At 71.1% G+C, this 57,671-nt stretch carries 48 protein-coding genes (2 of these 48 cut by a window edge); 31 read left to right on the top strand and 17 right to left on the bottom strand.

The annotated features are described in order from the left end of the window. From C4T78_RS01490 to mptB, 3 genes are all read right to left on the bottom strand, one after another. Positions 1-404, bottom strand: the 5' portion of a protein-coding gene (locus C4T78_RS01490) for an ABC transporter permease (RefSeq protein ID WP_093348316.1). Its footprint begins 313 nt before the window's first position; 404 of the gene's 717 nt are visible here — the first part of the coding sequence; the start codon lies at positions 402-404; its stop codon lies off the left edge, out of view. An 89-nt stretch (positions 405-493) separates the two neighbouring features. Then, the gene (locus tag C4T78_RS01485) at positions 494-1,429 is read right to left on the bottom strand and encodes an ABC transporter ATP-binding protein (RefSeq protein WP_093155705.1); all 936 of its coding nucleotides are present in this window, start codon (positions 1,427-1,429) and stop codon (positions 494-496) included. Positions 1,430-1,440: 11 nt separating this feature from the next. Beyond that, on the bottom strand, positions 1,441-2,997 hold the full coding sequence (mptB, locus tag C4T78_RS01480) for a polyprenol phosphomannose-dependent alpha 1,6 mannosyltransferase MptB (protein ID WP_093345955.1): 1,557 nt from the start codon (positions 2,995-2,997) through the stop codon (positions 1,441-1,443). An 85-nt stretch (positions 2,998-3,082) separates the two neighbouring features. Here mptB and C4T78_RS01475 point away from each other — a divergent pair, with 85 nt between their 5' ends. From C4T78_RS01475 to C4T78_RS01440, 8 genes are all read left to right on the top strand, one after another. Then, a complete protein-coding gene (locus C4T78_RS01475; protein WP_093155503.1) occupies positions 3,083-3,838 on the top strand; it encodes a helix-turn-helix transcriptional regulator in 756 nt (251 codons plus the stop codon). Further along, complete coding sequence (gene sufB, locus C4T78_RS01470; RefSeq protein WP_093155504.1) at positions 3,835-5,289, top strand: Fe-S cluster assembly protein SufB; 1,455 nt, start codon at positions 3,835-3,837, stop codon at positions 5,287-5,289. The genes C4T78_RS01475 and sufB overlap by 4 nt, the downstream gene beginning before the upstream one ends. 1 nt (position 5,290) lies before the next feature. Then, the gene (gene sufD, locus C4T78_RS01465) at positions 5,291-6,478 is read left to right on the top strand and encodes a Fe-S cluster assembly protein SufD (RefSeq protein ID WP_093345958.1); all 1,188 of its coding nucleotides are present in this window, start codon (positions 5,291-5,293) and stop codon (positions 6,476-6,478) included. 32 nt (positions 6,479-6,510) lie between these two features. Continuing rightward, the gene (gene sufC / locus C4T78_RS01460; protein WP_093155507.1) at positions 6,511-7,284 is read left to right on the top strand and encodes a Fe-S cluster assembly ATPase SufC; all 774 of its coding nucleotides are present in this window, start codon (positions 6,511-6,513) and stop codon (positions 7,282-7,284) included. Next, a complete protein-coding gene (locus tag C4T78_RS01455; RefSeq protein ID WP_093345960.1) occupies positions 7,281-8,579 on the top strand; it encodes a cysteine desulfurase in 1,299 nt (432 codons plus the stop codon). The genes sufC and C4T78_RS01455 overlap by 4 nt, the downstream gene beginning before the upstream one ends. A 24-nt stretch (positions 8,580-8,603) precedes the next feature. Beyond that, a complete protein-coding gene (gene sufU, locus C4T78_RS01450; RefSeq protein ID WP_093345963.1) occupies positions 8,604-9,062 on the top strand; it encodes a Fe-S cluster assembly sulfur transfer protein SufU in 459 nt (152 codons plus the stop codon). Further along, a complete protein-coding gene (locus C4T78_RS01445) occupies positions 9,059-9,469 on the top strand; it encodes a metal-sulfur cluster assembly factor (protein WP_093345965.1) in 411 nt (136 codons plus the stop codon). The genes sufU and C4T78_RS01445 overlap by 4 nt, the downstream gene beginning before the upstream one ends. A gap of 779 nt (positions 9,470-10,248) precedes the next feature. After that, entirely contained in the window at positions 10,249-11,199 is a 951-nt protein-coding gene (locus C4T78_RS01440) for a nitroreductase/quinone reductase family protein (protein WP_235862987.1), read from the top strand. Positions 11,200-11,241: 42 nt separating this feature from the next. Here the strand turns inward: C4T78_RS01440 and C4T78_RS01435 are convergent, their stop codons facing one another. The 3 genes from C4T78_RS01435 to C4T78_RS01425 form a co-directional block, all read right to left on the bottom strand. Then, positions 11,242-13,623, bottom strand: coding sequence for a GH92 family glycosyl hydrolase (locus C4T78_RS01435; protein ID WP_093345970.1), 2,382 nt, complete (start codon positions 13,621-13,623; stop codon positions 11,242-11,244). 112 nt (positions 13,624-13,735) lie between these two features. Beyond that, positions 13,736-15,448, bottom strand: coding sequence for a GGDEF domain-containing protein (locus tag C4T78_RS01430; protein ID WP_093345973.1), 1,713 nt, complete (start codon positions 15,446-15,448; stop codon positions 13,736-13,738). Positions 15,449-15,731: 283 nt separating this feature from the next. Continuing rightward, positions 15,732-16,934 (bottom strand): lycopene cyclase family protein, encoded by a 1,203-nt coding sequence (locus C4T78_RS01425; RefSeq protein ID WP_177247375.1) that lies wholly within the window; start codon positions 16,932-16,934, stop codon positions 15,732-15,734. Positions 16,935-17,034: 100 nt separating this feature from the next. Between C4T78_RS01425 and C4T78_RS01420 the strand changes: the two genes are divergently transcribed. From C4T78_RS01420 to C4T78_RS01405, 4 genes are all read left to right on the top strand, one after another. Beyond that, positions 17,035-18,603 (top strand): deoxyguanosinetriphosphate triphosphohydrolase family protein, encoded by a 1,569-nt coding sequence (locus C4T78_RS01420; protein WP_093345978.1) that lies wholly within the window; start codon positions 17,035-17,037, stop codon positions 18,601-18,603. Positions 18,604-18,842: 239 nt separating this feature from the next. Further along, positions 18,843-20,471 carry an ABC-F family ATP-binding cassette domain-containing protein gene (locus C4T78_RS01415; protein ID WP_093345981.1) on the top strand — a complete coding sequence of 543 codons (1,629 nt, stop codon included), beginning with the start codon at positions 18,843-18,845 and terminating at the stop codon, positions 20,469-20,471. A 188-nt stretch (positions 20,472-20,659) separates the two neighbouring features. After that, positions 20,660-20,869, top strand: coding sequence for a helix-turn-helix domain-containing protein (locus C4T78_RS01410; RefSeq protein WP_010310662.1), 210 nt, complete (start codon positions 20,660-20,662; stop codon positions 20,867-20,869). A gap of 83 nt (positions 20,870-20,952) precedes the next feature. Then, positions 20,953-21,762: an enoyl-CoA hydratase/isomerase family protein gene (locus C4T78_RS01405; protein WP_309599252.1), complete on the top strand. Its 810-nt coding sequence runs from the start codon at positions 20,953-20,955 to the stop codon at positions 21,760-21,762. Between the two features lie 111 nt (positions 21,763-21,873). Here the strand turns inward: C4T78_RS01405 and C4T78_RS01400 are convergent, their stop codons facing one another. Continuing rightward, positions 21,874-22,608 carry a sugar isomerase domain-containing protein gene (locus C4T78_RS01400; protein ID WP_093345983.1) on the bottom strand — a complete coding sequence of 245 codons (735 nt, stop codon included), beginning with the start codon at positions 22,606-22,608 and terminating at the stop codon, positions 21,874-21,876. Positions 22,609-22,743: 135 nt separating this feature from the next. Here C4T78_RS01400 and C4T78_RS01395 point away from each other — a divergent pair, with 135 nt between their 5' ends. Both C4T78_RS01395 and C4T78_RS01390 read left to right on the top strand, forming a co-directional pair. Next, a complete protein-coding gene (locus tag C4T78_RS01395; protein WP_093345985.1) occupies positions 22,744-23,370 on the top strand; it encodes a TetR/AcrR family transcriptional regulator in 627 nt (208 codons plus the stop codon). Positions 23,371-23,481: 111 nt separating this feature from the next. Next, positions 23,482-24,195: an Imm1 family immunity protein gene (locus C4T78_RS01390; protein ID WP_093345987.1), complete on the top strand. Its 714-nt coding sequence runs from the start codon at positions 23,482-23,484 to the stop codon at positions 24,193-24,195. A 30-nt stretch (positions 24,196-24,225) separates the two neighbouring features. Here the strand turns inward: C4T78_RS01390 and C4T78_RS01385 are convergent, their stop codons facing one another. After that, on the bottom strand, positions 24,226-25,053 hold the full coding sequence (locus tag C4T78_RS01385; protein WP_177247376.1) for a M55 family metallopeptidase: 828 nt from the start codon (positions 25,051-25,053) through the stop codon (positions 24,226-24,228). Between the two features lie 394 nt (positions 25,054-25,447). Between C4T78_RS01385 and C4T78_RS01380 the strand changes: the two genes are divergently transcribed. From C4T78_RS01380 to C4T78_RS01365, 4 genes are read left to right on the top strand one after another with little or no spacing between them, the layout of a single operon-like run. Next, complete coding sequence (locus C4T78_RS01380) at positions 25,448-27,256, top strand: ABC transporter substrate-binding protein (RefSeq protein WP_374703855.1); 1,809 nt, start codon at positions 25,448-25,450, stop codon at positions 27,254-27,256. Positions 27,257-27,259: 3 nt separating this feature from the next. Beyond that, a complete protein-coding gene (locus C4T78_RS01375; RefSeq protein WP_093345995.1) occupies positions 27,260-28,297 on the top strand; it encodes an ABC transporter permease in 1,038 nt (345 codons plus the stop codon). Next, complete coding sequence (locus C4T78_RS01370; protein ID WP_093345997.1) at positions 28,294-29,190, top strand: ABC transporter permease; 897 nt, start codon at positions 28,294-28,296, stop codon at positions 29,188-29,190. The genes C4T78_RS01375 and C4T78_RS01370 overlap by 4 nt, the downstream gene beginning before the upstream one ends. Continuing rightward, entirely contained in the window at positions 29,187-30,770 is a 1,584-nt protein-coding gene (locus tag C4T78_RS01365) for an ABC transporter ATP-binding protein (protein ID WP_093345999.1), read from the top strand. The genes C4T78_RS01370 and C4T78_RS01365 overlap by 4 nt, the downstream gene beginning before the upstream one ends. Before the next feature lie 109 nt (positions 30,771-30,879). On the opposite strand, the gene C4T78_RS01360 is transcribed toward C4T78_RS01365, so the two are convergent. Both C4T78_RS01360 and C4T78_RS01355 read right to left on the bottom strand, forming a co-directional pair. Continuing rightward, entirely contained in the window at positions 30,880-31,509 is a 630-nt protein-coding gene (locus C4T78_RS01360) for a nucleoside/nucleotide kinase family protein (RefSeq protein ID WP_093346002.1), read from the bottom strand. Between the two features lie 33 nt (positions 31,510-31,542). Then, a complete protein-coding gene (locus tag C4T78_RS01355) occupies positions 31,543-32,400 on the bottom strand; it encodes an alpha/beta fold hydrolase (protein ID WP_093346005.1) in 858 nt (285 codons plus the stop codon). A gap of 75 nt (positions 32,401-32,475) precedes the next feature. On the opposite strand from C4T78_RS01355, the gene C4T78_RS01350 reads away from it, so the two are divergent. Continuing rightward, positions 32,476-33,045 (top strand): CGNR zinc finger domain-containing protein, encoded by a 570-nt coding sequence (locus C4T78_RS01350; protein WP_093346008.1) that lies wholly within the window; start codon positions 32,476-32,478, stop codon positions 33,043-33,045. A gap of 199 nt (positions 33,046-33,244) precedes the next feature. On the opposite strand, the gene C4T78_RS01345 is transcribed toward C4T78_RS01350, so the two are convergent. Further along, positions 33,245-34,177, bottom strand: coding sequence for a S66 peptidase family protein (locus C4T78_RS01345; RefSeq protein ID WP_093348321.1), 933 nt, complete (start codon positions 34,175-34,177; stop codon positions 33,245-33,247). 211 nt (positions 34,178-34,388) lie between these two features. Here C4T78_RS01345 and C4T78_RS01340 point away from each other — a divergent pair, with 211 nt between their 5' ends. The 3 genes from C4T78_RS01340 to C4T78_RS01330 all read left to right on the top strand — a co-directional run bounded on the left by C4T78_RS01340 (position 34,389) and on the right by C4T78_RS01330 (position 36,853). Further along, positions 34,389-34,955 (top strand): DUF3090 domain-containing protein, encoded by a 567-nt coding sequence (locus tag C4T78_RS01340; protein WP_093346011.1) that lies wholly within the window; start codon positions 34,389-34,391, stop codon positions 34,953-34,955. Positions 34,956-34,960: 5 nt separating this feature from the next. Then, on the top strand, positions 34,961-35,755 hold the full coding sequence (locus C4T78_RS01335) for an SCO1664 family protein (protein ID WP_093346014.1): 795 nt from the start codon (positions 34,961-34,963) through the stop codon (positions 35,753-35,755). Positions 35,756-35,908: 153 nt separating this feature from the next. Next, on the top strand, positions 35,909-36,853 hold the full coding sequence (locus tag C4T78_RS01330; protein WP_235862988.1) for an MBL fold metallo-hydrolase: 945 nt from the start codon (positions 35,909-35,911) through the stop codon (positions 36,851-36,853). Between the two features lie 319 nt (positions 36,854-37,172). On the opposite strand, the gene C4T78_RS01325 is transcribed toward C4T78_RS01330, so the two are convergent. Next, a complete protein-coding gene (locus C4T78_RS01325; RefSeq protein WP_235862989.1) occupies positions 37,173-38,405 on the bottom strand; it encodes a serine hydrolase domain-containing protein in 1,233 nt (410 codons plus the stop codon). A gap of 129 nt (positions 38,406-38,534) precedes the next feature. Here C4T78_RS01325 and C4T78_RS01320 point away from each other — a divergent pair, with 129 nt between their 5' ends. Together C4T78_RS01320 and C4T78_RS01315 are read left to right on the top strand one after the other, a co-directional pair. Further along, positions 38,535-39,935 carry an ATP-binding protein gene (locus tag C4T78_RS01320; RefSeq protein ID WP_093346019.1) on the top strand — a complete coding sequence of 467 codons (1,401 nt, stop codon included), beginning with the start codon at positions 38,535-38,537 and terminating at the stop codon, positions 39,933-39,935. Continuing rightward, on the top strand, positions 39,935-41,887 hold the full coding sequence (locus tag C4T78_RS01315; protein WP_093346022.1) for a vWA domain-containing protein: 1,953 nt from the start codon (positions 39,935-39,937) through the stop codon (positions 41,885-41,887). Before C4T78_RS01320 ends, C4T78_RS01315 begins: the two co-directional genes overlap by 1 nt. Positions 41,888-41,901: 14 nt before the next feature. Here the strand turns inward: C4T78_RS01315 and C4T78_RS01310 are convergent, their stop codons facing one another. Beyond that, complete coding sequence (locus tag C4T78_RS01310; RefSeq protein ID WP_093346025.1) at positions 41,902-43,158, bottom strand: VanZ family protein; 1,257 nt, start codon at positions 43,156-43,158, stop codon at positions 41,902-41,904. A gap of 280 nt (positions 43,159-43,438) precedes the next feature. Then, positions 43,439-46,702 carry an AfsR/SARP family transcriptional regulator gene (locus C4T78_RS01305; protein WP_093346028.1) on the bottom strand — a complete coding sequence of 1,088 codons (3,264 nt, stop codon included), beginning with the start codon at positions 46,700-46,702 and terminating at the stop codon, positions 43,439-43,441. A gap of 96 nt (positions 46,703-46,798) precedes the next feature. Here C4T78_RS01305 and C4T78_RS01300 point away from each other — a divergent pair, with 96 nt between their 5' ends. The 4 genes from C4T78_RS01300 (at position 46,799) to C4T78_RS01285 (ending at position 50,523) form a co-directional block, all read left to right on the top strand. Beyond that, positions 46,799-47,677, top strand: a complete 879-nt coding sequence (locus C4T78_RS01300; protein WP_093346030.1) for an NAD(P)-dependent oxidoreductase — start codon at positions 46,799-46,801, stop codon at positions 47,675-47,677. A gap of 198 nt (positions 47,678-47,875) precedes the next feature. Further along, positions 47,876-48,748 carry an NAD(P)-dependent oxidoreductase gene (locus C4T78_RS01295; protein WP_093348327.1) on the top strand — a complete coding sequence of 291 codons (873 nt, stop codon included), beginning with the start codon at positions 47,876-47,878 and terminating at the stop codon, positions 48,746-48,748. 18 nt (positions 48,749-48,766) lie between these two features. Beyond that, positions 48,767-49,630 carry an NAD(P)-dependent oxidoreductase gene (locus tag C4T78_RS01290; protein WP_218161432.1) on the top strand — a complete coding sequence of 288 codons (864 nt, stop codon included), beginning with the start codon at positions 48,767-48,769 and terminating at the stop codon, positions 49,628-49,630. Positions 49,631-49,659: 29 nt separating this feature from the next. Further along, entirely contained in the window at positions 49,660-50,523 is an 864-nt protein-coding gene (locus C4T78_RS01285; RefSeq protein ID WP_093346033.1) for an NAD(P)-dependent oxidoreductase, read from the top strand. A 68-nt stretch (positions 50,524-50,591) separates the two neighbouring features. On the opposite strand, the gene C4T78_RS01280 is transcribed toward C4T78_RS01285, so the two are convergent. Genes C4T78_RS01280 through C4T78_RS01270 form a run of 3 tightly spaced genes read right to left on the bottom strand, consistent with a single transcriptional unit; the run spans position 50,592 to position 53,446 of the window. Beyond that, positions 50,592-51,491, bottom strand: a complete 900-nt coding sequence (locus C4T78_RS01280; protein ID WP_093346035.1) for a glycine betaine ABC transporter substrate-binding protein — start codon at positions 51,489-51,491, stop codon at positions 50,592-50,594. A 37-nt stretch (positions 51,492-51,528) separates the two neighbouring features. Then, positions 51,529-52,416, bottom strand: coding sequence for an ABC transporter permease (locus C4T78_RS01275; RefSeq protein ID WP_093346038.1), 888 nt, complete (start codon positions 52,414-52,416; stop codon positions 51,529-51,531). Beyond that, positions 52,409-53,446 (bottom strand): quaternary amine ABC transporter ATP-binding protein, encoded by a 1,038-nt coding sequence (locus tag C4T78_RS01270; protein WP_309599251.1) that lies wholly within the window; start codon positions 53,444-53,446, stop codon positions 52,409-52,411. The genes C4T78_RS01275 and C4T78_RS01270 overlap by 8 nt, the downstream gene beginning before the upstream one ends. Positions 53,447-53,850: 404 nt before the next feature. Here C4T78_RS01270 and mshC point away from each other — a divergent pair, with 404 nt between their 5' ends. From mshC to C4T78_RS01255, 3 genes are all read left to right on the top strand, one after another. Then, positions 53,851-55,086, top strand: a complete 1,236-nt coding sequence (gene mshC / locus C4T78_RS01265) for a cysteine--1-D-myo-inosityl 2-amino-2-deoxy-alpha-D-glucopyranoside ligase (RefSeq protein WP_093346042.1) — start codon at positions 53,851-53,853, stop codon at positions 55,084-55,086. Positions 55,087-55,225: 139 nt separating this feature from the next. Next, a complete protein-coding gene (locus C4T78_RS01260) occupies positions 55,226-56,455 on the top strand; it encodes a styrene monooxygenase/indole monooxygenase family protein (protein ID WP_093346044.1) in 1,230 nt (409 codons plus the stop codon). A 155-nt stretch (positions 56,456-56,610) separates the two neighbouring features. Then, a protein-coding gene (locus tag C4T78_RS01255; protein ID WP_218161433.1) for a C69 family dipeptidase crosses the window boundary here: on the top strand, positions 56,611-57,671 show its 5' portion. The gene runs 754 nt beyond the window's last position; the window shows 1,061 of its 1,815 coding nt (coding positions 1-1,061); the start codon lies at positions 56,611-56,613; its stop codon lies off the right edge, out of view.

The raw sequence follows: 57,671 nt of genomic DNA, 5'->3' as shown, positions 1-57,671 counted from the left end.
AGCAGCGGGACGGCGGGCAGCAGCCCGGAGAGCTCCGGCGACCATCCCAGCAGCACCGCGGCCACTCCCAGCACGACGGCCTGCAACGCCACCACCAGCAGCGTCGCCAGCACGCGGCCGGAGATGAGCGTCCAGCGCGGCAGCGCCGTCGCCGACAGGCGCTTCAGCACCCCGTAGCGGCGGTCGAAGCCCAGCGCGATGGCCTGCCCGGTGAACGCCGTGGACATCACCGCCAGCGCCAGGATGCGCGGCATCACCGAGTTCACCCGGGGCTCCGGCAGATCGCCGATGTTCAGGGTGCTCAGGCCGATCAGCAGCGCCAGCGGGATGATCAGCGTGAGCAGCGCCTGCTCGCCGTGCCGGATGATCAGCAGCGCCTCGACCCGGGTCTGCGCCAGCAGCATCCGGAGCGGGCGGCCCCGGCCCGGTGCCGGGGAGAAGGTCCCGGCCGGGAACTGGGCGCCGAGCGGCGGTGCGGCGTTGGCCTCGGCGTTCACGATCGCAGCTCCCGTCCGGTCAGTTCCAGGAAGACGTCCTCCAGGCTGCGGCGGGCCACCCGCAGCTCGTTCGCCAGCACGCCGTGCTGCGCGCACCAGGCGGTCACCGTGGACACCACCTGCGGGTCGACGTGCCCGCGCACCACGTAGTCGCCCGGCCGCAGCTCGCTGGCCTGGCAGTCCTCCGGCAGCGCGGCCAGCAGCAGGTTCAGGTCCAGCCCGGTCTGGGAGCGGAACCGCAGCTCCTGCTTGCCGTCCTCGGGCTCGGTCAGCTCCGCGGCGGTGCCGTCGGCGACCGCGCGGCCGTGGTCCACGATCACCACGCGGTCGGCCAGCGCCTCGGCCTCGTCCATCAGGTGGGTCGTGAGCAGCACGCTGACCCCGTCGCGGCGCAGCGCGCCGACCAGGTCCCAGACCAGCCGCCGCGCCTGCGGGTCCAGGCCGGCGGTGGGTTCGTCGAGGAACACCAGCTCCGGCCGTCCGACCAGCGCGCACGCCAGCGAGAGCCGCTGCTGCTGACCGCCGGAGAGCCGCTTGTAGGGGGTGCGGCGGGCGTTGTCCAGCCCGAGCACCTCCAGCAGCCAGGCCGGATCCAGCGGATCGGCGGCGCAGGCGGCGACCAGGTCCAGCATCTCGTCGGCCCGCACCCCGGGATAGGCGCCGCCGCCCTGCGGCATCACGCCGATCCGCGGCCGCAACGCCTCGGACTGGGTGCGCGGGTCCAGGCCGAGCACCCGGACCTCACCGGCGTCGGGACGCTGGAAGCCCTCGCAGATCTCCACCGTCGTCGTCTTGCCCGCGCCGTTCGGCCCGAGCAGCGCCAGCACGCTGCCGCGCGGCATGCACAGGTCGAGGCCTGCGACGGCGACGGTGTCACCGAAGCGCTTCTTCAGCCCGCGCAGCTGGACGGCCGGACCATCGGCGTTGCTCACGAAATCCAAGCCTATTGCGTGACCGGCCGAACACCGCCGCGGGTCGGCAGCAGCCGCGGCACCTTGCCGCGCACCAGCCACAGCGTGATCGCGAAGGCGATCGCCGCGGCGATCACGGCCAGCGGGATCTGGTAGGCGCGCAGCGGGAATCCGGCCCCGGTCGGCGGCACGAACAGCGACACCGCGGCGCAGATCACCGCGGCAGTGACCCGGAACCGGCTGTTGTTCGTCGCCAGCGCCAGCGGCGCCACCGACCACAGCAGGTACCAGGGCCACAGCACCGGCACGGCCAGCGCCAGCGTCAGGTAGGTGATGCCCAGCCCGGCCAGCGGCTCGATGCGGCCGCGGAAGGACAGCCACAGCATCTGCAGGCACACCACGGCGACCACCAGGTAGCCGACGATCTTGGTGATCACCAGCATCGCGTCGGTCTGGTTGCCCAGCCCGAGCAGCGTGCTCAGCCCGCCACCGGTCATGCCGAACGCGGTCAGCGGCGCCATGAACGTCTTGACCCGGTTGGGCACGTCGAAGGTGTCGATCCAGCCCAGCCCCCAGCCGCTGGCCACCGTGATCACCGTCATGGTGGCCAGGAACACCGCCGTCAGCAGTGCCGCCACCTGCACCAGGTCGCGGAACCGGCCGCCCTTGCGCAGCGCCAGGTAGATGCCGAAGAAGCCGAGCGCGATCCAGCCCGGCGGCTTGATCGCCCCGGCCACGCTCAGCAGCACGCCGGCGGCGATGGTGCCCGGCACCGTCTGGTAGCGCAGCCCCAGCTCGATCGCGGCCAGCATGATGCCGACCATCAGCGCCTCGTTGTGCATGCCGCTGACCACGTGGAACAGCACGATCGGGTTCGCCGCGCCGAGCCACAGCGCGGCGGACGGGTGCACGCCGCAGCGCCGCGCCAGCCGCGGGATCGCCCAGATCGCCAGGGCCAGGCCGCACAGCATCACCGCGCGCCACACCAGCACCCCGAACACCACGTTGTCGCCCACGATGCGGGAGATGACCTGGCCGAACATCAGGAACAGCGGGCCGTACGGGGACGGGGTGTCGCGCCAGATGTTGGGCACGTTCGCGGTGAACGGGTGATCCACGCCGAGCGCGGCGGCCGAGCCCAGCACGTACGGGTTGAAGCCGCGCGCGGCCACCTCGCTCTGCGCCAGGTAGCTGTACATGTCGGTGCTGAACAGCGGCGGCGCCAGGGCCAGCGGCAGCGCCCACATCGCCAGCGTGCGGGCCAGCTGGGTGACCGACAGCATGCGGCCGCGTCCCGGCCAGCACAGCCTGCCCAGCCACAGCCAGGCCACCACGATCATCAGGATGCCCAGCCAGCAGCAGGCCATCGCCACCGTCGGCACCCGGACCGGCAGGCCGATCAGCCGCGCCCCGGACAGCGGGTTGTCCACCGGGGCCGCTCCGGCGCCGATCGAGCCGATGGCGAGCACCAGCGAGCCGGTGGTGCCGAAACGGCGGACCACGTCGAGCTGTCGGCGCTCGCCGCGGTCCAGAGGCTCCGCCGCCTCTTCGGTCGCTGGTCGTCTGCTCGTCGATTCGCCTGCCGCCACGACGACGAAGCGTAATCGCGTGAGTCAGCTCACGGGCGCGCCCCGCATCCTGGTGTACTGAGCTGAAATAGGTAACATTCGTGTTGTGAAAAAAGTCGGGACGTCAACCGCCGCGGCGGCCGAGCCGGGCCAAGCCGCCCAGCACGGTGCGCATGGCGATGGGCGCACCCGGCACACAGTTGCGCGGTTGCTGCTGGAACGGGGACCGATCACCGCTGCGGCGGTGGCCGAAGAACTCGGGTTGAGCCCCACCGCGGTGCGCCGGCACCTCGACGTGCTGGTCGCCGAAGGCGAGGCCTACACCCGGGAAGCCTCCCCGCGGAGTCGTCGCGGTCGTGGCCGGCCGGCCAAGCTCTTCCTGCTCACCGAGGTGGGACGGGCGCGGTTCGGGCACGCCTACGACGACTTGGCGGTGGCGGCGCTGCGGTTCATCGCCGAACACGCCGGTGAGCAGGCGGTGCGCGAGTTCGCCGAGCGACGGATGGCCGCCCTGGTGGCCAACCACCGCGAGGCGCTGGCCGCCGCCGGCGACCCGGCCGAACGCGCGGAGGCCCTCGCCGACGCGCTCACCAGGGAGGGCTACGCTGCCTCGACGCGAAGCGTCGGAAGCGGCGAGCAGCTCTGCCAGCACCACTGCCCGGTGGCGCACGTCGCTGCGGACTTCCCGCAGCTGTGCGAGGCCGAGACAGCGGCTTTCGCCGAAGTACTCGGCACCCACGTGCAGCGGCTGGCCACCATCGCGAACGGCGATTCGGTGTGCACCACGCACGTGCCGACCACGCGGTTCGCGGATCCCGACCCGAACACCGCCCCGATTCCTGATGGAGGGGAGTCCGTATGACTGCCGCTGCGGAGCAGCGCACACCCACCACGGCTGACCAGCAGTTGAGCCAGGACGAGATCCTGGCCAGCGTCGGCAGCTACGAGTACGGCTGGGCCGACCCGGACGTTGCGGGTGCCAGCGCCCGCCGTGGCCTCAACGAGAACGTCGTGCGCGACATCTCGGCGAAGAAGGACGAGCCCGAGTGGATGCTCGAGGACCGGCTCAAGGCGCTGCGGCTGTTCGACCGCAAGCCGATGCCCAACTGGGGCGCCGACCTCTCCGGCATCGACTTCGACAACATCAAGTACTTCGTCCGCTCCACCGAGCAGCAGGCCCAGACCTGGGAGGACCTGCCCGAGGACATCAAGAACACCTACGACAAGCTGGGCATCCCGGAGGCCGAGAAGCAGCGCCTCGTCGCGGGTGTGGCCGCCCAGTACGAGTCGGAGGTCGTCTACCACAAGATCCGCGAGGACCTCGAGGAGCAGGGTGTCGTCTTCCTGGACACCGACACCGCTCTGAAGGAACACCCGGAGCTGTTCAAGGAGTACTTCGGCTCGGTCATCCCGGCCGGTGACAACAAGTTCTCCGCGCTGAACACCGCGGTGTGGTCGGGCGGTTCGTTCATCTACGTGCCGCCGGGCGTGCACGTGGACATCCCGCTGCAGGCCTACTTCCGGATCAACACCGAGAACATGGGCCAGTTCGAGCGGACCCTGATCATCGTCGACGAGGGTGCCTACGTGCACTACGTCGAGGGCTGCACCGCCCCGATCTACTCCAGCGACTCGCTGCACTCGGCGGTCGTGGAGATCATCGTCAAGAAGGGCGGCCGCTGCCGCTACACGACGATCCAGAACTGGTCGACCAACGTCTACAACCTGGTCACCAAGCGCGCCAAGGCCGAAGAGGGCGCGACCATGGAGTGGGTCGACGGCAACCTCGGCTCCAAGGTCACCATGAAGTACCCGTCGGTGTTCCTGATGGGCGAGCACGCCAAGGGCGAAGTGCTCTCGGTGGCGTTCGCCGGTGAGGGCCAGCACCAGGACACGGGCGCGAAGATGGAGCACCTGGCGCCGCGCACCTCCTCGACGATCGTCTCCAAGTCGATCGCCCGCGGTGGTGGCCGCGCCTCCTACCGGGGCCTCGTGAAGGTCGCCAAGCGCGCCCACCAGTCCTCGTCGAACGTCAAGTGCGACGCGCTGCTGGTCGACACCATCAGCCGCTCCGACACCTACCCGTACGTGGACGTCCGCGTCGACGACGTGTCGATGGGTCACGAGGCGACGGTGTCCAAGGTCAGCGATGACCAGCTGTTCTACCTGATGCAGCGCGGTCTGACCGAGGACGAGGCGATGGCGGTGATCGTGCGCGGCTTCGTCGAGCCGATCGCCCGCGAGCTGCCGATGGAATACGCACTGGAACTGAACCGACTGATCGAGCTGCAGATGGAAGGGGCCGTCGGCTGAGATGACGAGCACCACCAAGACCGACGCCCAGCACGGCCTCGGCGAGCACTCGCACGGCGGCGGCACCGTGATCCCGCAGTCGTCCCGAGGCTCGCGCTTCACCTCCTACGACGTCGAGGCCTTCGAGGTCCCCGGCGGTCGCGAGGAGGACTGGCGGTTCACGCCGATGAAGCGGCTCAAGGGCCTCCACGACGGCACCGCGACCGCCACCGGCAACATCAAGGTGGAGGTCGCCGGCGAGGGCGCGACCGTGGAGACCGTGGGCCGCGACGACGCGCGGATCGGCAACGGCGGCACCCCCGCCGACCGGATCGCCGCGCAGGCCTGGAGCTCGTTCACCGAGGCCACCATCGTCACCATCGGCAAGGACACCAAGCCGGAAGGCCCGATCACCATCACGGTGCACGGTCCCGGGGAGGGCCAGGTCGCGTTCGGGCACCTGCAGGTGCGCGCCGAGCAGTTCGCCGAAGCCGTGGTCGTCGTCGACTACCGCGGTTCCGGCACGCTGGGTGACAACATCGAGTTCGTCGTCGCCGACGGTGCGCAGCTGCGCGTCGTGTCGGTGCACGACTGGGCCGACGACGCCACCCAGGTCAGCTCCGAGCACGCCGCGCTGGGTCGCGACTCGGTGTTCCGGCACCTGGCCGTCACCCTCGGCGGTGACCTGGTGCGGGTCAACACCACCGTGAGCTACGGCGACAAGGGCGGCGACGCCGAGCTTCTCGGCCTGTACTTCGCCGACGCCGGCCAGCACCTGGAGCACCGGATGCTGGTCGACCACGCGGTGCCCAACTGCCGCAGCAACGTGCTCTACAAGGGCGCGCTGCAGGGCGATTCGGCGCACTCGGTGTGGATCGGCGACGTGCTGATCCGCGCCGAGGCCGAGGGCACCGACACCTACGAGCTCAACCGCAACCTGGTGCTGACCGAGGGTGCGCGGGCCGACTCGGTGCCGAACCTGGAGATCGAGACCGGCGAGATCGAGGGTGCCGGCCACGCCAGTGCCACCGGCCGCTTCGACGACGAGCAGCTGTTCTACCTGATGGCCCGGGGCATCCCGCAGGACCAGGCCCGGCGCCTGGTGGTCCGCGGGTTCTTCGGCGAGCTGCTGCAGAAGATCACCGTGCCGGAGGTCCGGGAGCGGCTGGAAGCCGCCATCGAGGCCGAACTCGCCGTCGTCGGCGCCTGACCCGCAAGCCTGAAACAGGAGAACGAAGAAGAATGGCCACCCTGGAGATCAAGGACCTGCACGGCTCGGTCCTCACCGAGGAAGGCGCCAAGCCGATCCTCAACGGCGTCAACCTGACCGTCCGCTCGGGCGAGACCCACGCGATCATGGGCCCGAACGGTTCCGGCAAGTCGACGCTGGCCTACGCCATCGCCGGCCACCCGAAGTACCAGATCGACTCCGGCACGGTGCTGCTGGACGGCGAGGACGTGCTGGAGATGAGCGTCGACGAGCGGGCCCGCGCCGGTCTGTTCCTCGCCATGCAGTACCCGGTCGAGGTGCCGGGCGTGTCGATGTCGAACTTCCTGCGCACCGCTGCGACCGCGGTCCGCGGCGAGGCCCCGCAGATCCGCAAGTGGGTCAAGGAAGTCAAGCAGGCCATGTCGGACCTGGACATCGACCCGTCGTTCGCCGAGCGCAGCGTGAACGAGGGCTTCTCCGGTGGTGAGAAGAAGCGCCACGAGATCCTGCAGCTGGACCTGCTGGACCCGAAGTTCGCGATCCTGGACGAGACCGACTCCGGCCTGGACGTCGACGCGCTGCGGGTGGTTTCCGAGGGCGTCAACCGCTACCACGCCAAGGGCGGCAAGGGCGTCCTGCTGATCACGCACTACACCCGGATCCTGAAGCACATCACGCCGGACTACGTGCACGTCTTCGCCGACGGCAAGGTCGTGGAGTCCGGTGGCGCCGAGCTGGCCGACGAGCTGGAGGCCAACGGTTACGTGCGCTTCACCGGCAAGAAGGAGGCGGCAGCCCAGTCATGACCGTTCAGCCTCCTCGCACCGAGGGTGCGAGCACGCCGTTGGACGTGGCGGCGATCCGCGCGGACTTCCCGATCCTGGGACGCACCATCCGCGACGGGCGACGCCTGGTGTACCTCGATTCCGGGGCGACCTCGCAACGGCCGCGCCAGGTGCTCGACGCGGAGCGCTCCTTCCTGGAGCACTCCAACGCGGCTGTGCACCGCGGCGCGCACCAGCTCGCCGAGGAGGCCACGGACGCTTACGAGAGCGCCCGGGAACGGATCGCCCAGTTCGTGGGAGTCGACGTCGACGAGGTGGTGTTCGCCAAGAACGCCACCGAGGGCGTCAACCTGGTCGCCTACGCGATGAGCAACGCCGCGACGGCCGGGGCGGAAGCCGAGCGCTTCCGCCTCGGCCCGGGCGACGAGGTCGTGGTGACCGAGATGGAGCACCACGCGAACCTGGTGCCGTGGCAGCAGGTGTGCGAGCGCACCGGTGCGACGCTGCGCTGGTTCGGCGTCACCGACGAGGGTCGGCTCGACCTGTCCGATGTGGCCAGCGTGATCACCGAGCGGACCAAGGTGGTGGCCTTCACCCACCAGTCCAACGTGCTGGGCACGGTGAACCCGACGGAGCAGATCGTCGAGCGGGCTCACCAGGTCGGTGCGCTGGTGGTGCTCGACGCCTGCCAGTCGGTGCCGCACAAGCCGGTGGACTTCAAGGCGCTCGGCGTGGACTTCGCGGTGTTCTCCGGGCACAAGATGCTCGGGCCGTCGGGCATCGGGGTGCTCTACGGCCGGCGTGAACTGCTGGCGGCGATGCCGCCGTTCATCACCGGCGGTTCGATGATCGAACTGGTGCACATGGAGCGCTCCACGTTCGCCGCGCCGCCGCAGCGGTTCGAGGCCGGTGTGCCGATGACCTCCCAGGCCATCGGCCTGGGTGCGGCGGTGGACTATTTGAACGCGCTCGGCATGGATCGCGTCGAGGCCCACGAGCGCCAGCTGACCGAGCTGGCGCTGCGCGAGCTGTCGGCTGTCGAGGGCGTGCGCATCATCGGCCCCACCAGCACTGAGAACCGCGGTGGCACGGTGTCGTTCACCGTCGACGGGGTGCACCCGCACGATGCCGGTCAGGTGCTGGACGACCAGGGCGTGGAGGTCCGCGTCGGGCACCACTGCGCTTGGCCGCTGCACCGCAGGTTGGGAATTCCGGCGACCGTGCGGGCGTCCTTCTACTTGTACAACGAACTGGACGAGGTCAAGGCGTTGGTGGAAGCGGTGCGCGAGGCGCAGCGCTTCTTCGGGGTGGCTTGACCCGGACCCTGCCGGGGATTCTTCATGCAGCTGGAGCAGATGTACCAGGAGATCATCCTGGACCACTACCGCAACCCGCACCGCCACGGGCTGCGGGACCCCTTCGACGCCGAGTCGTTCCAGGTGAACCCCACCTGCGGCGACGAGGTCACCCTTCGGGTGCGGTTGACCGGCACCGACGAGGACGCGATCGTGGAGGACGTGTCCTACGCGGGGCAGGGCTGTTCGATCAGCCAGGCCGCCGTGTCGGTGCTGACCGACCTGGTGGTCGGCAAGCCGCTGAAGGAGGCGATGGTCACCGAAGCGGCGTTCAGCGAGCTGATGCACGGCCGCGGCAAGGTGGAACCTGACGAGGACGTGCTGGAAGACGGCATCGCGTTCGCAGGCGTGGCGAAGTACCCGATGCGCGTGAAGTGCGCGCTGCTGGGTTGGATGGCTTTCAAGGACGCGGTGTCCCGCGTAGTTGTCGAGGAGGCTTCATGAGCGAGCAAGCCCCGGTGCAGCAGGAAACCGACGTGGAGCGGACCGCCGAGGCACTGCCGGAGCAGGCCGCGCCTTCCGCGGAGATCGCCGCGCTGGAGGACGTCGAGGAGGCGATGCGCGACGTCGTGGACCCCGAGCTGGGGATCAACGTCGTCGATCTCGGCCTGGTGTACGACATCCGGGTCGAGCAGGACAACACCGCCACCGTCGACATGACGTTGACCTCGGCGGCCTGCCCGCTGACCGATGTCATCGAGGACCAGGCGCGGGCTGCGCTGACCGGTGGCCCCGGTGGTGGTCTGGTGAAGGACTTCCGCATCAACTGGGTGTGGATGCCGCCGTGGGGGCCGGAGAAGATCACTGAGGAAGGCCGCGAGCAGTTGCGTGCTCTCGGGTTCACCGTGTGATCTTTCGGTCTCTCGGTCTTTGATCAGGGGTGCTGGGCTTGTTGCTCGGTGCCCCTTTTCTTTTCCGCTGTGCAGTTGTCAAGGTGCCGTGGTGCTTCGTCCCCGTCGGGCGCCCGCCGGAGCGGTGTCATGACTCGATCATCTCAACTGTCGAACTCGATTTCGATCGAATAAAGGTCGCACGATCAGGTGATCAACGCTCGGCAGGCTTCGTGCTGAAGGTGAAAGTTCTTCCTGTGCGGTGGTTTCCGCAGGCCTGGCCAAGAAGTTCGGCCGAAAACACCTGCAGCGCAAAAGAGTCGACCGAAGCCGCCGCGCCGCCCCGATGCCAACGGCACATCGCAACAACCGACAACGATTCCGGATAAGACGCGCCCCCGAACAAACCCGGCCCCAAGCGAAAGCGAAGGCGACCCCGCACCGGGCCATCCCCGTGGCATAAGGCCCCCGCCATCCCAAATCACCGGGATGGCCGAAGGGCGGCAGAACCCCGAAGTCCCAGCCGCAGTCCCGACAGGCGACGGCTGCCGCCCTTGCACACCGACGGAACCCCTTGCTAGCCTCCGCACGAGCCCCGGATGGGCCTACGCATGGAGGTAGCGGCTTCTAAAGCCACCATCGAGTTGCGACACGATTCGACGTGTCTCGCACCTGGTTTCGTCGAACTGCGATCAGCGGTCCAACGTGCCTGCCTCTGCGTCCCTGGCCAGCGGGGCTCTTCCGCGTGTCCGCACCTCGATGCCGAACCCTCCGATCGATCGAGATCCGGAAGGACCGCATTGACAGAGCGAGAACCCGAGAACTTCGACGTCCACGCCTTCAACCGCCAGGTGATAGCGGAGTTCCGCGAGAACGGCGGAAAGCTCACCGGCTGGATGGAGGGCTGGTCGGTGTGCGTGCTGACGACGACCGGTGCGCGCACCGGAGCACGCCGGGAGACCCCGCTGGGCTACTTCGAGATCGACGGTCAACCGCTGGTCGTGGCCTCGGTGATGGGCGGCCCGAAGAACCCGGCCTGGTACCACAACATCCGCAAGAACCCGCAGGTCACGGTGGAGACGGGCACCGAGACCTACGACGCGGTGGCGACCATCGAGACCGGCGAGCGCCGCGATGAGCTCTTCGCCGCGGTGGCAGCGCGCGACGAGGGAATGCGCGACTACCAGCGGAAGACGACGAGAGTGCTCCCGGTGGTGACCCTCCACCGGATCGAGCGGGAACAGCGAACCGTCCAGGACTCGGCAGGGGAGGAGCGGGTCCGCGGCCTCGGCGATTTCCTGGTGGAAGCCCACGATCGGCTGCGCGCGGAGCTCGCGGAACTCCGCCGCCAAGTGGACGAGATCGTCGAAGATGGTGCGAGCTCCTCGGAACTCGAACGTGCCAAGCCGGACCTGGCCCAACAGCTGCGCACGCACTGCACCGAGTTCTGCGCCGCGCTGAAGCAGCACCACGCGGGCGAGGACCGAGGTGCCTTCCCGATGCTCGCGCAGCAGTTCCCGGAACTCGCCCCAGTGCTGGAGAAACTGGGCGAGGAGCACGAAGTCGTAGCGCGGCTGCAGGAAGAGATCCGCCGGCTCGTTGACGAGCACGAACCCGGCAAGAGCGACCCGGCCCGCCTGAAGGGCCGCCTCGAAACCATGACCAGCGAACTCGAAGCCCACTTCAGGTACGAAGAACGAACGATCGTCGCAGCCCTCAACACCCTGGGCCCGGCCCCGGACATCCCGTGACCCCGCGGCGGCGGTGCCCGTCCGGCACCGCCGCCGCGCGGATCACCCCGCTGCGCAGGGGGAGATCGGGGTCGTGTTCGGGCCGGTTCCCCAGGCGGTGGGGGTGTCGGACAGGCGGTGGTCGATGGTGCCGCTCGTGCGGACTCCTTCCAGGTCGATCCAGACCTCGTGCTTCGGGGTGTTCGCCACGCGGACTTCGTCCACGTACTGGAGCTTCGCTCCTCGCGCGTTCGGGGCCGTGATCGTCAGCGGCGTTCCGCCGGGGATCTCGACCACTGCCTTGGGGAACCTCGGGGCGTTCAGGACGAACTGTCCGGTTCCCGGGGTCGTGGGGTACAGGCCGAGGGCGCTGAAGACGTACCAGGCCGACATCGTGCCCAGGTCGTCGTTCCCGGTGACCCCGTCGGGGGCGTTGGTGAACAGCGTTTGCTGGGCCCGGACCACTGCCGACGTCTTCGACGGGCGGCCGATCAGCGAGTACATCCACGGGGCGTGCAGATCGGGTTCGTTGTTCGGGTTGTAGCGGTACTGGCCGTAGTAGTCGTACGGGTCGATCACCCACTCCTCGCGGGCCGTTCGGGCCGGGTCCTGGACCAGCGCGTCGTGGGCGAAGAACGTGTCCAGGCGCTTCTCGGCCTGGTCGGGACCGCCGACCGCGTCGATGAGGCCGGGCACGTCCTGCTGGGTCAGCCACTGGTACTGCCAGGCCGTTCCTTCGTGGAAGCCCTTGTCGGAGATGGGTTCGTAGGGTTCGAACCAGGTTCCGTCGGCGTTCTTCGGGCGCGGGAAGCCGGTGAAGCCGCGTTCCGGGTCGTGCACCGAGGGATCCCAGACGTGGCGCCAGTTCCGCCCGCGTTCGGCCAGCTGCGCGGCGTCGCCGGCGCGGCCCAGGGAGCCGGCCAGCAGGGACAGCGAGCAGTCGGCCAGCGCGTACTCCATGGTCGCCGAGCCGCCGTGCGCCGGGTCGACGTCCTGGCCCTTCTTCGGGAAGTCCGGGTCGTACTGCACGAATCCCCGCGACAGGTAGGAGTCGTTGCCCGCGCGGCCCTCGAACTGGGAGTCGGCCGGCGGGATCTCGTTGGCGTTGCGCCGCAACGCTTCGTAGGCCTGCTGCTCGCGGCCGTCCAGCGCGCCGAAGCGCCACAGGTCCACCAGGAACGGCGTTACCGGGTCCCCGGTCATGGTGTTCGTCTCGAAGTTCGCGTAGGCCCAGCGCGGCAGCCAGCCGCCCTGCTCGTCGATCGCCAGCACGCTGCGCGCGATGTCCCTGGCCCGGTCCGGGACCAGCAGCGCCAGCAGCTGGTTCTGCGTCCGGTAGGTGTCCCACAGCGAGAAGAACTGGTAGTACGTCCAGTCGTCGGCGCGGTGCACCGCGTCGTCGAACCCGCGGTAGCGCCCGTCGGCGTCGGTGGCCGTCGACGGTTGCAGCAGCACGTGGTACAGCGAGGTGTAGAAGACCGCTGCGTCGTCGGGAGTTCCGCCGGTCACCTCGATCCGGTCGAGCTCGCGGCGCCAGCGGTCCTGGGTCCGCTCGCGGACCTGGTCGAAGTCGTCGCCCTCGGCCTCCAGGTTCGCGTCCGCGCCCGCCGCGTCCACATAGGATATCGAGGTGGTCGCGGTGACCTGCTCGGCGCCGAAGGTCAGCCACGCGCCGCGCAGGCCTTCGCCACCGGAGACCGAGCGGCGGTCGAATCGGCCGCCGTCGGGCTGCCAGGTGCCGAAGGACTCGACGGGCTGGTCGAAGCGGGTGGTGAACCACAGCGTGTAGTCCTGCCCGCCGCAGAAGCCCTTGCTGCGCACCCAGCCCCGGACGGTCCGCTCGTCCACCACCTCCAGGCCGCTGGCCTTGACCGGGTTGCGCTCGTTGGCCTGCCCGACGTTGAGGAACACGTGCGCGGGGCCCTCGTCGAAGGTGTAGCGCTCGACGCCGACGCGCGTGTCGGCGGTGGCCTCCACGTCGATGCCGCCGTAGTCGGTCAGGCGGGTGCGGTAGTAGCCGGCGTCGCCGACCTCGCCGTCGTGGGTGTAGGCGGCCGCGTACTGCTCCTGGTCGAACGTGGACGGCACGTCGATGTCGAAGTCGTGCCCCTCACCGGCGCCGATGCTGCCGGTCGTGGGCAGGGTCGAGATCAGGCCGCCCTGCTCCCAGCAGCCCGCGCCGGAGAGGAAGAAGTGGCCGAAGCCCTTGATCCGGGTGTCGTCGTAGCGCCATCCCGCGTAATGCGTGCCGATCGGGCTGACCTGGGTCATGCCGAACGGCGCGGAGGCGCCGGGGAAGGTGTTGCCCTCGTCCTTGGTGCCGATGAAGGTGTTCACCGCGCGAACCGGGTCGGTGGGTTGCGCGACGGCGGGTAGCTGGGTGGCGGTGAGCGCGGTCAGCAGCAGCGCTGCGGTGGTGGCGAGCCGACGGCGATGTCCTGGCACGTGTCCTCCCACGGCTTTGACAACGTTGTCAAACCTCGTTCGAACACCAGCCTAGGGCGAGCGCGGTGGGCCGCGGCAATCGTCCGCGTGAGTGATCCTGCCCGGCGGAGGCTCAGGAACCGGGCGGTTGCTGCGCCCCGCGCAGCACTTCGATGCGGTCCGAGCCGGGGCGGGACATCACCCAGCTCGATCCGGTCAGCGACTTGGCGTGCTTCTTCAGCGGCGCCAGCCGGCTGGACGCGTCGTCGTAGCCGGCGACGGTGCTCGGCGTGCACACCAGCGTCGCCAGCGACAGGGTCACCGCCACACCGCCCGCCGTGCGCTCCGGATCGAGCACCAGCTCGGCCAGCGAAACCAGGTCGTCGAGGTCCGCCACCAGCAGGAAGTCGTCCCCGCCGACGTGCCCGACCTGCACCGAGCTCAGCGCGGTGGCCGCGTCGGTCAGGCTCCGGCCGATGGCGCGGATCAGATCGTCGCCCGCGGAGAAGCCCGCCGTGTCGTTGACCGTCTTGAACCCGTCGATGTCCAGCCAGCTCACCGCGAAGACCTCGCCCGCGGCGATGCGGCGGGTGACGTCGCGGGCGATCGCGTCGCTGCCCGGCAGCCGGGTCAGCGGGTTCAGCGCCGCCGCCTCCTCCACCTTCAGCTCCGCCATGCCGCGGATCAGGTCGCCGGCGCGCACCGCGCCCAGGCACCGGCCCGACTCGTCGACCACGATCGCGTCGTCGTACATCCGGTACTGGTCGGAGCGGGTGACCATGCTCAGCGCCTCCATCGCGGTGGTCGCGGTGGTCACCACCCGGGGTTCGTCGGCCAGCCGCGATGCGGGCCGCTTGGCGTGCAGCGCGTGGCCGTACGGGCCGGTCACCGCGAGCAGGAACCGGTTGCGCTCGATGGTCCACTGCGGGCGGTTGCTCTCGTCGACCAGCACCACACCGCTGATCTCCGGGTGGTCGGCCAGCACGCCGCGCACCTTGTCCGCGGTGACGTCGGTGGGCAGGATCGTGGCCGGGGACAGGAACTCCGTCACCCGCGGCCCGCTGGCCAGCGAGCTGATCGGCGGACCGTGCGGGTCGGTCACCTCGGCCGCCACACCGGGCACGCTGCTGGCCGTCGGCGGCCGTCGCGCCGCGGGGGCCAGCAGGTTGCCCTGCACCAGGCGGATCCCGTTGCGGCGCAAGGTGGTCAGCTGGCGCTCGTTCTCCACGCCCTCGGCGACCAGCTGGCTGTCGGTGGCCTCGCACAGGTGCCGCACCGACTCGACCAGCGCGACCCGCGCCGGGCTCTCCGGCAGCTGCTGGACCACCTCGCGGTCCAGCTTGACCACGGCCGGGCCGATGTCGGCGATCAGCGCCATCGGCACATCGCCCTCGCCGACGCCGTCCAGCGCGATCTGGAACCCGTCGGCGCGCAGCTTGTCCACCCCGACCAGCAGGTCGTCGGTGTTCAGCCGGGCGAACGGCGGGCCGATCTCCAGCGTCACCTCCTGCTCGCGGCGGCCGATCTCGCGCAGCCGCTCGCGCACCAGGTCCAGCCGCTGCAGATCGTGGGTGACCGTGCCGCCGAAGATGTTGAGGTGCAGCGGCAGCAGGGATTCGTACTCGGCGGCAGCCGTCAGCGCCGCGTTGGCCAGTTCCACGTCCAGCTCGGTCAGCCGCCGTTGCCGGGCGGCCTCCCGGAACAGCTCCTGGACGTTCGTCCCAACCGGCCGGGCCAGCGCCTCGATCGCCACGATGGCCCCGGTCTTGATGTTGATCAACGGCTGGAACGCGAAGCGCACCTCGTCAACCAGCGCTAGCACGGAGTCGATGTTGCCCGCACTCATGCTGCTCCATCGACGGTGTTCACGACCTGTTCACCGACATCTCAGTTCCTCCTCCTCGGGGTGGAGGACCGCCTCTCCCTGCAGACAAACTTAGCGCGCTTGACCAGCGGCTAACACGGGTTGTCGGCGCTGGGTGGCGGTTGACACAACGATTAGCAGCGCATCGGACACGTTACGTGCCCAGCTGGCTGTGTATGCCCGCTTTCACCGGCAGTAATCGGGCTCGCTCTGCGTGGCGGAACACGAGCTGCGGTGCGAGGGCGGCACCGCGGCACCACAGCCGTCAGGTGCCGCCGAGACCGTGGCGGGCCTGCGGGTGGCCGACGGTCAGACCGCCCAGCGCCAGCCGCCTGCGGATGCGCCAGGGCGCGCTCGCGAACAGCGCGGACATCGCCGCCGCCGTGCCCGCCGGGTCCTCCTCGGCGGCCAGGAACGCGGCGCGGTGCCGGGCGTCGAGCCGGAAGAACAGCTCGAAGAACTCCGGCACCTGTTCGGGCGGCAGCGACAGCAGCGCCTGCAGCGCCCGGTGCCGCAGCACGTGCCCGGACACCGCGCGCGGCGGCCACAGGATCGACCACGCGGCGCGGGCCGCGACCGCCGGCCCGGACGGCAGGGCCGCGCTGATCGCCGCGGCCAGCCACGGTGCGCGCTGCAACGACGCGGCGACGCTGAACCCGCTCGCCGGGTGCACCAAACCGCCGGCCGCGCCGAACGGGATCACCCGGCCCGGCCGGGGGAGCGGATCGTCCACCGGGAACCGCACGCGCTCCTCGGCGAGCCGCTCCGACTCGGCCACGCCCGCTTCGGCGAGCCGTCCCGCCAACCGCCTGCGCAGCAGCGCCAGCGGGAGCGCCGGACGGCGGGCCAGCGAGGTCTCCTCCAGCAGGACCCGGTCCGGGCCGACGTGCACCGCGTAGAGGAACGTCGGCCAGCCGCCGCGGGTCTGCGGAGCCGGCCGCCAGTCCATGAAGACCCCCTCGCCGGGACCGCAGAACGGCTCGGCCGCGGCGGCGCTGACCACCCAGCCGACCGCGCTCTGCTGTGCGGAGGTGTGCGCCGGGCGGCCCCCGGAGAGCGCCCGCGCCGCGCCGGTCGCGTCGACCACGACGGCGGCGGCGATCCGCCTGCCGTCCTTGAGCAGCACGGTCGACCCGGTGGGCCCGTGCTCGGCCGCCTGCGCGCGGCCGGTGACCTCCGCGACGTCGTGACGCCAGAGGTGCTTCCACAGCGCGGTGTTGTCCAGGACGGCGTACGGCCGATGCCATTCGTGCTGGTCCGTGCCGTGCAGGACCATCCGGTCCACGACCGATGCCAGCGCGGGGCCGGGGATCGCGGCGGGCAGCTCATCGCGCCAGGCGCCGTAGGTGTGCGGCCAGACGCGGCGCGGCGCCGGGTCGACCAGCACGACCTCCAGACCGGTGTCGCTGCAGGCCGCCGCCGCGGCCCGTCCTGCGGGACCGCCGCCGACCACCACGACATCTGCCACGGGGAAATCAGATCACGCCGGGCCGGGAACGCGCCGCCAGGGCTGCCGACCGGGACCGCCGCGCAGGATGAGCGCGGAATCAATCGTCTAACGTGTGGCCATGTACGACGCGCAGCTTCGGACCGGTCGGCGCAGTGGTCGCTCGGGAACGCGCCGGGCACCCGGTGATCTCGCCGCCAGCCCGTTCCGGGCGGACCGGGACCGGGTGTCCAGCTCGGCGTTCTTCGCCCGGCTGGGCGGGGTGACCCAGGTCGTCAGCCCCAGCGGTTCCGGACTGCTGCTGCACAACCGGTTGACGCACAGCCTGAAGGTCGCCCAGGTCGCGCGGGCCATCGCCGAACGGCTGCTGTCCGATCCCACCGATCTGAGCAAGCTCGACCGGCTGGGCGGCTGCGACCTGGACGTGGTGGAAGCGGCCGGGCTCGGCCACGACCTCGGCCACCCGCCGTTCGGGCACCTCGGCGAGGGCGTGCTGGACCGGCTCGCCCGGCAGCGGTTCGCGCTGCCCGACGGCTTCGAGGGCAACGCCCAGAGCTACCGCGTGGTGACCCGCATCGACGTGCGCGGCACCGACGGCGACGGCCTGGACCTGACCGCCGCCGTGCGCGCGGCGCTGCTGAAGTACCCGTGGACGCGGTTGACCGAGCCGCAGCCGCACCCGCGTCATCTGCCGGTGCCGCCGCGCGGCGCTTCCGAACCGGAGGACGGACCGGGCACCGGATCGGTGAAGTTCTCCTGCTACAGCACCGAGCTGGAGGACATGGTCGACGCGCGCTCGCCGTTCCGCGGGCGGCTGGCGGACTGGCAGCAGACCGTCGAGGCGTCGATCATGGACACCGCCGACGACATCGCCTACGCGATCCACGACCTGGAGGACTTCCACCGCGTCGGGATCCTGCAGCACACCAGCGTCTCGCACGAGCTGACCGAGTGGCTGGGGCACGCGGTGGAGTTCGCCGGGCGCTCCGATGACGAGCTGGCCGGTGCCGGGATGCGCCCCGGCTGCTCGCTGGAGCGGTTGCGCCGCCGCCTGCACGCCAAGGACGGCTGGATCGCCGACGACGAGGCGTTCGTCAGCGCCGTCAAGAAGGTCGTCGCGAACCTGGTCACCAAGCTGCTGGAAGTGCCCTTCGACCGCTCGCAGCAGGCCGAGCAGGCCGTCGCGGCGTTCTCCGGGGAGTGGACGCAGCGGCTGGTGGAGGGCATCCAGGTCGTCGAGGAGCCGCCGACGCGCTCCGGGCACGTCGCGCTGGCCGTCGAGCAGTGGCACGAGGTGCAGGTGCTGAAGTTCGTGCACCGCCGGTTCGTGCTGCAGCGGCCGGACCTCGCGCTGCACCAGCGCGGCCAGGACCGGCTGGTGAGCAAGCTGGTGGAAGCGCTGGACAACTGGCTGATCGACCGCAGCGAGGCCGCCCGGTTGCCGCACCGGCTGCGCGACCTCTTCGACCGGGCCCGCGCCGAGTTCGCGCAGCTGCGCAGCGAGGCCCCGGAACTGCTGGTGCGGCCGGGTGAGCCCGCGGTGATCGACACCGAGCACCTGGAGCGGATGTCGCGCGGCCGGGCGGTGATCGACTTCGTCGCCTCGCTCACCGACAACCAGGCTGCCGCGCTGCTGGAAGCCCTCTCCGGGCGCACCACGCAGCTGTGGAACGACACCTTCGTGCTGTGAGCGTCCACGACCGGGTGTGACCGACGAGATGTGATCCGCGATCAATTCGGTGGACAGCGGCGGCTACACTGGTTCCGTGGTCACCAAGCGTTTCGTGGTTCGCGCTGCCCGCGCCACCCCCTCGCTGATCCGCCCGCTCATCGATTAGCTGACGGGCCCGCTCAGCCTCCGCGCCCACCCCGGCTCCGCCCGGTGGGCGTGCTCGTGGAATCGCTCGACCACTACTTCCGGAGTTCCCCTTGATCTCTGCCACCGGCCTGGAGCTGCGCGCCGGTTCCCGCATCCTGCTCTCCGACGCCATGCTGCGCGTCCAGCCCGGCGACCGGATCGGCCTGGTCGGCCGCAACGGCGCGGGCAAGACGACCACCCTGCGAGTGCTGGCGGGGGAGGGCGAGCCCTACGCGGGCGAGGTGATCCGCCGCGGTGAGCTCGGCTACCTGCCGCAGGACCCGCGCGAAGGCGACCTCACCGTCTCGGCCAAGGACCGGGTGCTGTCCGCGCGCGGCCTGGACCAGCTGCTGCGCGACATGGAGAAGGCGCAGACGGCGATGGCCGAGCTGGCCGACGAGCGCCAGCGCGACAAGGCGATCGCCCGCTACGGCCGGCTGGAGGAGCGCTTCGCCGCGCGCGGCGGGTACGCCGCCGAGAGCGAGGCCGGGCGGATCTGCAGCAACCTCGGTCTGCCCGACCGGGTGCTGGAACAGCCGCTGAGCACCCTGTCCGGCGGTCAGCGCCGCCGCGTCGAACTGGCCCGCATCCTGTTCGCCGCGTCGGAGGCCGGTCCGGGCGGTCGCTCGGCGACCACGCTGCTGCTCGACGAGCCGACCAACCACCTCGACGCCGACTCGATCAACTGGCTGCGCGACTTCCTCAAGGCCCACGACGGCGGGCTGGTGGTGATCAGCCACGACATCGACCTGCTGGCCGCGGTGGTCAACAAGGTGTGGTTCCTGGACGCGATCCGCGGCGAGGCCGACGTCTACAACATGGACTGGGCCCGCTACCAGGACGCCCGCGCGGCCGACGAGAAGCGCCGCCGCCGCGAGCGCGCCAACGCGGAGAAGAAGGCCTCCACGCTGATGGCGCAGGCCAACAAGATGCGCGCCAAGGCCACCAAGGCGGTCGCCGCGCAGAACATGGCCCGCCGCGCGGAGAAGCTGCTGTCCGAGGCCGAGACCGAGCAGGCCCAGGAGAAGGTCGCCAAGATCCGCTTCCCGGAGCCCGCCCCGTGCGGCCGGACCCCGCTGACCGCCGACGGGCTGTCGAAGTCCTACGGCTCGCTGGAGATCTTCAGCGGCGTCGACCTCGCCGTGGACCGCGGCTCGCGGGTCGTCGTGCTCGGCCTCAACGGTGCGGGCAAGACCACCCTGCTGCGGCTGCTGGGTGGTGTGGAGAAGTCCGATTCGGGTGGTGTCGTCCCAGGTCACGGCCTGCGCATCGGCTACTTCGCGCAGGAGCACGAGACGCTGGACCACGACGCCACGGTCTGGGAGAACATCCGCAGCGCCGCCCCGGACGCCCCTGAGCAGCAGCTGCGCACCCTGCTGGGCGCGTTCCTGTTCCAGGGCGAGCAGCTGCAGCAGCCCGCGGGCACCCTCTCCGGCGGTGAGAAGACGCGGTTGGCGCTGGCAGGGCTGGTCTCCAGCGCGGCCAACGTGCTGCTGCTGGACGAGCCGACGAACAACCTCGACCCGGCCAGCCGCGAGCAGGTGCTCGACGCGCTGCGCAGCTTCACCGGCGCTGTCGTGCTGGTCACGCACGACCCGGGTGCGGTGCAGGCGCTGGAACCGGAACGGGTCATCCTGCTGCCCGACGGCACCGAGGACCACTGGTCGGACGATTACCTCGACCTCGTCCAGCTGGCATAGCAACCGCCGTCCACCCGTAGTCGACTACTACGGATGGATTAGTGCATTCCGGTGATCGCCGGGTGGCCTTCTCGGCCGTTGGCCGATCTTTTTTCCATGATCGCCTGGCGTTCCCGCCTTTCCTGTTCGATCATTGCGCTGACAGGGGTCGCGAGGCCCGACCTGCTCAGAGGGAAGGCGGGGACACCGTGGCTGAGCTGAAGAAAGGTGCGCGCATCACAGGTAGTGCGCGGGACAAGCTTGCCAGTGACCTGAGGAAGAAGTACGAGAAGGGGGCTAGCATCCGCGCTCTCGCGGAGGCGACCGGCCGGTCGTACGGATTCGTGCACCGCGTGCTGAGCGAATCGGGTGTGCAGCTGCGCGGTCGCGGGGGCGCCACGCGTTCCAAGAAGAAGTGAGCCCGGCGACCACTGGTCGCCTCGGAGCCCGGTCGCCTCGCGCTCGAGCGGGGTGCTGACGGGCTCTCGTCGAGGAGGTCCGCTTGGCGGAGTCGATGGTGGACGCCGGCCTGCTGGATCGTGGCGGTGTGGGGCTCACGATCCGCGGTCGGCGGGCCACGATCACGTTGAACCGCCCGGACAAGCTCAATGCGCAGACACCGCACACCTGGCAGGCGCTGCGGGAGATCGGTCGATGCCTGGGCGCGGAAGTCCGGGTCGTGGTGCTGCGCGGCGCCGGCCGGGCGTTCTCGGCCGGACTGGACCGGCGGCTGTTCACCGCCGCCGAAGTCGACGGGGCGCCGGGACTGGCCGGACTGGCCCGGCGCCCCACCGAACAGGCCGATGCCGAGATAGCCGGCTATCAGCAGGGGTTCAGCTGGTTGCGCGAACCCGACAGGGTCACCATCGCGGCGGTGCGGGGGCACGCGATCGGTGCCGGATTCCAGCTGGCGTTGGCGTGCGATCTCAGAGTGGTCGCCGCCGACGCCAGCTTCCGCATGGCCGAAACCGGCCTGGGGCTCGTCCCCGATCTGGGCGGCACGCTGCCGCTGGTCCGGACCGTCGGATACGCCCGCGCGGTGGAGATCTGCCTGACCGGGCGCGAGATCCTCGCCGTCGAGGCGCTGCGGTTGGGGCTGGTCAACGCGGTGGTGGAGCCGGAACGGCTCGACGTGGCGGTCGACGAGCTGGCCGAAGCCGTCGCGCGGCCGCCGCTCGGCGCGGTCCGCGAAACGCTGGCGCTGCTGGCGCAGGCCGACGAAGCGGTCGACCCGGAGCAGCAGCTGGCCGCCGAACGGGCCGCGCAGCTGCGCAGGATCGCCGAACTGGCCGCGCAGCTCGAGTCCGAGTGACGGCGATTCCGCGCGAAATCGTCGTTCCGCAGGCGCGCGATGCGCCGCTTTCGCGCGAAATCGCCGTCCGGGTGCCGAGGTTCGGCCCGGCGACCGCCGGTCCGGAAGGGCTCAGAGCAGGCCGGGGACTCGCTCGCCGTAGTGGGCGAGGTTCGCCGCGTTCGCCTCGTCGCCGCCGACGGTGTTCGAGCTGCGCCAGACCGGGAGCTCGACGCCCGCGGCCGCGGCCAGGTCGAACAGCTCGACCAGCAGCATGTTCCACAGGAACGCGTTGGACAGGGAGGACAGCGGGGCCGTCACGGGTGCGTCGGCCGGGTAGCTGGCGTCGCCGCCCGGCACGAGGGTGTCCAGCACGATCTCGGCTTCTTCGGCCAGCGTGGTCCCGGCGCGCTTGGGCGCTTCGGCGCTGGCCGCCGGTGAGGTGATGGCGATGACCGACGAGCCCGCCGCGCGGGCGGTGCGGGCCAGTTCCACCGGATAGGGGTTCACCCCGGAGTTGGAGAACACCACCAGCGCGTCCGCGCCGCCCCGGAACCCGGCCGCGGTGAGGATCTCCTCGGCCAGCCCGGAGCGCCGCTCGGTGCGGGTGCTGGGCACCGCGCCGTGCAGCGGCAGCAGGTCGGGGTGGTAGAGGGGCCGGACCGCGGCCAGCCCGCCCGCCCGGTAGAAGGACTCCATCACGCCGGCCAGCGAGTGGCCCGCCCCGGCGGTGCACACCAGGCCGTCCGCGCGGATCGCGGTGAGCAGGCGTTCGGCGGCGGTGCGCAGGTTCTCGGCGTTGTGCGCGCCGATCTTCCGCAGGTGTTCCAGCGTGTGCTCGGCGTGGCCGGGCGCGGTTTCCGACATTCGGTGGCTCCTGTGGGCGAGCGGAAGGGACGTAAGGTCTATACCAATTTGATGACATGGCGGTCAAGGACCGCCTCCACCACTGGTGTGGTGGACGGGTACGCTGTTGATCAGCAGCCGAGACCGAGGGGATGCATGCCGCAACGAGGCAACCGCAGAGAACTGCTCGCCGACGCCGCCATCGAGGTGCTGGCGCGGGAGGGCGGTCGTGGGCTCACCCATCGCGCGATCGATCGTGAGGCCGAGGTTCCCGAAGGCACCACGAAGAACTACTTCCCGACGCGCAGCGCGCTGTACCTGGCCGTCGCGCGCTACCTCGCCGCCCGGCACACCGAAGCGCTGGAAGCGCTGTGCAGCGAGATTCCCGCCGACGTCAGCTCCGAGGACATCACCGCGCTGTACGCGGCGATGCTGCGCCGGATGGCGACCAGCGCGCGGTCGCAGTTCCTGGCGTTGTTCGAGCTGCACCTCGAAGCGGTCCGCAATCCGGAAGTCCGCACCGCGCTGAGCGCGATCACCGAGGCCAACGTCGACACCGCCGTGCACCTGCACAGCGCGGTGGGCAGGCGGATCAGCCGCCGCGGCGCAGGCTTGCTGGACGCGGGAATGCTCGGCGTGGCGCTGTCGATGCTCAGCCTGCCCGAGGACCTGGTCTCCGAGCTCGGCCTGGACGACGCGGACGGGCTGGCGCGGGCGTTATTGGCGCTCGGTTCGCCGCACGGCGGGCCTGCGCTCGGAGTGCTGCGCGACGCCGCCGGCTGAGCCGGTGGCGCTTCGGGGCCGTGCACTGACGCACGGTAGCCTGCTGGGGGACGAGATCTGGGCAGGGGCGTCCTGGGGGTCGCCCACGATCGAAGTGGATGCAGGGAACGCATGTCGAATCCAGCACAAGTCGAGCCCGGCCCGCTAGAACCGCCTGCGGTGGTGTTCGCCCGCCTCGCGGATGTCCCGGTGGACGCTCTGGACAAGCTGATCGAGGCCACCCACGAGGTCTACGACGACCTCAACAAGGTGCTCGGCCACCCGTACTGGGGCGATCTGGTCTACCACCAGGGCGCGGCGATGAAGGCGTTGAAGGAAGCGCGGATCTGCTTGGAGGGGCTGCGCTCCGAGGCCGTCGGTGCGCGCAACACCGAGCTGGGCGTCACCGTCACGACCGCGGTCGTCGGCGGCGAGCGCTTCTACGCGCAGACCGAGGACGACAGGGCCGAACTGGTGGACAAGGTGCTGCGCCCGCCGCAGCCGGGAGCCGCCCACCTCTACGTCTGGGACCGGCCGCACCGGGATCCCGAGGCGCCCGGGCCCTACCTCCAGGTCCGCATCGTCACCGATCCGGAGGAGGAGGTCGGCGTCCTGAACTTCACCGAGGAGTCCGAGGACGGCGAGATGACGTCCTGGCACACCCTCAACCCGGAGCCCTCGCCGGAGGCCCCGGCCCTGCCCTTCGACGCGGGCAGCACGCTGAAGTTCCCGCGCAACGCGGTGCTGCCGTTCCGGGAACTCCGCGCAGCGCTGGACGAATTCACCCGAACCGGGCAGCGGCCGGAGGCGGTCCAGTGGCAGACCGCCCGCTGGGGCGATCTCTGAGAGCCCTCGGCCGGTGCCGGCGCGACCCGGTCAGCCGTAGATCCCCTGGACGGCCCGGGCGGCGATGGTGGTGACGATCTTGAACGCCTTCATCGCCTCGGTCATGTCCGGTGCGTCGAAGCCGACCCGCCGCACGTCCACCTGCTCCACGGTCGGGATCACCGCCGCGGCGGCGGCCAGGTGCGCGGCGTCGAACTCGACCTCGATGCGGTGCGGTCGCACGTCGCCGGCGGTGCGCCCGGCCAGGCGCAGGCTTTCCGCCGCCGCCGAGCGGATGTCGGCCGCGGTGCGGGCCGGTGGGCGGCAGATCGCGGCGTAGCGGCTGACGCACTCCTTGACCACGACGGTGTGCGCCGAGGGCGCGTAGTCGGCGGCTTCCGCGCAGGCCCGGTCGTCCCCGGTGACCAGCAGGACGGGCACTCCGTGCTCGTCGGCGAGCGCCGCGTTCAGCCCGCCCTCGCCCGCCGGGCGGCCGTCCAGCCAGACTCCGGTGATGGAGTTCTCCAGGTAGGTGTGCGACAGCACGCCCTCCTCGCCCGCCCGCGCGTGGTAGCCGAGGAACACCACACCGTCCACATCGGACTCGATGCCCTGCATCATGGACAGCGGCTTGTGCCTGCCGGTCAGCAGCACCGCCCGCTCGTCGAGGTCCTCCAGCAGCAGGTTCCGCTGCGAGGAGTGCGCCTCGTTGACCAGCACGCCGGTGGCCCCGGCGGTGAACAGGCCTTCGACGCAGGCGTTGACCTCGCCGGTGAACAACCGGCGGAAGCGCTGCCACTGCTCGGTTCCGGGCACCACGTCATCGGTCCAGGTGACACCGGTGACGCCTTCCATGTCAGCTGAGAGCAAGATCCGCACGCCCGCCAATCTATTAGAGAATCCTCGACTCGTCCTGCGTGGCGGTGCGGGTGGCGGAACCTCGGCGTCCGCCCGGACTCCGGGACGGACGACCGATGCACGGCGCTCGGGCTGTCCTCGCCAGGCGAACGCTGAGAACCCGCGGCGGTGCCGGTTGCGAGGGTGGGTTGTGCGTTTGCGGCGCAGGCGACGCCTTCTGTTCTCCGGTGCGCGAGGCGTCGCGGTCGCGGCCCGAAAGCGGCGTTCGTCGGAGCGGCCTGTCCAGGCTTTCGGGCGGTGGCGCGCCGATGGTGTAACGGTTCGGTTCCACTGCGTGACGTCAGGTGGCGACAACTCTTGGTTAACCATTGACGAACAGCGCCACGAGGTGGTTCCTTTCTCTCACTCGCCGTGGATGAGGGGGTCACAAGTGGGCAGACGATTCGTCGCGCTCTTGGCCGTGTTGCTCGCCGGATTGATGGTGCCGCTGCCCGCGGCTGCGCAGGAGGACGGCGCGCGGCCGCAGGGTGCCACGCTGCGCATCGGGTTGCAGCAGCAGATCGACTCGCTCAACCCGTTCCTGGGTTACACGCTCGCCTCCACCGACATCTTCCGGTCCATCTACCCGACGCTGACCACCTACCGCGCCGCGGACTTCGAGGTGGAACCGGAGCTGGCCGAGAGGTGGGAGACCTCGCCGGACAAGCTCACCTGGACCTTCCACATCCGGCCCGGCGTGAAGTGGTCCGACGGGCAGCCGGTGACCGCTCGCGACGCGGCCTACACCTTCAACCGGATGATGACCGATCCGGCGGCCAGCACCGCCAACGGCAACTTCGTGGAGAACTTCGACACCGTCACCGCACCGGATGACGGCACGCTGGTCATCCGCACCAAGACGCCGCAGGCCACGATGCTGGCCATCGACGCGCCGATCGTGCCCGAGCACGTGTGGTCGAAGGTCACCGACGTCGCGAGCTTCACCAACGACCAGATGCCGGTGGTGGGCAGCGGGCCGTTCGTGCTCACCGGCTACCGCCCGGAGCAGGACGTCACGCTGACCGCCAACCCGGACTTCTGGCGCGGCCCGGCGAAGGTCGCGCAGGTGCAGTTCATCCAGTTCAAGAACAGCGACGCCGCGGTGCAGGCGCTGCGCAAGGGCGACGTCGACGTGGTGCAGAAGCTCACCCCGGCGCAGTTCGACGCGCTGGCCGGCGAGTCCGACATCCAGCAGGTCAAGGGCCAGGGCCGGCGCTTCTTCGAGATGATCCTCAACCCGGGCGCCGCCAACAGCGAGAACGAGCCGATCGGCACCGGGCACCCGGCGCTGAAGGACGTGCGGGTGCGGCAGGCCATCGATCACGCCATCGACCGGCAGGCGCTGGTCGACCGGGTGATGGGCGGCTACGCGCAGGTCGGTGGCGGCTACCTGCCGCCGATCTTCAGCGACTACCACTGGAACCCGCCGCAGCCGCGGGCCTTCGACCTGGCCGAGGCCAACCGGCTGCTCGACGCGGCCGGCTACCCGCGCGGCGCGGACGGCATCCGGCACACCCCGCAGGGTGAACCGCTGAACTTCGACTTCGTGCTGCACGGCAACCGCTCGGAGGACATCCAGGTCGGCGAGTTCGTCAAGCGGTGGCTGTCGGAGCTGGGCATCGGCGTGGAGCTGCAGCCGGTGTCGGACAACCAGCTCAACGACCGCACCACCGAAGGCGACTTCGACATGGTGATCAGCGGCTGGTCGGCCAACCCCGACCCGGACTACGTGCTGCGGCTGCAGACCTGCGGCGCGCGGCCCAGCCCGAGCGGCGGCGGCAACACCGACTCGTTCCTGTGCGACCAGCAGTACGACGACCTCTACAACCGGCAGCTCGGCGAGTTCGACAAGGCCGCGCGGGTCGACCTGGTCAACCAGGCGCAGGCGCGGTTCTACGACCAGGCGGCCGGGCTGATCCTCTTCTACCAGAACTCGCTGGAGGCCTACCGCACCGACCGCTACGCCGGGTTCACCCTGCAGCCCGCGCAGGACGGCGTCATCGTTGCGCAGCAGGGCTATTGGGGCTACTACGGCGCGGAACCCACCGAGGCGGCGGTCAACGGCACCTCGGGCACCGACTACAGCACCGTGGCGTGGGTGCTCGGCGGAGTCGTGGTGCTGGTCGGCGTCGTGGTGGCGCTGGTGTTCGTCCGCCGCCGGGCGACCGCCGACACCAGGGAGTGAACCGTGTCCGATCTGCTTGCCACCGTCCCGGACCAGGCGCCGTCCAGCGCCGGCCGCCGCCGGTTCGCCCGCTTCCTGGGCGGCAAGGTCGGCGGCGGCCTGGTCAGCCTGTTCCTGGTGGCGGTGCTGGGGTTCTTCCTCTTCCGGGTGATACCGGGCGATCCGGTGCGCACCATGACGCGCGGGGCACCGGTCACCGAGCAGCAGATCCAGGTGCTGCGCGAGCGGTTCGGGCTGGATCAGCCGCTGTGGAAGCAGTTCCTGGACTTCCTCGGCAATCTGCTGCGCGGTGACCTCGGCACCTCCTACACCTACAGCCGCCCGGTCGGGGAGCTGATCCTCGAGCGGATCGGGCCGACGGTGCTGCTGGTGGGCACCGCCACGGCGCTCGCGGTGGTGCTCGGGCTGTGGATGGGCTCGCGGGCGGCGTGGCGGCACGGTGGCGCGTTCGACAAGACATCGACCTCGGTGGCGCTGACGCTGTGGTCGGTGCCGACGTTCTGGCTCGGCCTGATCGTGCTGATGGCCTTCGGCGTCGGGGTCGGCCCGATCCCCGGGTTGTTCCCGGTCGGCGGGATGTCCTCGCCGGACACCCCGGCCGAGTTCCTGCCGCAGCTGCTCGACGTGGCGCACCACCTGGTGCTGCCCGCGCTGACCATGGTCGCGGTGATCTACGCCGAGTACCTGATGGTGATGCGGTCCTCGCTGCTGGAGGAGATGGGCGAGGACTACCTGACCACCGCCCGCGCCAAGGGGCTGCGCGAAGACCTGGTGCGCCGCCGCCACGCGGTGCCCAACGCGCTGCTGCCGACCGTCACGCTGATCTTCCTGCGGATGGGGCTGGTGGTCGGCGGGGCGATCACGGTGGAGACGGTGTTCTCCTGGCCCGGGCTCGGGCTGCTGACCTTCGAGGCGCTGCGGGTGCCGGATCTGCCGCTGCTGCAAGGGATCTTCATCGTGCTGGCGGGGAGTGTGGTGGTGATGAACGTGCTGGCCGAGCTGCTCTACCGAGTGCTGGACCCGAGGGTGCGGGAATCGTGACGGCCACCGCCGGCCAGATCGTCCGGGCGCGCCGCCGGGCGCGGTTGGCCGAGGCGTGGCGCGTGTTCCGCGCCGACCGGGGCGGGCTGGTCGGGCTCGTGGTGCTGGTCGTCGTCGGGCTGCTGGCGCTGCTCGCGCCGCTGCTCACCGACGCCGGTGGCCTGGACGTCACGCGCGCGACCGGCGAGCCGCTGCAGGCGCCCAGCGGCGAGTACTGGCTCGGGACCGATGAATCCGGTCGTTCGGTGCTGCTGCTGACCTGGTGGGGCACGCGGGTGTCGCTGGTGGTCGGGCTGGCCGCGGCGTTGCTGTCGGTGCTGATCGGTGCGCTGGTCGGCGTGCTCGCGGCGCACTTCGGCGGCTGGACCTCGCGAATCCTGCTGCGGTTCACCGACTTCTTCCTGGTGCTGCCCGCGCTCGTGCTGGCCATCGCGCTGTCCACGGTGCTCGAACGCGGGCTGTGGACGATCGTGCTGGCGATCGGTGTGACGTCCTGGCCGCCGACGGCGCGCATGGTGCGGGCGCAGACGCTGACCGTCGAAACCCGCCCGTACATCGAGCGGGCCCGCGCGCTGGGCGCCGGGCACGGGCACATCATCGGCAAGCACGTGCTGCCCGCCGTGGTGCCGCTGGTGTTCGCCAACACCACGCTGGCGGTGGCCAGCGCGATCATCGCCGAGTCCACGCTGTCGTTCCTGGGCCTCGGCGACCCGAGCCTGGTGTCGTGGGGCTCGATGCTGAAGTCGGCGATGGACACCGGTGCGGTGACCGGTGGCGCCTGGTGGTACCTGCTGCCGCCGGGTCTGGGGATCGTGGTGGTGGTGCTCGCCTTCACCCTGTGCGGGCGGGCGTTGGAGACGGTGTTCAACCCGAGGCTGCGGGGGCGGCGGTGAGTCCGATTCTGCAACTGCGCGACGTGTCGGTGACCTACCGGGGCGCGGAGGAACCCGCGGTGCGGGGCGTGAACCTGAGCCTCGGCGAAGGCGAAACCCTCGGGATCGCAGGCGAATCCGGCTGCGGGAAGACGACCGTGGCGATGTCGGTGCTGCGGTTGCTGCCGAGCTCGGCGCGCATCGAGGGGCAGGTCCTGCTGGACGGCGAGGACGTGCGCGAGATGACCTTCGGGCGGCTGCGCGCGGTGCGCTGGGCGAGCGCGTCGGTGGTGTTCCAGGGCGCGATGCACGCGCTGAACCCGGTGCGCACGATCGGCGAGCAGATCGCCGAGCCGATCAAGCTGCACGGCAGCGGCGGCGAGGACCTGCCCGCGCGGGTCGCGGAGCTGCTGGCGCAGGTGGAGCTTCCCGCCGACCGGGCGAACGCCTACCCGCACGAGCTCTCCGGTGGGCAGAAGCAGCGCGTCATGATCGCGATGGCGCTGGCGTGCGAGCCGCGGCTGGTGATCGCCGACGAACCCACCACGGCGCTGGACGTCGTGGTGCAGGCACAGATCCTGGAGCTGATGCGCCGGCTGGTGGCCGAGCGCGGCATCGCGCTGGTGATGATCAGCCACGACCTGTCCGTGCTCTCGGCCAGCTGCGCGCAGCTGGCGGTGATGTACCAGGGACGAGTGGTGGAGCACGGTCCGGCCCAGCAGGTGATGACCCGGCCGCAGCACGAGCACAGCAAGGCGCTGGCCGACGCGTTCCCCACGGTGGGCGATCCGCAGTTCCGGCTCACCGAGAGCGCGTCCCGGGGCGCCGCGCTGCTGGCCGCCGAGGACGTCGCCGTCGACTTCACCGGCCGCTCCGGGCAGGTCGTGCACGCGGTGCGCGGAGTCGACCTGGCGGTGGAGGAGAAGGAGATCGTCGCCCTGGTCGGGCAGTCCGGATCGGGCAAGACGACGCTCGCGCGAACCCTGCTGGGCCTGCAGAAACCGACCAGGGGAGCGGTCCGCTACGACGGGGTGCCGCTGCCGACCGGCACTGCGGGCCTGCGCGACTACCGCAGGCAGGTGCAGCTGGTGCTGCAGGACCCGACGGGAGCGCTCAACCCGCGGCACACGGTGTACGAGGCGGTGGCGGAGGGACTGCGGATCCACGGCATCACCGACGACGAGCGCGGCCGGGTGACCGCGGCGCTGGAAGCGGCGGAGCTGCGGCCCGCGGAGAAGTTCTTCGGCCGCCTGCCGCAGGAGCTCTCGGGCGGACAGCGGCAGCGCGTGGTGATCGCGGGCGCGCTGGTGCTGGAGCCGAAGGTGCTGGTCGCCGACGAGCCGGTGGCGTCGCTGGACGCGACCGTGCGCGGCGAGATCCTGTCGCTGCTGCTGCGCCTGCGCGTGGAGCGCGACCTGTCGACGCTGGTGATCACCCACGACCTGGGCCTGGCGTGGAACATCGCGGACCGCGTGGCGGTGATGTACCGGGGCGAGCTGGTGGAGGTCGGCCCGGTGGAGCAGGTCCTCCTGGACCCCCAGCACGACTACACCAAGACACTCCTGGCCGCAGTCCCCACCGTCGAACGCCGCGTGGCGTAGGACCGGCGAGAGGCAAGGTTTCCGCTGGTCAGAGGCCGTGAGTGCATTGGGGTGCTATAGCACCCCGAACCGCTCACGTGTCTTGACCAGGGACGGAACACGCGGCTGCTCATTCCAGGCTGTCCACCACCGCGGGACGGCCCGGGCGGTCGACTCGGACGACGCAGTCCGCCAGGTGGTGCGGGGAGACCTCTTCGGCGTAGCGGTGGAAGGCCGGGAGGGTCCAGCTGTCCTCGGCGGGGGTTCGGCGGTTCAGGGCCGCTTCGGGGAGCCAGAGGTGGACGGTGAAGTCGAACGGCAGGCCCGCGCCGAGCAGGAGCGGTCCGTCCACCACGGCCACCGCCCGGTCCGGGAGCTGGACGCGGGGCAGGCGGGGCGAGCGGTCCGCCGCGGCGTCCCAGAGCGCGGGCAGGACCCGGCCGCTCCCGCTGTCGGACAGCGGGTCCAGCACCTCGCGGGTCAGGCCGCGCAGGTCGAACCAGTTCGCGTAGTACGAATCCGGGTCGTGGTGGCCGTGTTCCAGGCGCAGGGACGCCGGGCGCAGGTAGTCGGCCATGCGGATGCGGATCACCTCGCGGCCGCGGGTGCGCAGCGGTTCCACCAGGGAGTCGGCGAAGTCGCCGGTGTCGGCGGCCGGGGCGCCGTCCACCGCGATCCGCGCCCAGCGGCGGGGCAGTGCTTCGATGCGGTCGACCAGCTCCGCCGCCAGCAGTTCGGGCGTGACGGGTCGGACTCGCATGGGGCACCTCTCGCTCGCTGACGAGGTTATGAACTACCTCCCGGGCGCCAGGAATTCCCGCAGCTGCGCCAGCACCTGCTCGGGGCGCTCCTCGGCCAGGAAGTGCCCGCAGTCGGCGATCTCGGCGCAGGTCGGGTTCTCCGCGTAGTCGCGCCAGATCTCGCGCATCGGCAGCTTCGCGGGCAGGCCCGCCGATCCCCACAGCGCCAGCACCGGCATGGTCAGCTTGCGGCCGGCGTCGGCGTCGGCGTCGTCGTGCTCGCTGTCGAGCGGGAACGACGCGCGGTAGTCGTCGAAACCGGCGCGCAGCGCTCCCGGCGCGGAGAACGCGCGCACGTACTCCTCGATCGCCGAGGTCTCCAGGCCGTGCCGGTTCACCGTCCAGCGCTCGAAGAAGTACCCGAGGTAGCCCGCGACGTCGTTGCCCACCAGGCGTTCCGGCAGGTCCGGCTGCAGGTGGAAGAACCAGTGCCAGTAGGCGGTGCCCGCCTCGGTGTTCATCAGCCGCCACATCTCGCGGGTCGGCACGATGTCCAGCAGCGCCAGCCGGTCGACCTGGTCCGGGCGGTCCAGGCCCCAGCGGTGCGCCACCCGCGCGCCGCGGTCGTGGCCGACCACGCTGACCGAGTCGAAGCCCAGCGACGCCACCAGCTCGGCCATGTCGGTGGCCATCGTGCGCTTGTCGTAGCCGTCGCGTGGCTTGTCGGTGCGGCCGTAGCCGCGCAGGTCCGGCGCGATCACCGTGTGCGTGCGGGCCAGCTCCGGGATCAGCTTGCGCCAGCAGTGGCTGGTCTGCGGCCAGCCGTGCAGCAGGACCAGCCCGGGTCCGCTGCCCGCTGTCGTGTAGTGCACGCGCAGGCCGTTGACCAGGGCGACTTCGTCGGACGGCATCGATCGACTCCGTTTCTAACTGTCTAAGGGGGTTAGAGATTAGGATGGTAGATCGACGGCAGGGGGAGGGCAAGGATGGGCGACTGGGTCCACGACGGCGGCCGGCTCTGCCTCGACCTGGTCAACACGCTGCGCGACCGCTACCGCGGCGGCCGGGAGCTGCTGGTGACGCCGGACGCGCTGGCCGAGTGGCTCCGCGAGGTGGGGCTGCGGTCGGAGAGCTCGCCGTCGGAAGCGCACGTGGCGGACGCGCGAGAACTCCGCGAAGCGATCGACCGGGCTGTGGACGCCCGTGCGCGGGGTTCGGCGATCGCGGAATCCGATGTGGAGCTGGTCAACGCGGCGGCACGCGGCGAGAACCGTGCCGCGGTGCAGCTGCGCCTCGGTGCGGGCGGAGTCGTCGAGGCGTTCCGCCCGGAGCCGCAGGACCCGGTTCGGGCGGCTCTGGCGGAAGTCGCCGTCGATGCGATCGAACTGCTGGCCGCCGACCCGTTCCCGCGAGTGGCGGTCTGCGCCTTCCACCGCTGCGGACTCCGCTTCCTGGACACCTCACCGGCCCGTAACCGGCAGTGGTGCTCGATGGCCAGATGCGGCAACAGGGCCAAAGCCCGCCAGCACTACGCCCGCCGCAAAGGCGGTTCCTGATCCCGATCCTCGGCCGGACTGCGCGCCGGCGCGCTCGGGCGAGTGCGATTTCAATGGAAATCAGACGTCCGATTTCCATTGAAATCGCGTCAATCCCGACACGCGGTCGGCGAGTCGGGATCCCGACACGCCGAGGAGGGCGTCGACTTCCATTGAAGTCGGACACCTGATTTCCATTGAAATCGCGTGGTGGCTCCGTTCAGAGCAGAGCGGGTTTCAGGATCGACAGCCGTTGGGCGTCGGTGTCGAGTTCGGCGGCGACACCGAGCGGGACGGTGCGCTGCGCGGCGCAGTGGCCGAAGCCGAGTTCCCACAGGATCGGCACGCCCAAGCCGCCCAGCCGGTCCGACATCACCGCGCGGACCTCCTCCAGCGGCCCGCACTCGGTCCACGAACCGAGCGCGATGCCCGCGGCGCGGTCGAACCAGCCCGCGCGCAGCAGCTGGGTGAGGAACCGGTCCAGCTGGTAGGGGGATTCGGTGATGTCCTCCAGCAGCGCGATGCCGCGCTCCGGCGGCGTCGGTGCGTCGGGGGCGCCGAGCGACGCCGCGACGATGCTGAGGTTGCCGCCGTAGGTGGTGCCTCGGGCGCGCCCGCGCACCAGGGCGTCCGCGGTGGAGCGGGTCAGGATGGTGACCGACTCGGGCTGGAAGAGGGTGCGGCGCAAGTGCTCCCGCGCGGCGGCGTCCTCCGCGAACGCTTTCGTGGCGACCATCGGGCCGAACACCGTGACGAGGCCGAGCTGCGTGGCGACGGCGTCGTGCAGGGCGGTGATGTCGCTCGAGCCGGTGAACACCTTCGGGTCCGCCGCGGCCATCTCCGCCCAGTCGAGGTGGTCCAGGACCCGCATGCTGCCGTAGCCGCCGCGCGCGCAGAGCACCGCGGCCACATCCGGATCGCACCAGGCCTCCTGCAGGTCGGCGGCCCGGTCGGCGTCGGTGCCCGCCAGGTAGCCCAGTCCCGGATGGCGGTCGCGGACGTGCTTGCCGACGCGCACCTGCAGGCCCCAGGCGCGCAGGTGGGCGAGCCCGGCGTCGAGCAGCTCCTCCGGCACCGGCCCGGCCGGGGCCACCACCGCCACCGTGTCACCGCTGCGCAACCTCGGCGGACGACGTAGTTCGCGCATGCTCATCGGCGTGCTCCATCCCGCGATCTTGACCACCGCCGGTGAGCGTATCGGCCCGGCCCCCGGCGCGCTCCAGTTCGCCATTGGCGAACATCGGCGAAACCGGTGGTGGGCGGGCGGGATCTGCGGGTAGACCGGCACCTGGTGCGGCGGTGACCAACAAAACGGGGGCCAGCCGCGCACCCGGGGCGCTCGGTGGCCTAGTGTCGGAGGGGTCATGGCTCGTGTCATCCACGTCTTCCGTCAACCTGACCGATTCGTCGCCGGAACGGTCGGGGAACCCGGTGAGCGCACTTTCTACCTGCAGGCGTCCGAGGACGTCCGCACGGTGAGCGTGCAGCTCGAGAAGCAGCAGGTGTCGGTGCTGGCCGAACGCATCGGCGCGCTGCTGGAGGAAGTGCAGCGGCGCTTCCACGCCGACCTGCCCAACCAGACGCCCGAGGCGCTCGTCGACACCGAACCGCTGCAGGTCCCGGTCGACGAGGAGTTCCGGGTCGGGACCATGGGGCTGGGCTGGGACGCCGAGACCGAGGCGGTGGTGGTCGAACTGCTGGCCGTCACCGACGAGGAACTCGACGAATCGGTGGTGCTCGACGACACCGAGGAGGGACCGGACGCACTCCGGGTGTTCCTCAGCCCCGCGCACGCGCGGGCGTTCGCCGAGCGCGCCGAACGCGTCATCAACGCCGGCCGCAAGCCCTGCCCGCTGTGCGCCGAACCGCTCGACCCCAACGGCCACATCTGCCCGCGCCAGAACGGCTACCGCCGTTCGGAAGAGGTCTGAGGCACGTGCGCGCGGGCGATCCCGCGGTGCACGAGCTGCTCCTGAACGGACGCTTGGACGTCCAGGGGCGGTTGGTGGAGGCGTCGAACGCCACGCTGTTCTGCGGGATCGAGATCGACGGCCTGTCCGCTGAGTGCGTTTACAAGCCGGTGCGCGGGGAACGCCCGCTGTGGGACTTCCCCGACGGCACGCTGGCCGGCCGCGAGGTCGGCTCCGCCCTCATCGCCGAAGCGACCGGCTGGGAACTGATCCCGCCGACGGTCTTGCGCGACGGGCCGTTCGGGCCGGGCATGGTGCAGCTGTGGGTGGATGTCGAGGAGGACTCCGGGCTGGTCGGCATCGTCGCCCCGGACGAGGTGCCGGACGGCTGGCTGCCGGTGCTGCGCGCCCAGGACCACCACGGTGATCCGGTCGTGCTGGCGCACGCCGACCACGAGCAGCTGCGCCGGCTGGCGGTGCTGGACATCGTGATCAACAACGCCGACCGCAAGGGCGGCCACATCCTGCACGCCCCGGACGGCCGCGTGCTGGGCGTGGACCACGGAGTCAGCCTGAACACCGACGACAAGCTGCGCACCGTGCTGTGGGGCTGGATCGGCGAGCCGCTGCCGGCCGACGCCGTCGACAAGCTGGGCGAGCTGCGGGCCCTGATGGAGGGCGAGCTGGCGGCCCGGCTGGCCGAGCACATCACGCCGAAGGAGGTCCAGGCGATCAGCAACCGCATCGACCGCCTCCTGGGCACCGGCGTCTTCCCGGCGCCCTCCGGGGACTGGCCGGCGATCCCCTGGCCCGCGTTCTGACTGAGCCGTTCCAGGCTCGTTCCGCGCGGAGGTGCGGCCTGCGACGCCTCACCAGCCGCCGACGAACGCGGTGACCGGGCGAGGTTCTGCCGGGACTGTGATCCTCGAGGATTGCGGGTGCGGTGGGCGGTGCGCGCAGGGCAGTCTTGGGTGGTGTCGATCCAGCACCAGCCGCCTCGTCTCCAGCCCTCCTACGCCGATCGCCTGCACGCTCCGCTGCCCAGCTTCCGGGACGTGATGCGGCTGATGTGGACCGGCGAGTTCCGCGGGCGGGTGGAGGACGCCGACCGGATCCCGGTGCTGCGCAGCGGGCTGGCCCCGGTCGCCGCGCAGGACACCGCGCTGAGCTGGGTCGGGCATTCCACGTACGTGCTGCGGATGGGCGGGGCCACGGTGCTCACCGACCCGGTGTGGTCCTCGCGGATCCCCGGCGTGCCGCGGCGCTTGACCCCGCCGGGCGTGGCCTTCAGCGAGCTGCCGCCCATCGACGCGGTGGTGATCAGCCACAACCACTACGACCACCTGGACGCTCCGACGATCCAGCGGCTGCCGCGGTCGACGCCGGTGCTGGTGCCCGTCGGGCTGGGCCGCTGGTTCCGGCGGCGCGGCTTCACCGAGGTCGTCGAGCTCGACTGGTGGCAGTCGGCGGAGGTGGCCGGGCTGACCTTCGACTTCGCCCCGGCCCGGCACTGGAGCCGCCGCGGCCCGCGCGACACCTGCCGGAGCCTGTGGGGCAGCTGGATGATCACCGGGCCGCGGCACCGGGTCTACCACGCCGGCGACAGCGGCTACGGCCCGCACTTCGCCGAGATCGGGCAGCGGTACCCGGACATCGACGTGGCGATGGTGCCGATCGGTGCCTACGACCCGCGCTGGTTCATGAGGCCGGTGCACATGGACCCGGAGGAGGCCGTCCAGGCGGTCGCGGACCTGGGCGCGGCGCACGCGGCGACGATGCACTGGGGCACCTTCGTGCTGACCCGAGAACCGGTGGTGGAGCCGCTGGTCCGGGTCCGCAAGGCCTGGCGCGAAGCGGGCCACGACCCGGACCGGCTCTGGGACCTCGCCGTCGGCGAATCCCGCGTCCTCCCGGCCTGACCACACCACACCACTCCACACCGCTCCGCGGGAGGTCATCCGCAATTTCAATGGAAATCGCACGTGCAATTTCAATGGAAATTGGACCCCTGATTTCCATTGAAATTGCGCGGAATCCGACGCGCCGTCGGCGTGTCGGACCCCGACACGCCGTCGGTGTGCAAATTCCATTGAAATCAGACGTCTGATTTCCATTGAAATTGCGTGTCGTCCGGACGTGCCGTCCGGATGTGCCGTCCGGAGGTGCCGTTGGTGTGTCCGGCGTGGTGGGGGCTCAGTCGGCCAGGGTTCGGTCGGCTAGGGCTCGGTCGACTGGGGGTCAGTCGATGAGGGCTTGGTGGACGAGTTGGTGGAGCTGGGAGCGGATGGGGTGGGTGCTGGAGGGCATCAGCTGGGTCAGGAAGAGGACCGTCAGGTCTTCCGCCGGGTCGACCCAGAACGCCGTGCTGGCCACGCCGCCCCAGGCGTACTCGCCCGCCGAGCTGATCACCTTGCCCGCCGCCGGGTCCTGCACCACCGAGAAGCCCAGGCCGAAGCCCTTGCCCGCGTTGCGGGCCTCGGAGAACGAGTTGAGCGCCATCGATTCCAGGTCGGCCCCGCCCGGCAGGTGGTTGCGGGTCATGTAGTCGACGGTGCGGCTGCCCAGCAGCCGGGCGCCGTCCAGCTCGCCCCGGCGCAGCAGCATCTGGGTGAAGCGGTGGTAGTCGTGCGCCGAGGAGAACAGCCCGCCGCCGCCGGAGAGCGCCTTGGGCAGCTCGAAGGCGGCCGCGTGCGCCTCGTCGTGCTGGGGGTGGCGGCGCGCGAGGCCCTGCGGGTCGGCGATGTAGAGGGTGGCCAGCCGGTCGGCGTCCTCGCGGGCGACCGCGAAGCCGGTGTCGGACATGCCCAGCGGCTCGAAGATGCGGGTGCGGAAGAACTCGTCGAGCGTCTGCCCGGAGATCACCTCGACGATCCGGCCGAGCACGTCGGTGGCCACCGAGTAGTTCCAGGCCGTTCCGGGGTCGAACAGCAGCGGCAGCGAGGCCCAGGCGTCGCAGCAGCCCGCCAGGTCCAGCCGGGAGCCGAGGCCGTTGCCGAAGCCGGCGCGGCGGTAGAGCTCGTCCACCGGGTGCACGTGGTGGAAGTCGTAGGTGAGCCCGGAGGTGTGGGTGAGCAGGTGCCAGATCCGCATCTCCTCGCCCGCCGGGCGGGTCTGCGGCGCGCTGGCGCTGCCGCTGGTGTAGACGCGCATGTCGGCGAAGGACGGGATGAAGTCGCTGACCGGGTCGGTGAGCTCGAGGGCGCCCTCCTCGTGCAGCATCATGATCGCGGTGGAGGTGATCGGCTTGGTCATCGAGAAGATCCGGAACAGGGTGTCCGGGCGCACCGGCGCGCTGCTCTCGACGTCGCGCATGCCGTGGGTGGCCAGGTGCGCGATCTTGCCGCGGCGGGTGACCAGGACCAGCCAGCCGGGCAGCTTCCCGGTGTCGACGTACTGGGCGAAGTGCCGGTCGATGCGCCGCAACCGGGCTGCGTCGAAGCCGACTTCACCGGGGTCCACCTCGATCTCCACTGATGTCCCTCCTCGCGCCACCGGATACGTGGTGTTTCTACACGTCGCGAGCGGCGGCCAGCCGCCCGGGATGCGAAAACCTTTCTGCTATTTCGGCGTTCGTCGGCCTCGCCGGGTAGCGTCGGCAGGGTGACGAACCCGACCCCACCTCCCGGTCTGCCCCGCACCGCGGGGGAGCTGCGGGCCAGCGGCCACGCTCCGCGCAGTGTGAAGGCCGAGTTGCGCGCGAACCTGCTGACCGCCCTGCGCTCCGGCCGGGCGCTGTGGCCCGGCATCGTCGGCTTCGACCGGACCGTGCTGCCGCAGCTGGAGCGCGCCCTGATCGCCGGGCACGACGTGGTGCTGCTCGGCGAGCGAGGGCAGGGCAAGACGCGGCTGCTGCGCAGCCTCACCGAGCTGCTCGACGAGTGGACGCCGGTCATCGACGGCTCCGAGCTCGGCGAGCACCCGCTGCGACCGATCACCCCGGCTTCCCGGCGGCGGGCCGCCGAGCTCGGCGACGAGCTGCCGGTGGCCTGGCGGCACCGCGGCGAGCGCTACGCGGAGAAGCTGGCCACCCCGGACACCTCGGTCGGCGACCTGGTCGGCGACGTCGACCCGGTCAAGGTCGCCGAGGGCCGGTCGCTGGGCGACCCGGAGACCATCCACTTCGGACTCGTGCCCCGCGCGCACCGCGGCATCGTGACCGTCAACGAGCTGCCGGACCTGGCCGAGCGCATCCAGGTCGCGCTGCTGAACGTGATGGAGGAGCGCGACATCCAGATCCGCGGCTACAACCTGCGGCTCCCGCTGGACGTGCTGCTGGTCGCCACCGCCAACCCCGAGGACTACACCAACCGCGGCCGGATCATCACGCCGCTGAAGGACCGCTTCGGCGCCGAGATCCGCACGCACTACCCGCAGGACGTCGACGACGAGGTGGCGCTGGTGCGCCAGGAGGCGGACCTGCCCGCCGAGGTCGGCGACCACCTGCTGGAGGTGCTGGCCCGGTTCGTCGGCCACCTTCGCGAGTCGACCGCCGTGGACCAGCGCTCCGGCGTGTCGGCCCGGTTCGCCATCGCCGCCGCCGAGACCGTCTCGGCCGCCGCGCTGCACCGCGCCGCCGTGACCGGCGAGCACCCGGCGGTGGCCCGGCCGGTCGACCTGGCCACGGTGCCCGCGGTGCTCCGCGGCAAGATCGAGTTCGAGGCGGGCGAGGAGGGCCGCGAGGAAGAGCTGCTGGGCTACCTGCTGCGCCGTTCGGTGGCCGACACCGCGCGCGGCCTGTTCGCCGGGCTCGACCTGCAGTCGCTGGCCCAAGCCGTGGCCGACGGCCACCCGGTGGCCACCGGGGAGCGGGTGTCCGGGCACGACGTGCTGACCGCGCTGCCGGAGCTGCCGGTGCTGCACCAGGTCGCCGAGCGGCTGGAGGTGCGGGCGGGTGATCCGCCCGGACGAATCGCCAGCGCCGTGGAGCTCGCGCTGGAATCGCTGTTCCTGGCCAAGCGGCTCGGCAAGGACGCCGAGGACGACAGGTCGGTGTACAGCTGATGTCCCCGCGGTTCCGGTACGACGCGTGGCACGGCGGGCCCGATCCGCTGGAACCGCCGGTGGACCTGCGCGCCGCGCTCGACCAGCTCGGCCGCGACGTGATGGAGGGCGCTTCACCGCGCGCGGCGCTGGAGGAGCTGCTGCGCACCGGCACCCGCGACGTCTCCGGGCTCGACGACCTGACCCGGCGGCTGTGGCAGCGGCGCAGCGAGCTGCAGCGGCGCCACCGGCTGGACGGCACGATCGCCGAGGTGCGGCGGTTGCTGGATCGCGCGCTGCAGCAGGAGCGGCTCGCGCTCGCGGCCGACACCGGAGAGGACGCGCGGTTCCGCGAGCTGCAGCTGGACGCGCTGCCGCCGGACGTGGCCGGGCAGGTCGCGGAGCTGGCCAACTACGACTGGCGCTCAGCGGAGGCGCGGGAAGCCTTCGAGGAGATCCAGCAGCTGCTGGGCTCGGAGGTCCTCGAGCAGCGCTTCCAGGGCATGAAGCAGGCGATGCAGCAGGTCACGCCCGAAGACGTCGAGCGGGTGCGGGAGATGCTCGACGACCTCTCGGCGCTGCTGGCCGCGCACGCCCGCGGCGATGCGGACGTGCCCCAGCAGTTCGAGCGGTTCATGGCCAGGCACGGGGAGTTCTTCCCGGAGAACCCGCGCGACGTCGACGAGCTGATCGACGCGCTGGCGGCGCGTTCGGCCGCGGCCCAGCGGCTGATGAACTCGATGAACGACCAGCAGCGCGACGAGCTGATGGCCTTGTCGCAGCAGGCCTTCGGCGATCCGCGCATCGCGCAGGCGTTGCAGAGCTTGGACCGGCAGCTGCAGCAGCTGCGGCCGGGCGAGGACTGGACGGGCCGGGCGCGATTCCGCGGAGATCAGCCGATGGGGCTGGCGGAGGCGACGGCCGCGATGGCCGAGCTCGGCGAGATGGACCGGCTGGCCGAGCAGCTCGGGCAGGCCTATCCCGGCGCGAGCCTGGCCGACATCGACCTGGAGGCGCTGGAGCGGCAGCTCGGCCCGCAGGCGGTCGTCGACGCGCAGCGGTTGTCGCAGATCGAACGGCAGCTGCGCCAGCAGGGCTTGCTGCAGCGCGCGCCCGACGGCAGCCTGCGGCTGAGCCCGCGCGCGATGCGGCGGCTCGGCGAAACCGCGCTGCGCTCGGTGATCTCGCAGCTGCGATCGCAGCGCGGTGAGCGCGACACCGACCGCGCGGGGGCGGCGGGCGAGCTGACCGGGACGACGCGGCCGTGGAACTACGGCGACTCGGAGCCCTGGGACGCCTCCCGGACGGTGCGCAACGCGGTGCTGCGCCGCGCGGCCGAGGGCGCGGACTCGCCGCTGCTGGACATCGCGGATCTGGAGGTCGCCGAGACCGAGCAGCGCTCGCGGGCGGCCGTCGTGCTGTGCGTGGACACGTCGTGGTCGATGGTGCAGGACGGCCGCTGGGTGCCGATGAAGCGCACCGCGCTGGCGCTGCACCACCTGGTGGCCACCCGGTTCCGCTCCGACGCGCTGCAGCTGGTCACCTTCGGCCGCTACGCGTCCACTGTGGAGGTCGGTGAGCTCGCGGCGCTGGAGGGCGTCTGGGAGCAGGGCACGAACCTGCACCACGCGCTGCTGCTGGCCGGACGGCACCTGCGCCGCCACCCGGACGCCGAACCGGTGGTGCTGGTGGTCACCGACGGCGAGCCGACGGCCCACCTGGAACCCGACGGCGAGGCCGTCTTCCAGTACCCGCCGGACCCGCGCACCCTGGTCGCCACGCTGTCCGAAGTGGACGCACTGGCTCGCCTGGGCACGACGCTGAGCGTGTTCATGCTGGGCGAGGACCCGAGGCTGGCGGCGTTCGTGGACCTGCTCGCCCGCCGCGGCGGCGGCCGGGTCGTGGCACCATCGGCCGACGGCCTCGGTGCGGCGGTCGTCGGCGACTACCTCCGCACCAAGCGCCGCCGCTGAACCGGCTCAGCCGATCACTCGGCCGGGATCTTGGCCGTGGCCTCGTCCTCCGGGGCGGGCTCCTGCGGAGCGCGGCGGGCGCGCTTGTGGGGGAGGGCCTTGTTGTGGACTCCGGAGAGCAGCTCGTGGAAGCCAAAGCGGTCCGGGTTGCGGTAGAGGGCCACGCAGAACACCAGGAGCAGCGCGCCGCACACCAACGCGGTCAGGAAGCCGAAGATCAGCAGCGGCTCGAACCCGCCGAGCGCGTAGATCAGCTCCAACGGCTCGTCGAGCAGGGTGCGGGCGGCGCCGAACAGCAGCTCGCCCGGCAGGCTCAGCAGGACCGTCACCCCGAGCATCATCACGCCCGCGATCGGGACCATCGGGAGCGCCAGCACCACGGCTCGGACCAGCAGTCGCCACGGCGCGGGCCGCGCGTTCTCGTCGGGGCCGACGAGCTTGAGCAGCAGCAGCCTCTTGCCCGGTGTGCCGCCCAGGGTCCACGGGATCAGGACGAAGTACACCAGCACCGTCAGCAGCAGACCGCTGAGGAAGCCGACGTCGACGAACAGCGCGGCCACCAGCGTGCAGAACAGCATCGCGAACGGCAGCAGGCACATGTCGACGATGAACGCCACCAGGCGCCGTCCCAGCGGAACCGGGCGGCGGGCCAGCACGCCGTCGTCGATGGAGTCCAATGTGGGCAGCCATCGGGTCAGCGGCCCGGCCAGCCACCAGCCCAGCATCGCGCCGGAGGTGTTGGTGATGATGTCGTCGACGTCGGCCAGCCGGTACGGGCAGGCGTAGAGGCCCCACACGCCGGTGTACTGGGTGAGCTCGAAGAACAGCGACACGCCGAGGCCGATCGCGGCGGTGGTGAGGAAACCGCGCTTGAAGTGGTAGCGCAGGTACATGCCCAGTGGCACCAGCAGCGCCACGTTCAGCGTCGCCTGCCACACGGCCGGGTTGTGCAGCACGAGAGCGCCGAAGCTGACCTCACCGCCGGCTTCCTTCCAGATGTCGCCGAAGGTGTTGCCGGGTGTCAGCGCGGGCTGCGCCATCTTCGGGTACTTCGCGCACACGTCCACCACCCGGGAGGGCAGCGGGATCAGCGTCATGAAGAACGCCGTCAGCGCGTAGAACAGGAAGCTGTAGAACGACAACGTGCGCCAGCTCGTCATGACGCCGTGCCTGCGGTAGGTGACCACCGCGGCGGGCAGGAACAGGACGATGGCGAGCAACGGGAAGATGAGCGCCGCTGTCTTGATGGGCAGCAGGTGAACGCTTGACACGGGTGGCAACTATACGGTCGCCCGCCCGGGTGCCCGTCGGCAATCCCTCCTGCCGAGGAGGATCCCGGCGTGGAGCGTGCGCCGCGTTGCGGCTCCGGACCTGCGCGTTCACCGGCGCGCCGGACGCCCGGGGGCAGGGACTTCCGCGATTTCAATGGAAATCACGTCGTCGAATTCAATGGAAGTTGCGCACCCGTCGGTGTGTCGTTCTCCCGACACGCCGACGGCTCCGCGATTTCAATGGAAATTCGACGTCTGATTTCCATTGAAATTGCCTCCCCTAAGAGGGGCTTGGCAGGGGTTCCGGGGTCGTCAGGGCGTCGATGTCGGTGGGGAAGTGGTCCGCGCCCTCGGCGACGGCGATAGCGAATTCGCCTTCGGTGAGCCGTTTTCGGGCTTCGGCGGTGATCCGGTTGAGGTCGCCGCGCTCGGCTTCGGGCAGCGGCGTGCCCGCTGAGGCTCGCGCCGCTTCGGCCGCGCCGAGCAGGCGGGCCGCTCGTTCCGGGGCGGTCGCGGCCTCGGCGCCCGCCAGGCCTTCGAGGGTCAGGGCGATCGAGCGGGGATCGCCGATCCTGCGGGCGATGCGATAGGCCGACAGGTGGTGCTCGCGCGCCGCGTCGAGGTCTCCGCGCAGTTCGGCGAGGAAGCCGAGTTCGGCCAGGATCAGCGTGTTGCCCGGCTCGAACTCCACTCGCCGGTGCCATTCCAGCACCCGGTAGAGGTGCCGCTCGGCCTCGTCGAAGCGGCCTTCGCGGCGCGCGCCCAGCGCCAGCCCCGTTTCGGCGTACATCTCGGCCGGGGTGAAGCCGCGCTCGGCCGCCAGCCGCATCGCGCGCCCGTGCAGCTCGCGCGCCCGCGGGTAGTCGTGCCTGAGCAGCGCCACCCGGCCGAGCCAGGAGGTCTGGTAGGCCACTTCGGCCCACAGGCCGATGCTCTCCGCACCGCGCAGGGCTTCGGTGTGGTGGCGCTCGGCACTGGTGTAGTCGCCGGTGACCCCGGCGAGCATGCCCAGCGCGTAAGACGCCTGCGCCAACCCCCAGCGATCACCGGTGGTGCGGAAGAGCTCGGCGCTGCGCTCGGCCGCGGCCAGTGCCGCGGCGAGATCACCGCGGGTCATCAGGTGCGTCGAGTGATCGCTCAGCGCCGCGGCCAGGCCCCAGCGGTCCTGCAGCGCGGTGAACTCCTCGACCACCTCGTTGACGGTCGCCTCCGCCGCACCCAGGTCGGCGACCGTGTACTGGGCGTGGGCGAGGAACCAGCGGGCGCGGGCGCGCTTGGCGCGATCGGTGATGCCCCGCCACGCATCCAGGTCCTCCACTTGCTCACCCGTAAGCAACGCGATCGCCGCGTACCACGCGGCCGCCTCGCTTCCGCCTTTCCGCGATTCACAGTGGTGGTCGCGTTCGGGACCGATCCCGCGTTCGGCGGTTTCTCGTGGCTGGGCTGCGTCACGGCCCCCTGAGATGCCGTTGAGCAGCACTGGACGTTTCTCCGCCCGATCATCCGCTCCGGAGGTGGCCAGTGCGGCCGCGAGCGACTGCCGGGCCTCGGTGAGCCTGCCACGCAGGAACCAGTACCAGGTCAGCGCCGTGACCAGCCGCAACGCCACTTCGGGCGAGGCGTCGTCGAGCACCGCGCGCAGGTTGGCTGCTTCGGCGTCCAGCAGTTCGAGCCACCGCCGCTGCTCCGGGCCGCGCAGCTGGGCCTCGGCGCGCTCGGCGAAATCGGCGTAGTGCTCGTTGCGCCGCTGCCGCACCGTGTCGTGCTCGCCTGCTTCGCGCAGCTGCTCCAAGCAGTAGGCGGCGACGGTGTCCAACAGCCGGTAGCGGTGCTCGCCGGTCCGGCTCTCCGCGACGACCACCAGCGATCGGTCCACCAGGCGCGACAGCAGGTCCAGCACCTCGGTCGGTCGGACGCCGTCGCCGGAGCACACCACCTCGGCCGTGGCCAGGGTGCAGCCGTCGCGGTGAATCGCCAAGCGGCGCAACACGATCCGCTCCGCGGTCGGCAGCAGCTGCCAGCTCCAGTCGATCACCGCGTGCAGGGTCCGCTGCCGCTCCGGCGCATCGCGGTGGCCGGAGTTCAGCAGCGCGAACCGATCGTCCAACCTGGACTCCAGCGTTCGCGCGCCGAGGGCCCGGATGCGGGTGGCGGCCAGCTCCAGCGCCAGCGGGATGCCGTCGAGCCGCCGGCAGATCGCCGCCACCGAGGCGGAGTTCTCGGCGGTGATGTCGAAGCCCGGCGAGGTGGCGGCGGCGCGGGCGGCGAACAGCCGGACCGCGGCCGAGGCGCGGACCTCGCCGAGCTCGGCGCCGCTGTCGGGAACGGCGAGCGGCGGTACCGGCAGCAGGGTTTCGCCCGCGATGCCCAGCGCTTCCCGGCTGGTGGCGAGGATCCGCAGCCCCGGCAGCAGCCGCAGCAGCCGCGCGACCATCGACGCGGCGGACCCGATCACGTGCTCGCAGTTGTCGAGCACCAGCAGGATCTCCTTGGCGCGCAAGGCCTCCACGATCGGGTCGGCCGAGGACATCGCCGCTTCCTGCACCTCCAGCGAGGCGAGCACGGCGTGCTCCAGCGAGCAGGTGACGTCCTCACCGGGCTCGATCCCGGCCAGCTCCACCAGCCGCACGCCGTCCCGGAACACCGCCCCGCGAGCCGATTCGATCGCCAGGCGCGTCTTGCCCACACCGCCCGGCCCGGTCAGCGTGACCAGCCGCGACGAACCCAGCAGCGCCAGCACCTCCGCGCTCTCGCCGTCCCGCCCGACCAGGTCGGTCACCGGCACCGGCAGGTTGTGCGGGACGGCGGCCGGGGCGGCCAGCGAGACGTCCTGGGTCAGGATCGCCTGCTGGAGCTCGACCAGCTCCGGGCTCGGGTCGATGCCCAGCTCGTCGGCCAGCCGCTCGCGCAGCTCGGCCAGCCCGGCCAGCGCCTCGCTCTGCCGCCCAGCGCGGTACAGGGCCCGCACGTGCAGCGCCCGCAGCCGCTCGCGCAGCGGGTTCGCGGCCACGAGTTCGCCGAGCTCACCGGCGAGAGCGGCGTGCTCGCCCAGCTCGAGCCGGGCGGCGGCGGACTCCTCCAGCGCGTCCAGGTGCTCCTCGGCCAACCGCTGGCGGGCGGCCTGGACGAACGGCTCGTCGGCGAAGTCGGCGAACGCCGGGCCCCGCCACAGCGCCAGCGCATCGTCCAGCAGCGCCCGGCGCGCGCTCGGCGCCGCCGTCGCCCGGGCCTGCGCGACCAGGCGGCGGAACCGGTGCGCGTCGACGGCCTCCGGGTCGGTCACCAGCGCGTACCCGGCGGAGCGGTAGGTCACCAGCTCGCGGCCGATGGCCCTGCGCAGCTGGGAGACCTTGGTCTGCAGCGTGTTGGCCGGGTTGCCGGGCGGTTCGGCGCCCCACAGGTGGTCGACCAGGCGATCGGCCGACACCGGGCCGTCGTGCGCGAGCAGCGCCACGAGCAGGGCGCGGACCTTCGCCTCGGGAACCACCACGGGTTCGCCATCGGCGGTCCACACCCCCAGCGGGCCGAGCACTCCGAAACGCACGGTCCAAGCCTAGTGCGCGCGCCCGACACCCCCAGCCGGTCGTGCGCGGACCGTGCGCGGCCCCCAGCAGGCTGGTCACCAGCGGAAGGAGAACCGATGAACCAGAAGGCCGTGAGCGTCCTCGGACTCGGCGACATGGGTACCGCGCTGGCGGACGCACTGCTCGCGGCGGGCCACCGGGTGACGGTCTGGAACCGCACGGCGGCCAGGGCCGAGCCGTTGGTGGCCAGGGGCGCGTCCCGTGCGGAGACCGCCGCCGATGCGATCGTGGCCAGCCAGTTGGTGGTCATCTGCTTGCTCGACTACGACTCGGTCGGTCAGGTGCTGGTCCCGCACACCGATGTGCTGGCCGGGCGCACGCTGGTCAACCTGACCAACGGCACACCGAGTCAGGCCCGCGAGATGGCGGCGTGGGCCACCGAGCACGGCGCCGACTACCTGGACGGCGGCATCATGGCCGTCCCGCCGATGATCGCCACGCCCGAGGCGTTCGTGCTCTACAGCGGCCCGAGCGGAACCTTCGAGACCTGGCGGCCGGTGCTGGACGCCTTCGGCGAGAGCCACCACCTCGGTGCGGACCCGGGACTCGCCGCGCTGCACGACATCGCCCTGCTCAACAGCATGTACGGGATGTTCGGCGGCGTCCTGCACGCCTACGCGCTGGTCCGCTCGGCGGGCGGGTCCGCGGCGGAGTTCGCGCCGATGGCCCGCCGGTACGTCGAGACCATGGGCGCCTACGCGGAGGCGATGGCCGCGCGGATCGACGCAGGCGACTACGCCGACGACGTGACCTCGAACCTCGCCATGCAGACCACCGCGTACGCCAACTTCCTCACCGCAGCGGAGGAATCGGGGATCAGCACCGAGCTGATCACCCCGATCTACTCGCTGCTGCAGCGCCGGGTCGCAGACGGCCACGGCCACGAGGACACCGCGAGCCTCGTCGAACTGCTCGCAACGCCGCGAGCGGGTTGATCGACGGCATTCGCGAAACCCGCGCGGTCACCGGGGAACTCCGGTCGGTCGAGTCCACCGTTCTGGCAGCTGGAGTCCGCTGCGGACTCCAGCGTTCGGGCGCAGCGGTGCGCGGTGGAGCTCGAACCCGGCCGGGAAGGCGAGGGGACCGGTGGAAGTTCACCCCGCCGGTCTCCTCCGCCATCAGCGACGAGAGGAATTCCAATGAACGACAAGACGGTGAGCGTCGTCGGTCTCGGCGACATGGGAACGGCGCTGGCGGACGCACTGCTCGCGGCGGGCCACCGGGTGACGGTCTGGAACCGCACGGCGGCCAGGGCCGAGCCGTTGGTGGCCAGGGGCGCGTCCCGAGCGGAGACCGCCGCCGATGCGATCGTGGCCAGCCAGTTGGTGGTCATCTGCCTGCTCGACTACGACTCGGTGAGTCAGGTGCTGGTCCCGCACACCGATGTGCTGGCCGGGCGCACGCTGGTCAACCTGACCAACGGCACTCCCGGTCAAGCCCGCGAAATGGCCGCCTGGGCGGCCGATCACGGTGCCGACTACCTCGACGGCGGCATCATGGCCGTCCCGCCGATGATCGCCACGCCCGAGGCGTTCGTGCTCTACAGCGGCCCGAGCGGAACCTTCGAGACCTGGCAGCCGGTGCTGGACGCCTTCGGCGAGAGCCGCTACCTCGGCGATGACGCGGGCGCTGCGGCGCTGCAGGACCTCGCGCTGCTCGCCGGCATGTACGGGGTGATCGCGGGCTCGCTGCACGCGCTCGCCCTGGTGCGCTCGACCGGTGGTTCGACGCGGGAGTTCGCGCCACTGCTGAGCAAGTGGTTGCAGGGCGTGGTCACCTGGCCCCTCGCAGCGGCCGAGCAGATCGACGCCGGTGACTACGGCGAGGACGTCGTCTCCAACCTCGGCATGCAGACCGCCGGGTTCGCCAACCACTTCATCGCGGCGGAGGAGCAGGGCATCAGCGCCGAACTCCTGCTGCCGGTGTACCAGCTGATGCAGCGCCGGGTCGCCGACGGCCGCGGCCACGAAGACATCGTCGGCGTCATCGAACTGCTCAAGCGCTGAGAAGCATTGGAGAACGACGTGAAACAACCTGTCACCCTCATCGGCCTGGGTCCGATGGGGCAGGCCATGGTCAAGGTCCTGCTGGACGCCGGGCACCCGGTCACGGTGTGGAACCGGACCGCGAGCCGGGCCGACGACGTGGTCGCGCGCGGTGCCGTCCGCGCCGCCACCCCGGCGGAGGCGGTGGCGGCCGGCGAGCTGGTGCTGCTGAGCCTGACCGACTACGCGGCGATGTACGAGATCCTCGGCCCGGTACCGGATCTGACCGGCAAGGTGATCGTCAACCTCAGCTCGGACACCCCGGACGTCTCCCGCGAGGCGGCGCGCTGGATCGAGCAGCGCGGCGGCCAGTTCCTCACCGGCGGCGTGCTGGCCTCCGCCGAGCTCGTCGGCGCGGAACCGGCCAAGGTGTTCTACAGCGGCCCGGCGGAGCTCCTGGCAGCCCACGAGCAGACGCTGCGGCTGATCGGCGAGCCGCACCACGTGGGCGCCGATCACGGGCTGGCCCAGCTGTACTACCTGGCGCACATCGACCTGTTCCTGGTCAGCCTGGCGGCGTACCTGCACGCCACCGCGCTGGTCGGCTCGGCAGGGGTGTCCGCCCAGGAGTTCCTGCCCTGGGCGGTGGACAACCTCACCACCAATCCGCTGGTGCTCCCGGCGGCCGCGGCGCAGATCGACCGCGGCGAGCACCCCGGAGACCTGGGCACCGCCCGGATGATGGCCGCCAGCGCCGAGCACCTCCTGGAAGCCAGCCGCGCGGTGGGCATCGACGCCGCGCTGCCGAAGGCGATCAAGGCGCACTACGACCGCGCGATCGCCGCCGGCCGGGGCGGCGAGAGCTGGACCGCACTCATCGACGTCATCCGCGACCCGCGGTGACATCCGAACGAAAACCCGTGGAGAACGACATGAAGCAGCCCGTCACCCTGATCGGACTCGGACCGATGGGCAAGGCGATGGTGCACGCCCTGCTGGACGCCGGGCACCCGGTCACGGTGTGGAACCGGACCGCGAGCCGGGCCGACGACGTGGTCGCGCGCGGTGCCGTCCGCGCAGCCGCTCCGGCCGAGGCGGTCCGGGCCGCCGACCTGGTCGTCCTCAGCTTGACGGACTACGCGGCGATGTACGACGTCCTGGGCCGGGTCGAGGATCTGACCGGCAAGGTCGTGGTCAACCTCAGCTCGGACAGCCCGGAGGTGACCCGCGAAGCGGCGAAGTGGGCCGAGCAGCGCGGTGCCCGGTTCCTGACCGGCGGCGTCATGGTGCCCGCGCCGATGATCGGCACCGAGGCGTCCTACGTCTACTACAGCGGGTCGAAGGACCTCTTCGACGCGCACGAGAAGACGCTGGGAGTCATCGGGAAACCGCACCACATGGGCACCGATCCCGGTCTGGCACAGCTGTTCTACCAGGCCAACCTGGACGTCTTCCTGACCGCGCTGTCGGCCTTCCTGCACGGTTCGGCGCTGCTCGGCTCGGCCGGGGTTCCCGCGAAGGACTTCGCGCCGTGGGCGGCGCAGGTGCTCCAGCTCGTGATCCAGTTCCTGCCGCGATCCGCTGAGCAGGTCGACGCCGACGAGCACCCGGGCGACCTGAGCACGGTCACGATGATGGGTGCGACCGCCGACCACGTCCTGGCGGCCAGCGAGGAAGCGGGCATCGACCTGGAGCTGCCCCGCGCGATCAAGTCGCACTACGACCGGACCATCGCAGCGGGCAAGGGCGGGGACAACTGGACCCGCCTGATCGACGGCATCCGCAACCCGGGCTAGGCCCCGGAGGCCGTGAGCGCTTCGGGGCGCCGCAGCACCCCGAAGCGCTCACGGCCGTTCTCACCCGGTCACCGGCCGGAGAAGGTGTTGATCACCTCCGGGTGGGCGTCGGCCCACTTCGCGGCCGCCTGCTGCTCGTGGCCCTTCTGGGCGCTGTTGATCTCGTTCTCCAGGGAGGCGAGCTGGTCGTCGGTCAGCCGGAACTTCTTGATCATCTCCGTGACCTCGGGGAAGTCCTGGGCGAAGCCGGCGCGGCCGACGGCGTGCAGCTGCTCGGCCTGGCCCATCGCGCCCTTCGGGTCCTGCAGGTCCTTGAGCGGGTAGCGGGCGTAGGCCCAGTGCGGGTGCCAGAGGGTCACCACGATCGGCTTCTGCTCCTTGGTGGCCTTGTCCAGCGAAGCGAGCATCGCCGTGGTCGAGGAGGTCTGCAGGGCGTACTCGCCACCGAGGCCGTAGGCCGGGATCGCGCTGTCCTTGGTGGTGCGGCTCAGCCCGGCGCCCGGGTCGATGCCGGTGATCACGCCGCCGAACTCCGCGCCTCGGCCCTTGAGGTCCTCGATCGAGTTGATGCCGGTCAGGTACCGGGGCACCGCGATGTTCAGCGTGCCCTGGTCGTACCAGACGCCGAGGTCCTCCAGCCGCGGGCCGTACTGCTTCCAGTAGTCGGCGTGGGTCTGCGGCAGCCAGGCGTCCAGGAACAGGTCCGGGTTGCCCTGGGCGAGCCCGGCGTAGATCGGGCCGACCTCCAGCTCGGTGGCGTTGACGGTGTAGCCCTTGCGCTCCAGGAGCTCCTTGTAGAGGTAGGTGACCGCGATGTCCTCGTCCCAGGCGATGTAGCCGATGTTGATCGTCTTCGACTCCTGCCCGGTCGGCGCCTCGCGGCCGCCGCACCCGGCGGCGACCAGGACCAGCGCGGCCAGTGCGGCGAGCAGTGCGGCGAATCTCCGCGATCTCCTGCTGGACAACATTGCTACCTGCCTTTCCGCGGCGGCTGGCGGACCGGGCTCAGCCGGCCCTGGCCGCTTTGCGCTCCGCCCGCGCGACCGGCGAGCGGTCCGAGAGCACGGCGGTGATCCGGTCCAGGTAGACCGCCAGGATCACCACCGCCAGTCCGGCCTCGAAGCCCTGGGCGAGCTGGACCCTGGTGACCGCCTCGTAGATGTTCGAGCCGAGGCCGGGCGCGCCGACCATGCCCGCGATGACCACCATCGACAGCGCCAGCATGATCACCTGGTTGACCCCGGCCATGATCGACGGCATGGCCAGCGGCAGCTGGATGCCGGTGAGGATCTTGCGGGGCGGTGCGCCGAAGGCCTCGCCCGCCTCGACCACCTCGGTGTCCACCTGCCGGATGCCCAGCTCGGTGAGCCGCACACCAGGTGGCAGCGCGAAGATCACGGTGGCCACCACGCCCGGCACCTCGCCGATGTTGAAGAACACGATCACCGGGACGAGGTAGACGAAGGCGGGCATGGTCTGCATCAGGTCCAGCACCGGTCGCAGCACCGCGCTGACCTTGCTGCTGCGCGCCATCAGCACGCCCAGCGGGATGCCGATGGCGATGGCGATGGCGGTGGCCACCAGCACCAGCGACAGGGTCTGCATCGCCGCCTCGAACTCCTGCACGCTCGCGACCAGCCCGAACCCGATCAGGCTGAACAGGCCGAACCGCCAGCTGCGCAGCCACCACCCGAGCCCGGCGAACACCAGCACCATGACCGACGGCGGCAGGGCGGTCAGCACCTGGGACAACCCGCCGACCGCCGAGCGCAGCACCAGGTCGATGAAGTCGAAGACCGGGCCGATGTTGTCGTTGAGCCAGTCCACCACCGCTTCGAACCAGCTGCCGACCGGAACCCGCGGCAGCTCGTACTGGGTGAGCACGTCACGCATCGGAAACCTCCTCGGCGCCGTCGGGCTCGCGGCTCAGCGCCTCGAAGATCGCGGCCGGTGTCACCGCGCCGAGCAGGCGCTGCCCGTCGACCACCGGCACCGGGTCCGGGCGGGCGCCGAGCCGCAGGAACAGCTCCCTCAGCGGCGTGCCCGCGGCCACGGGTTCGGCGTCAGCGGGCGCGGTGACCTGCGGATCCGCCAGTGCTGCGGCGGTGAGCACGCGGCTGCGGTCGACGTCGTGGACGAACTCGGCGACGTAGGAGTCGGCCGGTTCGCGCAGGATCTCCTGGGCGGTGCCGATCTGCACGATCCGCCCGGCGCGCATCATCGCGATCCGGTCGCCCAGCCGCATCGCCTCGTTGAGGTCGTGGGTGATGAAGATGATCGTCTTGCCCAGCTGGGCGTTGAGGTCGAGCAGCTGGTCCTGCATCTCGCGCTTGATCAGCGGATCCAGCGCGCTGAACGCCTCGTCCATCAGCAGGACGTCGGTCTGCGCCGCCAGAGCGCGCGCCAGCCCGACGCGCTGGCGCATCCCGCCGGAGAGCTGCTGCGGGTAGCGGTCGCCCCAGCCCTCCAGGCCGACCAGGTTCAGCGCCTCGGTGGCCTTCTCGACGAGCTCGTCCTCGCCCGCGCCGCGGATCCGCAGCCCGTAACCGGCGTTGTCCAGCACGGTCCGGTGCGGGAAGAGCGCGAAGTGCTGGAAGACCATGCTCATCTTCTCCTGGCGCATCGCGCGCAGCGCCTTGGACGACATCGCGGTGACGTCCTCGCCGTCGACGAGCACCCGGCCGGCGGTCGGCGTGAGCAGGCCGTTGAGCATCCGGATCAGGGTCGACTTGCCGGAGCCGGACAGGCCCATGACGACGAACGTCTCGCCCTCCGCCACCTCGAACGACGCGTCCACCACCGCCGCGGTGCCACCGGCCGCCTTGATCTCGTCCGGGTCGGCCCCGCGCTCGATGCGGCGGACCAGCTCCGCCGGCTGCGGCCCGAAGATCTTGTGGAGCCGCTCCACGCTTACCGAAGTCACCGATGGCCTCCACCGCTCGGCCGGGCAGCGTCCGGATCACGACGCCCGGATTCCCATTCCGCTCCTTTCGCCGATCTCGCTCCGGAAATGCCGAGTTCAGCAGATCGGGCGAAGATCTGCGTTTCGCGGAGAAGAGGTTGTCTCACGCCTCTGACCAGGCGAGATGTGATTGCTGTGCGTTCGGATATCCCTTTTTCAGGGCTAATGATCCCACTTCAGTGGCGTTATGGCCGAGTGGTTTCGGCAAAGGATCTCGTCTTGCCGGAACAGGCGATTCCGGTGTTCTCGCGGGAGCGTCCGCGCCAGCTCGGCGGCGTTCGGGCCGGACCCGCCTCCCACGATGTGATACTGGCTATCCCCCGGATGGCGGCGTCCACCCGAGGGGGACGTTTAAGGTCGAGTGCATGCAACCCTGGTCATCGGTTCCCGTGCCTCGAGTGCCGGGCACGCCACGTCCGCTGCGCCTCTTCGACACCTCGGCAGGTGCGGTCAAGCCCACCGAGCCCGGTGCGGTCGCGCGGATGTACGTGTGCGGCATCACGCCGTACGACGCCACCCACCTCGGTCACGCCGCCACCTACCTGGCGTTCGACCTGGTCCACCGGGTGTGGCTGGACAACGGTCACCAGGTGCACTACGTGCAGAACGTCACCGACATCGACGACCCGCTGCTGGAGCGCGCCGAGCGCGACCGCGAGGACTGGGTGGTGCTCGCGATGCGCGAGACCGCGCTGTTCCGCGAGGACATGGAGGCGCTGCGGGTGGTGCCGCCCGCGGACTTCGTCGGCGCGGTCGAGTCCATCCCGGAGATCGTCGAGGCGGTCGGCAAGCTGCTGGCCTCCGGCGCGGCCTACCGGCTCGACGACGAGCACCCGGACATCTACTTCCGCCACCGGGCCAGCGGCCACTTCGGCTACGAGTCGAACTACGACGACGAGACCATGCGCACCTTCTTCGCCGAGCGCGGCGGCGATCCGGACCGGGCGGGCAAGGAGCACCCGCTGGACGCGCTGCTGTGGCGGGCCGCCCGCGATGGCGAGCCGTCGTGGGAGTCCGAGCTGGGGCCGGGCCGACCGGGCTGGCACCTGGAGTGCTCGGTCATCGCGCTGAACCGGCTGGGCCTGGGCTTCGACGTGCAGGGCGGCGGTTCGGACCTGATCTTCCCGCACCACGAGTTCAGCGCCGCGCACGCCGAGTCGCTGACCGGCGAGTTCCCGTTCGCCAAGCACTACGTGCACGCCGGGATGATCGGGCTGGACGGCGAGAAGATGTCCAAGTCCAAGGGCAACCTGGTGTTCGTCTCCCGCCTGCGCGGCGACCGGGTGGACCCGATGGCCATCCGGCTGGCGCTGCTGGACGGCCACTACCGCACCGACCGCTCGTGGACGGCCGACGCGCTGACCGCGGGCGCGGCGCGGCTGGCTCGCTGGCGTCAGGCCGTCGCCCTGGAGTCGGGCCCGGCGGCGGAGGCCGCGGTCGCCGAACTGCGCGACCGGCTCTCCGACGACCTCGACACCCAGCAGGCGCTGCGCGCGATCGACGCGTGGGTGGAGGAGGCGCTGACGAGCGGCGGCTCGGATGCCGAAGCGCCGCAGCTGATCCGCACGGCCGTCGACGCCCTGCTCGGCGTCGAGCTCTGAGAGGCTGTCCGGCGAACTCGTTCCGCGCGGCGGTGCGGGTGGCGGAATCGAATCCGGTGGAGGGGCGCCGGTCCCGGACGGGACCGACGCCCCTCCACCGCGCTCGCGGCATCGGTGCGCGGGAGAGGACGGGCGGGGAATGCGGAAGGTCCTGATCGTCGGAGCGGGGCAGGCCGGGTTGCAGCTGGCGCTCGGTCTGCAGGCCGAGCAGTATGAGGTGACCTTGGTCTCCGGGCGCACGCCCGAGCAGATCCGCGGTGGCCGGGTGATGTCCACCCAGGCCATGTTCGGCACCGCGCTGGCCGGTGAGCGGGCCCGTGGGCTGAACTTCTGGGACGCCGAAGCGCCGCCGATCACCGGTCTGCGCAAGGTCGTCGAGAAGGCGGGGGAGGGGCGGGTGCTGGACTGGCGGGGCCGGTTCTCCCGGCCCGCGCAGTCGGTGGACCAGCGGGTGAAGATGGCCCGCTGGCTGGAGCTGTTCGCCGAGCGCGGCGGTGCCGTCGAGTACCGCGACATCACCGCCTCCGAGCTGGACGCGATGGCTCAGCGCCACGACCTGGCGGTGGTGGCGACGGGCGCGGGCGAGCTGGGCCGCATCTTCGAGCGCGACGAGCAGCACTCGCCGTTCACCGCGCCGCAGCGGGCGCTGGCGGTCGCTTACGTGCGCGGAGCCGCTCCGTCGCCGGACGAGCCCGACACCGGCCTGCTCCGGGCGAGTTCGATGCCCGGCGTCGGCGACATCTACGTCATCCCCGGCTGCACCTTCGGCGGGGCGTGCGACGTCCTGCTGTACGAGGGGATTCCGGGCGGCCCGATGGACTGCTGGTCGGATCGCCCCGGCGCGGACGAGCAGTGGGCGCGGATGCTGGAGCTGATGCGCGAGCACCTGCCGTGGGAGCACGCGCGGTTCGCCGGTGCCGAGCTGACCGACGAGCGCGCCACCCTCACCGGTGGCGTGACCCCGGTGGTGCGCAAGCCGGTCGCCGAACTCCCGTCGGGCGCGGTGGTGCTGGGCATGGGCGATGCGGTGGTGGCCAACGACCCGATCACCGGGCAGGGCGCCAACGTCGCCAGCCGGTGCGCCGAGTCCTATGCGGACAGCATCGTGGCGCGCGGTGAGCAGGCGTTCGACCGCGCCTGGATGCAGCAGAGCTTCGACCGGTTCTGGGAGCACGCGCGGCACGTGGTGACGTGGACGAACACCTCGCTGCGGCCCGCTCAGCCGCACGTGCAGCGGATCGTGGCCGCGGCGGCGCGGCACCCGGAGATCCGCGACCGCTTCGCCGACGGCTTCGACGACCCGGCGGACTTCCAGACCTGGTTGCTCGATCCGGAAGGCGCCGAGGAGTACCTCCGCGGCTTCGGCTGAGCAGATCAGCAGAAGCCATCCCGAACCGCGAAAATCCAGCTCAGCGGCCGGTCATCCGGCGCTCGGCGGCCGGTGGTTGAGCCGGGTGGCCTGTACTATTTCACCCGATTGGGTTAGGAAGGGATGCGTTGATCACCCGGACGTAGGAGGCTCACGTGTCCCGATTCCGACATCGATGCGCTGCGCTCGGCCTCGCGGCGGCGGTCGTGGTGCTCGCCGCGCCCGTTGCGGTGGCGACGCCCGTCGCACCGCCGGTCCAGCAGACCCGCCCGATGCCGGACAAGAGCATCGCCTTCTACGTCGGCAAGAACCGCACCGAGAGCGGCGCGACGCTGCTCGGCGGGTTCGGCCACGAGCCGTCCAGCCACTGGCTGGAGATCGTGCCGCGCCAGCAGCACGAACCGGGCTCGACCATCACCGTCGGCGCCACCGAGGAAGCGGACCTGCCCGGTCGGCTCACGCAGATCCCGCAGGTGCCGGAGACCGCGAAGTACATCACCTCCAACTACTCGGAGTTCGCCGGTTTCCCCGCGCCGCTGACCAACGGCGGCCTCAACGAGTTCCAGGTGGCGGCGCGCGACGTCTGGTCGGACTCGCGCCCCGAGCTCGTCGAGATGACGCCGCCCGGCCAGACCGGGCCCCACTACAGCGACCTCTCGCGCATCGCGATGGAGCGGGCGCACAGCGCGCGCGAGGCGGTCGAGATCCTCGGCGAGCTGATCGACGAGCACGGGTACACCACCTACGGCGGCAACTCGCACCTGTTCGCCGACGCCGACGAGGGCTGGGTGTTCATCGAGTTCGCCGGCGGCAAGGGGCTGTGGGCCGCCGAGCGGCTCGGACCGGACGACGTGCGGGTGTCCTACCCCGGCTACATCGGCGACTTCCCGCTGGACTACCAGGACAACCCGGACTACGCGGGCTCGCCGAACCTGATCGACTTCGCCGTCGAGCAGGGCTGGTGGGACCCGGCGAGCGGCAAGCCCTTCAACCTCCAGCAGGTCTACGGCACGCCGTTCCCCGGCCACCCCGGCAAGTCGTCGCCGGACGACGAGGCGCCGTGGCGGCACCCGCCGACGCTGGAGGAGGAGCTGCGGCAGCTGGGCCGGGTGTCGCTGGTGGACATGCAGCGCATGGTCCGCGACCCGCGCTGGTCCGACGACCGCTCCGGCTACGGGCAGGTCGCCGAGCTGAAGCCCGACCTGCCGCACCCCGA

Source organism: Saccharopolyspora kobensis, assembly GCF_900108315.1.
Classification (GTDB): Bacteria; Actinomycetota; Actinomycetes; order Mycobacteriales; family Pseudonocardiaceae; genus Saccharopolyspora; species Saccharopolyspora kobensis.
Note: the sequence above shows the minus strand (reverse complement) of the source record. Positions and strands in the feature narration are given on the sequence as shown.

What these genes read in the sequence shown, in the direction of transcription:
- sufC (WP_093155507.1), top strand. Translation starts at nt 6,511, where the DNA reads ATGGCCACCCTGGAGATCAAGGACCTGCACGGCTCGGTCCTCACCGAG.
- sufD (WP_093345958.1), top strand. Translation starts at nt 5,291, where the DNA reads ATGACGAGCACCACCAAGACCGACGCCCAGCACGGCCTCGGCGAGCAC.
- C4T78_RS01455 (WP_093345960.1), top strand. Translation starts at nt 7,281, where the DNA reads ATGACCGTTCAGCCTCCTCGCACCGAGGGTGCGAGCACGCCGTTGGAC.
- C4T78_RS01275 (WP_093346038.1), bottom strand. Translation starts at nt 52,416, where the DNA reads ATGCGTGACGTGCTCACCCAGTACGAGCTGCCGCGGGTTCCGGTCGGC.
- C4T78_RS01445 (WP_093345965.1), top strand. Translation starts at nt 9,059, where the DNA reads ATGAGCGAGCAAGCCCCGGTGCAGCAGGAAACCGACGTGGAGCGGACC.
- C4T78_RS01345 (WP_093348321.1), bottom strand. Translation starts at nt 34,177, where the DNA reads ATGAGCATGCGCGAACTACGTCGTCCGCCGAGGTTGCGCAGCGGTGAC.
- C4T78_RS01430 (WP_093345973.1), bottom strand. Translation starts at nt 15,448, where the DNA reads ATGAGTGCGGGCAACATCGACTCCGTGCTAGCGCTGGTTGACGAGGTG.
- C4T78_RS01285 (WP_093346033.1), top strand. Translation starts at nt 49,660, where the DNA reads ATGAAGCAGCCCGTCACCCTGATCGGACTCGGACCGATGGGCAAGGCG.
- C4T78_RS01350 (WP_093346008.1), top strand. Translation starts at nt 32,476, where the DNA reads ATGGGCGACTGGGTCCACGACGGCGGCCGGCTCTGCCTCGACCTGGTC.
- C4T78_RS01260 (WP_093346044.1), top strand. Translation starts at nt 55,226, where the DNA reads ATGCGGAAGGTCCTGATCGTCGGAGCGGGGCAGGCCGGGTTGCAGCTG.
- C4T78_RS01315 (WP_093346022.1), top strand. Translation starts at nt 39,935, where the DNA reads ATGTCCCCGCGGTTCCGGTACGACGCGTGGCACGGCGGGCCCGATCCG.
- C4T78_RS01400 (WP_093345983.1), bottom strand. Translation starts at nt 22,608, where the DNA reads ATGTCGGAAACCGCGCCCGGCCACGCCGAGCACACGCTGGAACACCTG.
- C4T78_RS01360 (WP_093346002.1), bottom strand. Translation starts at nt 31,509, where the DNA reads ATGCGAGTCCGACCCGTCACGCCCGAACTGCTGGCGGCGGAGCTGGTC.
- mshC (WP_093346042.1), top strand. Translation starts at nt 53,851, where the DNA reads ATGCAACCCTGGTCATCGGTTCCCGTGCCTCGAGTGCCGGGCACGCCA.
- C4T78_RS01300 (WP_093346030.1), top strand. Translation starts at nt 46,799, where the DNA reads ATGAACCAGAAGGCCGTGAGCGTCCTCGGACTCGGCGACATGGGTACC.
- C4T78_RS01355 (WP_093346005.1), bottom strand. Translation starts at nt 32,400, where the DNA reads ATGCCGTCCGACGAAGTCGCCCTGGTCAACGGCCTGCGCGTGCACTAC.
- sufU (WP_093345963.1), top strand. Translation starts at nt 8,604, where the DNA reads ATGCAGCTGGAGCAGATGTACCAGGAGATCATCCTGGACCACTACCGC.
- C4T78_RS01420 (WP_093345978.1), top strand. Translation starts at nt 17,035, where the DNA reads ATGTACGACGCGCAGCTTCGGACCGGTCGGCGCAGTGGTCGCTCGGGA.
- C4T78_RS01380 (WP_374703855.1), top strand. Translation starts at nt 25,448, where the DNA reads ATGAGGGGGTCACAAGTGGGCAGACGATTCGTCGCGCTCTTGGCCGTG.
- C4T78_RS01395 (WP_093345985.1), top strand. Translation starts at nt 22,744, where the DNA reads ATGCCGCAACGAGGCAACCGCAGAGAACTGCTCGCCGACGCCGCCATC.
- C4T78_RS01390 (WP_093345987.1), top strand. Translation starts at nt 23,482, where the DNA reads ATGTCGAATCCAGCACAAGTCGAGCCCGGCCCGCTAGAACCGCCTGCG.
- sufB (WP_093155504.1), top strand. Translation starts at nt 3,835, where the DNA reads ATGACTGCCGCTGCGGAGCAGCGCACACCCACCACGGCTGACCAGCAG.
- C4T78_RS01340 (WP_093346011.1), top strand. Translation starts at nt 34,389, where the DNA reads ATGGCTCGTGTCATCCACGTCTTCCGTCAACCTGACCGATTCGTCGCC.
- C4T78_RS01280 (WP_093346035.1), bottom strand. Translation starts at nt 51,491, where the DNA reads ATGTTGTCCAGCAGGAGATCGCGGAGATTCGCCGCACTGCTCGCCGCA.